This window comes from Inquilinus sp. NPDC058860 (genome assembly GCF_042743185.1).
In the GTDB taxonomy this organism is placed as follows: Bacteria; Pseudomonadota; Alphaproteobacteria; order DSM-16000; family Inquilinaceae; genus Inquilinus.
The window spans coordinates 1-54,241 of record NZ_JBHYMS010000016.1 but is presented as its reverse complement, the minus strand read 5'-3'; the positions used below and the strand labels follow the sequence as shown (position 1 = coordinate 54,241).

Below are 54,241 nucleotides of genomic sequence, written 5' to 3'. Positions count from 1 at the left end.
TTGCGCCGGCCGGCGCGGACCACGACGCGGTCCTCGTCGTCCCGTGGCGCGGGGTCGCGGAAGAACCAGCCGATGGTCACGCCCATGGCGCTGCTGATCAGCTGCAGCTGCCGGATGGTCGGCGTCGACAGCCCGCGCTCCACCTGCGACAGGTGCCCGACCGACAGGCCCGTGGTGGCGGCCAGCCTTGTCAGCGTCAGGCCGCGCTGCTGCCGCAGCTCGCGGATCTGCGGCCCGATCGTGTCGACCGGATCGCCGGAGGACGGATCGGAGTCCGCCGTCTGCAGTCCCGCATCGCTGTTCTCGCCTTCGGTCATGGCCCCACCTTCACGCCGGCCTCACGCCCGCCGGGCCTTGACGTCGCGCAGGATCTCGCGCGCGGCATTGTGGCCCGGGATGCCGGAGACGCCGCCGCCCGGATGCATCGACGAGCCGCAGATGTAAAGCCCCCGGAACGGCGTGCGGTAGTCGGCATAGCCGGAGACCGGGCGCTGGAAGAACAGCTGGTCGGTCGACAGCTCGCCATGGAAGATGTGGCCCTGCGGCAGCGCCACGATGCGCTCGATGTCCGGCGCCACCAGCAGCTGGGCCTCGATCACGTCATTGGAGAAGCCGGGCGCGTATTCCTCGATCGTGTCGAACACGGTCTTGCGGAACTTGTCCTTCTCCGTCGCCCAGTCGCCGCCCTTCAGCGTGTAGGGGGCGTGGCCGCCGAACAGGTTGACCACATGCTTGCCCGGCGGGGCCAGGCTGTCGTCGACGATGGTCGGCACCACCGGGGTCAGGAAGGGGCGGCTGGAGTACCAGCCGTATTTCGCGTCGTCATAGGCCCGTTCGAGATAGTCGATGTCGGGCGCGATGTGCATGTAGGTCGGATAGCTGAAATTGCCCAGCGCGCCGTCGGCCTTGACCTTGTCCAGGATCCGGTATTGCGGCGGCCGCTCGCAGGCGATGTTCATCTTGAAGGCGGTGGAGAAGCTGCGGTAGCCGCGGATCTCGCGCAGCACCTCCGCCGGCAGGTGCGCCTCGCCGATCATGTCGAGGTATAGGGTCTTCGCGCTGGCGTTGGAGACGATGATCCGGGCGGAATAGGTGTCGCCCTTGGTCGTGGTCACCGCGGTGGCGCGGTCGCCGGTCAGCCGCACCTCCTGGATCTCGGCCTCGGTGACATGGTCGACGCCGATGCTGCGGCCGTAGGAGGCGAGAGCCTGGGTGATCGCGCCCATGCCGCCCTTGATGAAGCCCCAGCCGCCGGCGCCCTCATGCTCGCCCATGATGTGGTGCATGATGACGTAGGCCGACCCCGGGGACTTCGGCCCGGCGAAGGTGCCGATCGAGGCGTAATAGGCGAGCACCGCCATCACCCGGTCGTCCTCGAACCATTCGCGCAGGAAGTCGTAGGCGCTCATGCTCAGCATGTCGGCGACGCGGTACATCCTGCGGCCGATCTTGCGGTGCCGCCACAGCAGGGACGCGCTGTCGCGGAAGCCGCGCCAGTCGCGCCGCGCGGGGTCGACCGGCGTCTCCCACAAGAGCTTGCGCACGATCTGCGCCGCCTCCTGCAGGTAGCGGTCGAACTCCGGATAGATCGCGGCGTCCTTCTTCGAGAATTTGGCGAAGCTGGCCTGGGTCTTGGCCATGTCGTCGGAGAAGACGATGTAGTCGTCGTTCGACACCGGCGAGACCATGTCGGAGCAGGGCAGCACCTGCAGCCCGTGCTTGGCCAGCTCGAAGTCGCGGATGATGCGCGGGTGCAAGAGGCTCATCAGGTAGGAGAAGATCGAGGCGCGGAAGCCGGGCGCGATCTCCTCCGTCACCGCGGCGCCGCCCAGGACGCGGCGGCGCTCCAGCACCAGCACCTTGAGGCCGGAGCGGGCCAGGTAGTTGGCGCAGACCAGGCCGTTGTGGCCGGCGCCGATGATGATGGCGTCGTAGCGCTTGGCCGCCGCCGTGCCATTGGGCTGGGAAGTCGTCGTGGTCATCGCTCTCTCTATTCGGCGGCGGCGCGGTGGGGCGGGGCAGGGTCGGCCATGCCGCGGCGGACCATGTCCTGGAAGGCGTGCACGGCGTGCTCGTGCTTCGGCGACAGCGGCCCGCGCTGGTAGATGCCGGCGTTCAGGTTGCGCTGCACCCCGGTGATGATGTCGAGATCCTCGCTGACGATCTGGGCCGACCATTCGGACGACTGGCGGTTCTCCGCCGCCTTCTCCGGCGAGACGTCGGTGAAGAAGTACCAGTTGACATGGCGCAGCCGGCCGGCGCCCAGCGGCTCCAGCGTCGCGATCGAGCTACCCCAGTCGTACAGGTTCAGCATCAGGAACGGGAAGCGGTAGAAATACACGCCGCGGGTCAGCCCGCCGTCCCGCTTCGGCGCGTGCAGGTGGAACATGCCGGCCTCGGCATGCACGTCGATGCTGTAGCGCTCCATGTCCAGCGAGGCGCAGAGGCCGGGATGCATGGTCCGGCAGTGGTAGCATTCGAGGTAGTTCTCGCCGTAGGTCTTCCAGTCGACCTCGCAGTCGCGATTCTTCTCGGCGAACCAGTGCTGCTGCTCCAGCGGATAGTCGGCGGCCAGGGCGTCGATCGGCCCCAGCCAGTCGCGCAGCCCCTCGCCCTCCGGCGCGATGCGCAGGAAGACCAAGCCGCGCCACTCCTCGGCGGCGATCCGGTACAGGCTCCATTCCTCCGGGTCGAAGGCGGGGGCGGAACCGAAATCCGGCGACCGCTTCAGCCTGCCGTCCAGCGCGTAGCTCCAGCTGTGATAGGGGCAGACCACCAGCCGCGGGCACTGGCCCTCCGGCTTGGTCAGCAGCTGGGCGCCGCGGTGGCGGCAGACATTGTGGAAGGCGCGCACCTGCCCGTCCTCGCCGCGGATGGCGAAGACCGGATAGCCGGCGACCGTGCCGGTGACGTAGTCGCCCGGATTGCGCAGCCGGCCGGACCAGGTGAAGAGCATCCAGTGCCGGGCGAAGATGCGCTGGCGTTCGGCCTCGTAGCGCTCCGGGTCGCGGTACCAGGCGGCCGGCAGGGTCCAGGTGAAGCCGTCCGGTGCGGCGGGGCTCGTCATCGTCATGGCGCAACCTCTCGGTCGGTCGCCGCCGGCTCGCGGCCGGCGCGCAGGATCTGAAGGACAACCAGCAGCAGGGTCAGGGCGAACAGCACCGTCGCCGCCGCCGCGATGGTCGGGTCCACCCGCTCGTTGATGCCGTCCCACATCTTGCGCGGCAGGGTGTAGACGGCGCGGGCGGCGATGAAGAGCGTGACCACGATCTCGTCCCAGGAGGTCAGGAAGGCGAAGACCCCGCCGGCCAGGATGCCGGGCAGGATCTGCGGCAGGATCACCCAGCGGATGGTCTGGGACTGGGAGGCGCCGAGCGAGCGCGACGCCTGGTCCTGGCGCGGGTCGACCGAGGCCAGCGCGGCCGAGACCGTGACCAGGACATAGGGCGCGGCCAGCAGCGTATGCGCCAGGATCACCCCGGCGAAGCTGTCGAGCAGCCCGATGCCGGCGAAGAAGCGGTAGAAGGCCAGCGCCGAGACCACCGGCGGCACGATCAGCGGCGCCAGAGCCAGCATCCGCGCGAACTCCCCCAGCGCCGAGGACAGCCGCCACAGCCCGATCGCCGCCAGCGTGCCCAGCGCCACCGACAGCGCGGTGACGGCGAGGCCGATGCCGAGACTCTGCAGCATCGCCGAGCGCCACTGCTCGTCGCCGAACAGCGTGCCGTAGTGCTGGAAGGAGATGCCGTCGGTCGGCAGCGACAGATAGCGGTTCGGCGTCACCGACAGCGGCATCGCCACCAGGGTCGGCAGCATCAGGAACAGCAGCACGGCCCAGCACAGGGCGACCAGGACGGACCAGCGCATCAGGCCCCTCCCCCGAACAGCCGGCGGACATCCACGACACGGGACAGCATGGCGATCAGCGCCAGGACCGACAGCAGCAGCACCGATGCCATCATGGTGCCGACGCCCCAGCGCACGGTCTGGAAGATCTGCAGCCGGACATACTCCGCGATCATCACCACCTTGCCGCCGCCGAGGATCGCGGGCGTCACCAGGAAGCCCAGCGACAGCACGAAGACCAGCAGGCCGGCGGCGAAGATGCCGGGCAGCGACAGCGGCAGGAACACGCGGGCGAAGGTGCGCAGCGGCCCGGCGCCGAGCGAGCGCGAGGCGGCGGCCAGGGCCGGGTCGATGCCCTTCATCCCGGCATAGAGCGGCAGCACGGCATAGGGCACCATGTAGTGCACCATACCGACCAGCACGCCGAACTCGTTGCGCACCAGCGGCAGCGGCTCGGTGATCAGGCCGAGCCCGGCCAGCGCCCCGTTCACCAGCCCCTCGCTGCGCAGCAGGGTCAGCCAGGCGAAGGCGCGGACCAGCACCGACACCCAGAACGGCACCAGCACGAAGGCGGTGATCCAGACCCGGTGCCGGGGCGAGGCGTGCAGCATGACATAGGCGACGAGGTAGCCGAGGGCCACGGCGCAGACCGTGGTCCAGGCGGCGATGCGGAAGGTGGTCCACAGCACCCGCTGCATGGCGCCGGAGTCCGCCAGCCGCTGGTAGTTGCCGAGGCCCGGCGCCGGGTCGGTGACGCTGATCCACAGGATGTTGGCCAGCGGCAGCAGGTACAAGAGCAGCAGCGCCGCCATCAACGGCAGCACCAACCCCCACGCCGACGCTGGCGTCCGGCGCCGGGCGACGGCTGGGGGTGCGCTGTCGAAGGCGGGGGCTGCCACCATCGCTCAGCTCGCGATCAGGTCGAGGAAGTCGTTCTGCACGGTGTCGTAGTTCTCGGCGTACCAGGCGCTGTCGATCGGGATCTGGCGCCGGTAGTTCGGCTCGTAGCCGCAATCGATCTTCTGCAGTTCGGGCGACAGGCTGGCGCTGGCGGTCGGGTTGGCCGGGCCGTTGCCGAGCAGTTTCAGGAGCTCGACCTGCCGCTCGGGATTCTGGGTCGAGGCGATGAAGTCGAACACCGCCGGGCCGGCCGGGTTCTTCACCAGCACCGGCAGCACGCCGGGGGCGACGATGCCGTGGTCCCAGGTCCAGGTGATCTTGCCGCCGGAATCCCGGTCCAGCACCGAGGCGCGGGTGCACCAGATCGGCCCCATCGTCACCTCGCCCTCGCGGAACAGCTGCTGGCTTTCCGCCCCGCCGCCCCACAGCAGGAACTGGTCGCGGTTGTCCTTGATGACGGCGAAGGCTCGTCTGACGTCGAGCGGGTACAGCTTGTCCGGCTCGACCCCGGAGCCGAGCAGCACCGCCTCCAGCGACCCGACCAGCCATTTGTAGATCGCGCGCTTGCCCGGGAAGTCCTTGAAGTTCAGGTAGTCCTTGAAGCCGTTCGGCACCTTGCCGCCGGTCTTCTCCAGGCTATACGCGTTGACGGTCGAGTACATGTAGGTGGCGCAGCCGTATTCGAACACGAATTCCGGCCGCACCTTGGACTTGTCGACCTTGGAGTAGTCGTAGGGTTGGATCAGCCCCTGCTTGCTGAGGATCGGCAGGTAGAAGCCGTCGGCGTCGGTGCAGTCCCACACCACATTGCCGCTGTCGATCATCGCCTTGATCGCGCCCGGCGTCGGCTCGGCGCCCAGCACCGTCACCTTGAGGCCGCTGTCCTTGGTGAAGGGGTCGCCCCAGGCCTTGCCCCAGGCCGGCACGGCGTCGCCGCCGAAATTGACCACCACCACCTCCTGCGCCGCGGCCTTGGCCGGGCCGGAGACGAGCAGCGGCACGACGCCGAGCGCGCCGAGCACGGCCAGGAAGCCGCGCCGGTCGATGTGTCCGTCCGCGAACCGCTCCGCCGCGATGGCCGCGAGATCCGCGCGATACCGTGATGCCGTCATTGGAACCCCCTGTCTGTGTCAGGCCGATCGGTCGTCGGCTTCGTCTTCGATGAGCACGGTGGCCTCCGGCGCCCAGCCGACCCAGGCGGCGGCACCGAGGCCGAGATCCGGCGCCGCCTCCCAGGCGAAGCCGGTCGCGGTCAGCGGGCCGAAGGCGTCGGTGCCGACCACCACCTGGCGGGTGGCGCCGAGATAGGCGATGTCGAGCACCCGCCCGGGCACCCGGTTGGCCATGTCGCGCGGCTCCTGCGCCGCCACCCGCAGCTTCTCCGGCCGCAGCGCCAGCAGCACGCCGCGGCCCTGGGGCGGCGCCGAAGCACCGCGATGCAGCACGGCGGCACCCCCGGTCTCGAGCCGGATCAGATCGCCGTCGCGCCCGGCCATGCGGCCGGCGATGCAGTTGCTCTTGCCCAGGAACTCGGCGACGAAGCGGGTGCGCGGACGTTCGTACAGCTCGTCCGGCGCGCCGGCCTGGACCAGCCGGCCGCGGTTCATCACCGCCACCCGGTCGGCCATCGACAGCGCCTCGTCCTGATCGTGGGTGACCAGGATGAAGGTGGCGCCCAGGTCTCGGTGCAGCGTCTTCAGCTCCAGCTGCATCTCGGCGCGGAGCTGGCGGTCGAGCGCGCCGAGCGGCTCGTCGAACAGCACGATGTCGGGGTCGAACACCAAGGCGCGGGCGACGGCGACGCGCTGCTGCTGGCCGCCGGAGAGCTGCCGGGGGTACCGGTCGTCGAAGCCGTCCAGCCGCACCCGGGCGATGGCGCCGGCAACCTTGGCGGCGATCTCGGCCCGCGGCATGCCGCGGACCCGCAGCGGATACGCGATGTTCTCGGCCACGGTCATGTGCGGGAACAGGGCATAGCCCTGGAACACCATGCCGAAGTTCCGCTTCTCCGGCGGCACGGTGGTGACGTCGCGGTTATCGACCGCGATCCGGCCGGCGCTGGGCGCGACGAAGCCGGCGATCATCATCAGGAGGGTGGTCTTGCCGGAGCCGGAGGGGCCGAGCAGGGTCAGGAATTCGCCGCCCGGGATGTCGAGCGACACGTCGTCGACGGCGCGGACCGGGCCGTAGCGGCGCGACAGCCGGGTCAGCGCCAGGCCGTGCGCCCCGGGCGCGGCCTGGGAGGATGGTGCCTGCGATCGGGTGGCCCGCATCAGCATCGACCTCGCCCCCTGTCGGGAAGAATTTTCATTCTTGTGAAATCAGCCTGACGGCGGCGGCTTGGGGCTGTCAAGCCTGTTTTGGCCGACTCTCTATGGTCCAGCAGGCCGGAAAGGCGGCGGATCCTGCTCGCCGATCGGATCGCCGGCGTCGTTGGCTGCCGGAATCGCTCGGCCTCACTCGTTTCACTGCTGTGAAAGCGACGGCGATGTTCCGCCTATTCCTCACATTCGAGGAGGCAGCAGATGCCGCGGCGGGAAGGCTCCCCCTGGCCGGGGTCACGCCCGCCCACCACCTGGTGTTCCTGCGCCAGAAGGTCCGTGCGTAGGGGTTACGGCGCGACGCCGGTCTGCGCGCCGATCTCCAGCCTGGTGGCGGCGTCGGGCAGGGTCTCGACCGTCGCCGCCACCTGCACCGACTGGTCCGGCGCCAGCGACTCGGCCGTCACCAGCAGCGGCGTGCGCGCCACCACGCTGCGGCTGGCATCCAGAAGCCGCACCTCGATCGGCGGCACCGGGCGGGTCACCAGGGCCCGGTTCTCCACCCGGCCGGTGACCACCACCTGCTCCACGCCGGCGCCGGCGACGCGCCGGACCTCCAGCCCCTGCAGCACCAGGCCCCGGCCCAGCGCGCCGGTCTCGACCGGCTGCGCCACCGGCACGCCGATGGTGTCGTAGAGGCGGATCGCCGGCGGCCAGAAGCGGACGATCGAGTCGCGCGCGAAATAGCCCACCCCGGCCAGGCCGCCGACCAGCAGCACCGCCAGCGCCAGGCCGACCGCCGGCCCGTCGCGCCGGCGCGGCGTGATCACCACCGGCAGGTTGGTGATGTGCCCCGCGGCCGAGGGCGGTGTCGCCGCTTGCGCCGCCGGCCCGACCAGCACCGGCTGCGGCTCGGGCGGCGCCGCTGCCGGCACCGGCTCGACCGCCGATTCGCGCCACAAATGGCCGCAGCGGGCGCATTTGACGCGCCGGCCGTCGGGGCCGATCGCCGCCGGATCGACGAGGTAACGGGTCGAACAGCTGGGGCAGGTGACGATCATGGCGCCTTATCGCATGCCGGCCTGCCGCTGCCTATATCATCCGAGGCAATTTTGTGAATGGCGTGAACGGCTTGCGAACGCTCATCGGGCGAGGCCGTGACGCGGGCGCATAATCTTGCCACGATCCGCCCCTTTCCTGTCCGGGCGCCGTGATCGCGGCCGCGGCGCAACTGCAGTCTGTTCATGTCGAGCACCGTCGACCCTTCCCCCAAGCCCTGGCGCCGCCGCCTGCGCCGGGCGCTGCTGGTGCTGGTCGCGCTGGCGGCGGCCTGGGCGCTGGGCCTCGCCTGGTTCGTGGCCCAGGCCGGACGCGGCGGCGAGGTCGACCCCGACCACACCGACGCCATCGTCGTGCTGACCGGCGGCAGCGAGCGGCTGCGCGCCGGGCTCGACCTGCTGGCGCGCGGCGCGGCCGAGCGGCTGCTGGTCAGCGGCGTGCATCGCGACGTCCGGCTGGAGGAGCTGTTCGCCCTGTCCCCGACCGACGATTCGCTGCGCTGCTGCGTCGATCTCGGCTACGCCGCCAGCGACACCATCGGCAATGCGCAGGAGGCGGCGGCCTGGATGCGCGCGCACGGCTTCCGCAGCCTGCGCCTCGTCACCTCGAACTACCACATGCCGCGCAGCATGCTGGAGTTCCGGGCCGCGATGCCGGAGATCGAGATCAAGCGCCAGCCGGTCGATCCCGGGACGGTGCATCTCGACCGCTGGTGGGCCTGGCCCGGCACGGCGCGGCTGATCGTCTCCGAATACAACAAATTCCTGGTTGCGCTGGCGCGCGTCACCCTCGGCAGGATATAGGGCGTCATGACCATCCTGCGCTCGGCCCTCTTCAACCTGCTGTTCTTCGGTTGGACCACGCTGTGCTGCTTCGCACTGCTGCCGGCGCTGTTGCTGCCGCACCGCGTGACCATGGCCTGGATCTTCGTCTGGCTGCGCGGCGTGCACTGGCTGGAGAAGACCATCCTCGGCATCGACTATCGCGTGGTCGGGCGCGAGAACCTGCCGGACGGCGCCTGCATTGTCGCCGCCAAGCACCAGTCGGCCTGGGAGACGCTGAAGCTGCATCTGCTGCTGCCCGACCCGGCGATCGTGCTGAAGTCCGAGCTGCTGAAGGTGCCGGTCTGGGGCAAGTACCTGCTGAAGACCGGCATGATCCCGGTCGACCGCGGCGCCGGCAGCCGGGCGATCCGCGCCATGATCGACCACGCCAAGGTCCGGGTGGCGGAAGGCCGGCCGATCGCGATCTTCCCGCAGGGCACCCGCACCGCGCCCGGCACCTGGCGGCCCTACCGCATCGGCGTCGGCGCGCTCTATGAGGGCTTGAGCGTGCCGGTGGTGCCGATGGCGCTGAACTCCGGCGTGTTCTGGGGCCGCCGCGCCTTCCGCAAGCGGCCCGGCACGATCACGGTCGAGTTCCTGCCGCCGATCCCGCCCGGCCTGCCGCGCGAGGAGATGATGCGGCGGCTGGAGGACGAGCTGGAGACGGCGTCGGAGCGGCTGTCGGTCGCCGCCGGCGGCCCGCCGACGCCGCGCCCGGCCGGGGCGACGGCCACGGTCTGACCGCCGGTTGCGCCGGCTTCGCCTTCTCCTGCTGCTGGTCGCGGTCGCCGGCCTGTCGCTGCTGGCCACGGGGCTGGTGCTGCGCCTGCCCGGCGCCGCCGGGCCGGTCGGCAATGCCGACGTGCTCTACCTGCCGGCGCTGTTCGACGACCTGCATCGCGGCCTCGATGCGCTGCGCGGCTGGCACCTGACGCCCGGCCCCTATGTCTTTCCGGACATGGCGGTCTATGGCCTGGCCGATCTCGCGACCGGCGATTTCCGCCAGGCCCTGCCGTTGGCCGCGGCGCTGCAGCTCGGCCTCTATCTGCTGCTCGGCGCCGCGGTGCATCGCGCCGCCGGCGGCCGCTCCGCCGCCATGGCCGTGGCGGCTTTGGCGGCGGTGCTGGCGCTGCTCTTCGCCTTCGGCTGGGGCCTGGCCGGCGTCTATGCCCTGAACTGGCTGATCTATCCCTTCGTCGTCACCTTCCATTTCGGCGCCATCCTGATCGCGGCGGCGGTGCTGCTGCTGGTGCTGCGCCAGCTCGACCGGCCGGGTCCCTGGCCGCTGACGGGGCTGGCGGTCCTGATCCTGGCCGGGGTGCTGTCGGACAGCTTCGTCCTGCCCTATGCCGCCGCCCCGGCCCTGGCGCTGTCGCTGCTCTGTGCCCCGGCGCCGCGCACCCGACGGGCGGCGCTCGCCGCCGCGGCCGCGGTGGGCGTCGCGGCACTGGCCGCCTTCCTGCTGCAGGGCCGGGTCAACCCGCTGAACGGGATCTATCGCGACCAGCTCGACCTGGGCATCGGCTACGGCCTGTTCCGCCTCGGCGGCGTGCTCTGGCGCGCCGATGCGGCGGAGACGGCGGTCAATCTTGGCCTGATCGCCTTGGCCCTGCTGCCGGTGGCCCGCACCCTCGCGGTGCTGCGCGGCCTGGTGGCCGGAGAGCGCGAGATCGCGCCCTCGGATCGGATTGCGGTCTTCGCCGCCGCCTCCTCGCTGGCGACGCTGCTGGCAGTAGTGCTGTTCGGCATCTTCCGCGACGACTCCTTCCTGCGCTACTTCCAGCCCTGGCTGTTCCTGACCGCGCCGTGGCTCGCCCATCTCGCCGCCGACCGGCTGCGGGTGCCGGCCCGGCCGGTGGGGGCGATCCTGGCCGTCCTGCTGGCGGCCGCCGCCGCGCTCTGGGCCCGGCCGGACCAGCTGGCGGCGCGGATCGAGCCGCCGCCGCCGCTGGCCTGCTTCCAGGGTTCGGCCGCCGGCCTCGCCGGCTACTGGTGGGCCAAGCCGCTGGTGCTGCATTCCGGCCGCCGGGTCCAGGTCGCCCAGGTGGCGCGCAACGGCGCCCCGTATCACTGGATCGTCAACGAGGACTGGGCCCGGCGGGACTGGGCCGGCGGCTCCGGCGCGCCGCCCTTCGGCTTCATCCTGATGGACGGGCTGAACGCCCGCGCCGTGGTCGCCCGCTACGGCATGCCGGACCGGGTGGAGCGCTGCGCCGGCATCCCGCTGTGGCGCTACGACGACCCCGACCGGCTGCGCCGCCCCCTGGCCGCGGCGACGCCGGTGACGCTGCCGGATTAGCGTCCAGTCGCCTGCGACGAGGGCCTCGGCTATTCTCGCGGTCCGTCTTGGGGGAGAGAAGACAGATGAATGCTGAAACGACCATGCCAGCCTGGCAGTCGATCGCCATTCTCGTCGGCCGGCTGATCTTCGCCGCCGTCTTCCTGATGGCGGCGGTCTTCAAGTTCATGGATCTGAATGCCACCGCCGGCTACATCGCGATGGCGGGGTTTCCGGTGCCACTCGTGCTGGCCTGGCTGGCGGCGATCTTCGAATGCCTGCTGGTGATCTGCTTCCTCACCGGGGCGTATTTCACCGAGGCGTCGCTGCTGGCCGCCGTCTACGTCGTGTTCCTGGCCTTCGCCTTCCACGGCCCGTCGCACTGGGCCGGGAACCAGGCCGAGTTCGGCTTCTTCGTCGACCACTTCACCTTCCTGGCCGGGCTGCTGTTCGCGGCGGTGCACGGTCCCGGCCGGATCCTGACGTGGCGCCGGTCGGCGATCGGTTAACCCGGCCAGGCGGCCATCGCCCGGCGCACGATCTTCATCAGCGCGTCGTATCCGGCGCCGTCCAGCGCCTGTACCGACAGGCCCTGGATGATCGCGCCGTAGAACCGCGCCAGCTCGTCCGGGTCGGTGCCGGGCGGCAGCTCGCCCTCCTCCAGGGCGCGGGTGAAGCGGGTGCGCAGCCTTGCCACCGTGTTGCCGCGCATCGACGTCAGCGCCGCCGCCGCCGGCCGGTTTTCCGGGGCGCAGGTCAGGACGGCGGTCGAGATCATGCAGCCGGGCGGGTGCGCCGGATCGCTGAAGTCGCGGGCCGAGCCCTCCAGGATCAGCCGCACCGCCTCGCGCGCCGTCGGCGCCGCCATCGCCCAGGGGGCGGCGCGCTGCGGGTCGGCGCGGTAGCGGTCCAGGACCTCGCGATACAGCCGCTCCTTCGACCCGAAGGCGCCGTACAGGCTGGGCGTGGTGATGCCCATCGCCGCCGTCAGGTCGGCGATCGAGGCGCCCTCATAGCCCTGGCGCCGGAACACCGGCAGCGCCCGGTCCAGCGCCGCGTCGCGATCGAAGCCACGGGGGCGGCCGCGGGGGCGTGGGGGATCCATTTTCATAGCGATCGATCTGAAATCCAGATTGACGAATCGTCGCCGATCATATTTCGTAGCGATCCATCCGAAAATGGAGTCCTGCGATGACGATCGCCGCTTCCCTGTTCGACGCGCCCGCCACCGATCCAGCCCTGTCGCCGCGGATCGACGCGGCGATCGACCGGGCGCTGGCGGAACAGCGCATCGTCGGCACCGCGGTGCTGGTGGCGCAGGACGGCCGGCTGGTCTACCGCCGTGCCGCCGGCCTGGCCGACCGCGAGGCCGGGCGGCCGGTGCGCGAGGACACGGTGTTTCTCTACGCCTCCCTCACCAAGCCGATCGTCACCGCCGCCGCGCTGCGGCTGGTGGAGGAGGGACGGATCGCGCTCGCCGACCCGGTGACGAAGTTCCTGCCGGATTTCCGGCCGAAGCTCGCCGACGGCACCGAGCCGGTGATCACCATCCGCCACCTGCTGACCCACACCGCGGGCCTGATCTACAGCTTCGCCGAGCCGGCGGACGGCCCCTATCACCGCGCCGGCGTGTCCGACGGGCTCGACGCGCCGGGCCGGTCCTTCGCCGACAACCTGCGCCGCATCGCCTCGGCGCCGCTCGCCTTCGCTCCTGGCTCGGCCTGGGCCTATTCGCTGGCGCTCGACGTGCTCGGCGCGGCGCTGGAGGTGGCGGCCGGCGAGAGCCTGCCGGATCTGGTGCGCCGCCGCGTCACCGAACCGCTCGGGCTGCAGGACACCGGCTTCGCCCCGCCGGACCGGTCGCGCCTGGCCGCCGCCTATGCCGACGGCGAGCCCGCGCCGGTGCGGATGGGCGAGCCTTACGCCATCCCGGCGCCGCGGCCTTTCGCCGGGCTCAGCTTCGCCCCCGGCCGCATCTTCGACCCGGCCTCCTACCCCTCCGGCGGCGGCGGCATGGCCGGCACGGCCGGCGACTTCCTGGTGTTCCTCGAAGCCCTGCGCCAGGGCGGCGCGCCGATCCTGCGGCCGGAGACGGTGCAGGCCATGGCCACCGACCAGATCCTCGGCCTTTCGATGCCGGACACGCCGGGCACGACCTTCGGCTACGGCTTCGCGCTGGTGACCGACCCGGCGGCGGCCGGGGTGCCGATGACGGCCGGGACCTGGCGCTGGGGCGGCGTCTACGGCCATTCCTGGTTCGTCGACCCGGCCCGGCGGCTGAGCGTCGTGGGGCTCACCAACACCGCGCTCGAGGGCATGAAGGGCGAATTCGTGACCGATCTGCGCGCCGCGATCTATGCCGGGCTGGAATAGCCGGGTCCTGGGGCCTGCCACTGTCCCTGGTTGACCGGGGCTGACCGCACCCCCATCCTTTGGGGGTGCGTCTGTCTGCGGGAGGTCCATGGTGGCCGAGCCGGGCGATATCGCGACCCAGATCTGGGACATGAAGTACCGGCTGAAGCAGCCGGACGGCAGCCCTGTCGATTCGACGATCGAGGACAGCTGGCGCCGGGTCGCGGCCGCCGTGGCCGCCGCCGAATCGGATCCGAAGCTGTGGACCGAGCGCTTCCTCGGCATCCTGCGTGGCCACCACTACCTGCCGGCGGGGCGCATCCTGGCCGGCGCCGGCACCGGGCGCGACGTCACCCTGTTCAACTGCTTCGTCATGGGCACGGTGCCGGACAGCATGGCCGGCATCTTCGCCCATCTGCGCGAGGCGGCGCTGACGCTGCAGCAGGGCGGCGGCATCGGCTACGACTTCTCCACCATCCGGCCGAAGGGCGCGCCGGTGGCCGGCGTCGGGGCCGACGCGTCCGGCCCGCTTTCCTTCATGGATGTGTGGGACGCGATGTGCCGCACCATCATGTCCGCCGGCTCCCGCCGCGGCGCGATGATGGCGACGCTGCGCTGCGACCATCCGGACGTGGTCGACTTCATCGAGGCCAAGCGCGCCCCGGGCCGGCTGCGCATGTTCAACCTGTCGGTCCTGGTCACCGATGCCTTCATGAAGGCGGTCGAGGCCGACACGCCCTGGGACCTGGTGTTCGGCGGCCGCGTCTTCCGCACCCTGCCGGCGCGCGAGCTGTGGGACCGGATCATGCGCTCGACCTATGATTCGGCCGAGCCCGGCGTGATCTTCATCGACCGCATCAACGCCCGGAACAATCTCCAATATTGCGAGCAAATTCAAAGCACTAATCCTTGCGTCACGGCGGACACCTGGGTCCAGACCCTGGACGGCCCCCGCACAGTCGGCGACCTGCTCGGCCGGTCCTTCGTCGCCATGGTAAACGGTCAGCCGGCATCCTCCGGGCCCGAGGGTTTCTTCCCGACCGGCCGCAAGCCGGTGCTGCGGCTGGAGACGGCGGAAGGCCATGTTTTGCGGCTGACGGCGGACCACCCGGTTCTGGTCGCGACCGAGGTGTCCCGCTTCCGGATCGAGACCGAATGGAGGAAGGCCGGCGAGTTGAAGCCGGGCGACCGCGTCCGTCTGCACGATCATGGTGATGCGCTTGCCTGGCCCGGCTTCGGTTCGGAAGAAGAGGGCTATTTGATCGGCCTGCTGATCGGCGACGGCACGCTGAAATCCGACAAGGCCGTGCTCTCCGCCTGGCCGGGCGAGGCCACGGTCAACGGCGCAGACGCTCGTCCGGGCATTGCCGGGGTGATGGCGGCGGCGCTCTCGGCGGCTCGGTCACTGCCGCATCGGTCCGATTTCGCCGGTTGGATGCGAGTGCCTGGTCGGGGGGAGCGGCGGCTCAGCCTCGGCGCCCTGCGCGAGCTGGCGTTGTCGCTCGGCCTCGCGCCCGGCCGCAAGACGATCACGCCGGCAGTCGAGCGGGCATCCTCGGCCTTCATCCTCGGCCTGCTTCGCGGCCTGTTCGATGCCGACGGATCGGTCCAGGGCACCCGGGAGAAGGGCGTCAGCATTCGTCTGGCCCAGAGCGATCTCGGCCTGCTGCGCGCGGTCCAGCGCATGCTGCTGCGGCTCGGCATCGCCTCGTCGATCTACGCCGATCGCCGCGCGGCCGGCCCCCGCCTGCTGCCGGATGGGAAGGGCGGTCGTCGGTCCTACGATTGCTCCGCCGACCACGAGCTCGTTATCGCTGGGGCCGGCATGGCCCGCTTTGCCGCCCGGATCGGCTTCGCCGACACCGACAAGCGGACACGTCTCGACCAGATGCTGGCCGGCTATTGGCGGGCGCTCAATCGCGAGCGGTTCCTCGCCACGGTGAGGCAGCTGGTGCCGGACGGGGACGAGGAGGTCTACGACGTCCGCATCCCCGGCCCGAACGCCTTCGACGGCAACGGCCTGGTCCTGCACAATTGTGGCGAACAGCCGTTGCCCCCCTACGGCGCCTGCCTGCTCGGCTCGGTCAACCTGGCGAAGCTGGTGGTCGATCCGTTCACGCCCGGGGCCCGCTTCGACCATGAGACGCTGGCGGAGATCGTTCCGGTCGCGATCCGGCTGATGGACAATGTCGTCGACGTCTCGCGCTTCCCGCTGCCGGAACAGGCGGCCGAGGCCAAGGCCAAGCGGCGCATCGGGCTCGGCGTCACCGGCTTGGCCGACGCCTTCCTGATGCTGGGGGTGCGCTACGGCTCGCCCGAATCGGCGGCCCTGGTCGAGGAGTGGCTGGGCGCGATCAAGCTGCATTCCTACCGCGCATCGGCCGAGATCGCGGCGGAGAAGGGCGCCGTCCCGCTGTTCGACCGCGACGCGTTCCTGGCCGCGCCGGGCGTCGCCGAGCTGCCGCAGGAGATCCGCGACCTGATCGCCCGGCACGGCATCCGCAACGCGCTCCTCACCTCGATCGCCCCGACCGGCACGATCTCGCTGTTCGCCGGCAACGTCGCCTCGGGGATCGAGCCGGTCTTCGCCTGGACCCACACCCGCAACGTGCTGCTGCCCGACGGCAGCCGGCGGGCGGAGACGGTGGAGAATTACGCCTACCGGCTGTTCCGCGAGATCCATGGCGCCGACGCGCCGCTGCCGGACCATTTCGTCGACGCCCAGACGCTGGAGCCGGCCGACCATCTGGCGATCCAGGCGGCGGCGCAGAAGCACATCGACAGCTCGATCAGCAAGACCATCAACTGCCCCGAGGATTTGTCCTTCGACGCCTTCAGGCAAGTCTACGCCCAGGCCTATGCCCTCGGCTGCAAGGGCTGCACCACCTATCGCCCGAACGCGATCACCGGCGCCGTGCTGGAGGCGCGACCGCAGACAGTACAGAAGGGGGCGGCCGAAGCGCCCGGCCTCAGCACGCCCGCGGCACGGCCCGAGGTGCTGCCGGGCGAGACCTACAAGCTGCGCTGGCCGGACAGCGACCACGCCATCTACGTCACCCTCAACGACGAGGTGGTCGACGGCCGCCGGCGGCCTTTCGAGATCTTCATCAACTCCAAGAACATGGAGCACTACGCCTGGACCGTGGCGCTGACCCGGATGATCAGCGCGGTGTTCCGGCGCGGCGGCGATGTCGCCTTCGTGGTCGAGGAGCTGAAGGCGGTGTTCGACCCGCGCGGCGGGCAGTGGATGGGCGGGCGCTACGTGCCGTCGCTCTTGGCCGCGATCGGCGAGACGATCGAGCGGCACATGGTGGCGACGGGCTTCCTGGCGAAGCCGGAAGGCATCGTGCCGGAGGTGGCGGTCGAGGTCACGGCCGAGCCGTCGGGCAACCCGGGGGGCAATCCGGGCCGGCCGCCGGGCCGGTCCTGCCCGAAATGCGGCCACCCGACCCTGATCCGGCAGGAGGGCTGCGACACCTGCCTGAACTGCGGCTATTCGCGCTGCGGCTAGGCGCCGGCAGCGCGGGGGACCGGGCCCGGGGGCGGGCCGGCATCGTGGAGGGGAGCGTCATGCAGTTGTCCGATTTCGCCAGCTTCGAGAAGCTGATCTCGCCGACCCTGATCAAGATCCTCTACTGGATCGGTATCATCGTGATCGTCCTGGGCGGGCTGCGGGCCCTGGTCACCGCTTTCGGCGCCGGCGGCGGGGTGTTGGGGGCGCTGCTCGCGATCGTCGGCACCATCGCCTTTCTGATCGGCTGGCGCGTGGCGTGCGAGATCTACATCGTTGTGTTCGGCATCTACGACCGGCTCGGCGAAATCCGCGACCGCGGGGCGATGCGGCCGGAGGCGTGATCCGGCAGGGCTGTCCTACGCGATCTCGGCGGCGGGCTCGGCCGTGTTGAGGACGGGGGTGTTGTCGCCGGCCTCGGCCACCCGCTTCGCCAGCGCGAACAGGGCGCCGTCGCGGATGCCCAGCGCGCGCAGATGCTCGACCGTGTTCAGCAGGTAATCGCGGTTCGGCCCGCTGCTGCCGATGCCGGTGCGGATCATCGCCAGCGTCTCCTCCGGCCCCAGCGCACCGCGGTATTGGTGGTGGCCGCGATCGGCCAGGAAGCAGCAGGCGGTCACTGGCCCGGATAGGAGCCGGATCTCCTTCAGGCTCGGGCGGTAGACGCCGGTCACCATCTCGCGTTCCCAGAGATAGGCGACCACCGCCTGCACGTCGTCGGGCGCCACCTTGAAGGCCATGCCGCGGCAGGAGCCGCCGCGGTCGAGGCCGAGCACCAGCCCCGGCCGTTCCGGCGTGCCGCGGTAGCGGTGGGAGAGGACGCAGAAGCGGCGATGATAGCCGTGCAGCACCGCCGGCTGCCGCTCGAGATGCAGGAAGCCCGGATTCCACATCAGCGAGCCATAGCCGAACACCCAGAGCGGCTCGCCCGGGGTCAGCGGCAGGTTCGGCGTCTTCCAGTCGTGATGACCATCGGCCATCCACCAGATGTAGCGTTTTGCGGGTGCGAAGGGGAGGGGCGTCGTGTCGCGTTCCGCTGGTTCGGCTTGACTCCGGGACCCGGTCGCGGCCACGTGCCCTCCTCTCGCCACCATCCGGGACCGCCATGCGTCGCCGTATCGTCGTCGTTCCCGCCATCCTCGTCGCCCTGATCGCCGCCGGCTGGACCGGCGGCTGGTACTGGGCCGCGGCGAAGGTCGAGGCCCAGGCGCAGGCCTTCGCCGCCAATCCGCCGCCCGGGGTCACGGTCGATCCCGGGACGCTGAGCGTCGAAGGCTTCCCGCTGGCTTTCACCGTCGAATCGCAGGCGCCCAGCCTGCGCCGGATCGACGGGCTGACCTGGAACGCTGCCGGGGTGGTCGCCACCGCCAAGCCCTGGACCCTGCCCGAGGTCGGCTTCACCATCGCGCCGCCGCAGCGCATCACCCTGCCGGGCAGCCCGGCCCTGACCGCCGAGGTGAAAGGGGCGGGCAGCGGCAGCGCCCGCATCGGCACCGACGGCAGGCCGAATCGGGTGCTGCTGACCCTGTCCCAGGTCGAGCTGGCCGGCGGGCTGCTGCAGGCGCCGCTGCCGGTGGCCCGGGTCAACGGCTCGATCGACCGCGCGCCGGAGGAGGCCGGGGCCGGCGCCGCCGCCTCGCTCGACATCGAGGGGCTGGAGACGCCGGATCTCGGCCTCGAGGCCATGGGTCGGCGGGTCGACATGGCTGCGGCACGGCTGACCGTGCTGGGCCCGCTGCCGAAGGCCGCGACGGCGCCGGAGCTGACCGCCTGGCGCGCCGCCGGCGGCAAGCTCCGGGTCGACAATCTGGCGCTGCGCTGGGGGCCGCTCGTGATCGACGCCGGCGGCACCCTCGACCTCGACGACAGGCTGCAGCCGCAGGGCACGCTGACCGCGAAGATCCGCGGCTACGGCGCGGTGATCGAGGATCTGCAGAAGGCCGGGGTGGTGCGCGACCGCGACGCCGGCTTCGCCAAGGTCGGGCTCGACCTGATGGCCGGCCAGCCGGCGGCGGACGGCACCCGCACCGTCACAGCCCCGATCACGATCGAGAAGGGCCGCGTCTCCTTCGGCCCGCTGCAGGTGGCGAAGCTGCCGGAGATCCGGTGGCAGCAGTGACCGCGTAGGTTGGGTTCGCGTGCGCGAACCCAACCTACGCGGCTGTCAATCCTCTTCCTTGGTCAGGCGCGCCGCTTTCTCCGGCTCCATCTCCTCCTGATGGGCGTCGACGACGCCGCGGCGGATGGCACGGGTGCGGGTGAACCAGGATTGCAGCGTGTCGCCCTCGCCGCGGCGGATGGCGCGCTGCAGCCGCACCAGGTCCTCGGTGAACTGCTGCAGCACCTCCAGCACCGCGTCCTTGTTGGTCAGGAACACGTCGCGCCACATCACCGGGTCGGAACCGGCGATGCGGGTGAAGTCGCGGAAGCCGCCGGCGGAGAAGCGGATCACCTCGGCCTGGGTCGCCTCCTCCATGTCCGAGGCGGTGCCGACGATGGTGTAGGCGATCAGATGCGGGATGTGCGAGGTGATGGCCAGCACCCGGTCGTGGTGCTCGGCGGTCATCGTCTCGACCATCATGCCCATGCCGCGCCACAGCGCCTCGACCTTGGCCACGGCGTCTGGGTCGACGCCCGGCTCCGGCGTCAGCACGCACCAGCGGTCGATGAACAGCTCGGCGAAGCCGGCGGAGGGGCCGGAATGCTCGGTGCCGGCGATCGGGTGGCCGGGCACCAGATGCACGCCGGCCGGCAGGTGCCGCCCGATGGTCTTCGCCACCATGCCCTTGACCGAGCCGACATCGGTGACGATCGCGCCCGGCGCCAGGGCCGGGGCGATCGCCTTCGCCAGCTGCTCATAGGCCCCCATCGGGGCGCAGATCATCACCGCGTCGGCGCCGGCCACGGCGGCGGCCGGGTCGGCCTCGACCCGGTCGAGGAAGCCGAGCGCCATCGCCTCGTCGCGGGTCTCGGGCCTTCGGGCATGGCCGACGATCTCGCCCGCCAGACCGTGCTTGCGGGCGGCGCGCGCGACGGAAGATCCGATCAGGCCGATGCCCAGCAGGGCCAGGCGCCGGAAGACCGGCGCCCCCGAGTCGGTCGCCGGCGCGGTCATCGGCCGCGCAGATGCTCGGCCAGCGCCGCCACCACCGCCCGCATCTCCTCCTCGGTGCCGATGGTGATGCGCAGGCAGCCGGGCAGGCCGTAGCCGCCCATCTGGCGCACCAGGATGCCGGTGTCCTTCAGGTGCAGCCGTGCCGCCTCGGCGTCGCGGTCGCCGAAATCGACCAGCAGGAAGTTGCCGGCCGAGGGCAGCGGCGACAGGCCCAGCTTCGCCAGCTCCGCCGCCGTCCAGCGCCGCCATTCGGCGTTGTGGGCGCGGCTGTTCTCGATGAAGGCCTCGTCCGCCAGCGCGGCCACGCCCGCGGCCTGGGCCGCGGCGCTGACGTTGAACGGTCCGCGGGCCCGGTTCAGCACGTCGGTGATGCCGGCCGAGGCATAGCCCCAGCCCAGCCGCAGCGCCCCCAGGCCGTAGATCTTCGAGAAAGTGCGCAGCATGACGACGTTCCCGGACCGGTCGACCAGCTCGGCGCCGGCGCTGTAGGCCGGATCGTCGATGTATTCGGCATAGGCGGCGTCGAGCGCCAGGATCACGTCCGGCGGCAGGGCGGCGTGCAGCCGTTCGACCTCGGCCTTCGGCAGCAGATGGCCGGTCGGATTGTTCGGGTTGGCCAGGAACAGGATGCGGGTGCGCGGCGTCACATGCGCCAGCAGCGCGTCGACATCGGTCTTGCGGTCCGCCTCGGGCGCCGCGACCGGCGTGGCGCCGACCGCCTTGGCCGCGATCGGGTACATCAGGAAGCCGTGCCGGCTGTACAGCACCTCGTCGCCCGGCCCGGCATAGCTCTTGGCCAGCAGCGCGATCAGCTCGTCCGACCCGGCGCCGGCGACGATGCGATCCGCATCCAGGCCGAAGCGGCCGGCCAGGGCCTCGCGCAGGGCGGAGGCGCCGCCGTCGGGATAGCGGTGGATCTCGCCGCTCAGCTCGCGATAGGCGGCCATCGCCTTCGGGCTCGGGCCGAAGGCACCCTCGTTCGAGGCCAGGCGGATCGGCCGGCCCAGCCGCGGATGGGGCACCGCCTTGGCCTCGCCGCCGACATAGGGGTCGATGTCGAGCAGGCCCGGGCGCGGGCGCGGGGCTTGGATCGCGGTCATGGGATGTCTCAGCTCCGACGGCCGATGGTGATCGGGGTGGCGAAGCCGCCGATCAGGCGGATGCGGGGGGCCAGCTCCTCCAGGCGCTCGCGCAGGCCGCCGAGCCGGGGGTCGCCGACGGCGACGAAATCGGCCACGTCGACCAGATGGACGGCAGAATCCTCGGCGCTGCGGGCCGGCCGGGTCCAGAAGGCCACGGGCGGCAGCCCCGTGGCTTCGAAGATCTGCTTCAGCCGGCTGCGGCTGATGTCGCTGGCGACCTCGACCGCGACCAGGGCATGGTCGTCGCCGGTCGGCTCGGTGTCGAGCTGGGCGACGGCCAGGGCCAGCGGCTCGTCGCGGTGCCGCTCGGTGACGACGAAGGGCAGGGTGCCGACGATGCGTGGCGTGCGCGGATCGTCCGACAGCAGCACCTGCCACCAGGGATCGCCGTCGGATTCGATCGGCCAGGGCAGGACGGCCACCGCGGCGCTGCCGTCGTGGACGGCGCGGATCGCCTGGATCGGCGCGGCCACCGCGGTGGTCGGGGTGTGGCTGCCATAGTGGTCGCGCGCCAGGTCCCACAGCTCGGTCTGCCCCTCCGGCGCATGCACGGCGACGGCGAAGGGGGCCTGCATGCGGGTGCAGCCGGCGATCAGCTCACGCCAGATCCGCGTCAGCTCCGGCAGCGGAAAGCCGCCGCTGTGGCGGCCCGCCAAGCGGCGCAGGATGGCGGCCTCGCGGCCCGGCCGCATCGCCAGCGGATCGCCGTTCTTGGCGGCGGCGACGTCATGCACCACCCCGGCCCGCTGCATGATCAGGTCATGGAGCGCCTCGTCGATCTCGTCGATCCGCTGGCGCAACGAGTCGAGCGTCTGGGGGGCGTCTGGCATCGTCTGAAGCGGGCTGGAACCTGCCGGGTCGAGGGCGATCAGATGTAGAACGGGCAGGGGGCGAAAGCAAAGGAAACATCTGGGGTTTTACGCATCCCGGTATCGGCGCGCCGGAACCTGGAGCGCGGCTGTCCCGTCCCGATTCCCGTGCCCGGCTAGCCCGGCTGTTCCTCGCCGTCGCGCTGCACCCCCAGCACCGGCTGCGCCGCCCCGACCGGCACCAGCACCGGCCGGCGGTGGCGCACCTTCTTGCCGCGCGACAGCTGATAGATCTGCTTCGACGCCTCGATCATCACCGTGCCGGCGACGCGCTGGAACCAGCGGGCGCCGGCCTCCTCCCACACCGGGGCGGTGGACAGCAGGAAGCGCGACCGGGTCGGCGGCAGCCACAGGGCGCGGGCCACCCGCTCCGGCACGAACTGATGCTGGCGCAGCACATGGTTCAGCTGGTTGGCGGAATAGGGCTTGCCGTGGCCGAACGGGGTGCGGTCGGACCGTGCCCACAGGCTGCGCCGGTTCGGCGCCACCACCAGCAGCCGGCCGCTGCCGTTCAGCACGCGCCAGATCTCGCGCATCAGCTCGCCCAGCTGCTCGGTCGCCTCCAGCCCGTGCACCAGCAGCACCCGGTCGACCGACATGTCGGGCAGCGGCAGCTCGGTCTCCTCGCTCAGCGCCACCAGGCCGCGGCCGTCCGGCGGCCAGTGGGTCACGCCCTGCTCGGCCGGCATGCAGGCGATCACCCGCTCGGCCTCGCCCAGGAAGGGGCGCAGGAAGGGCGTGGCGTAGCCGAGGCCGAGGACGATCTGGCCCTGCGTGTCCGGCCACAGCATGCGGATCTGGCGGCGCACCATGCGGCGCACCACCAGGCCCAGGCTGGTCTCGTAGAATTCGCGCAGGTCGATGACGTCGCTGTACATCCGCCCGTCGTCCTCAGGGCATGGTCACGTTAGGATAACGCATCGATGGCAGGTTTGAGCCATCGCAATATCCGGCTGTCCCACAACAGGATATTTCAGGAGTCGCTTCATGGCCCGCAAGACCGAGCCTCGCGGAATCGACCCGGAGCGCCTGAAGCAGGCCGCCCGCGAGGCCGCGGACCTCTATCTCGACCATCCGAACGTGACCTCGGTCGGGATCGGCCGGAAGCTCGAAGGCGGCAAGCCGACCGGCGAGCTGTGCATCCAGTTCACGGTCGGCCGCAAGGTCGCCCCCCAGGCGCTGGTGGCGGAGGGCATCCCGCCGCTGCCGAAGAGCATCGTGGTCGATGGCGTCAAGGTCCCGACCGATGTGGTCGAGCGGCGCTACAAGCCGTCCTGGCAGCTGGTGCCGCAGGTGGTGAAGGACGAGCGCAAGCTGCGCCACGACCCGCTGGTGCCGGGCATCAGCGTCAGCCATCCCGCGGGCACGGCCGGCACCCTCGGCTGCATCGTCTACGATCGGCAGGAGGGACGGCCGCACATCCTGTCGAACTGGCATGTGCTGCACGGCGAGGAGGGCCGGCTGGGCGATACCGTCGTCCAGCCCGGGCCGTTCGACGACAATCGGATCGAGAGCAACGGCTGCGGCGTGCTGGTGCGCAGCCATCTCGGCCTGGCCGGCGACTGCGCCATCGCCCGGATCGAGGGCCGCGAGGTCGACCCGAAGATCCTCGACCTCGGCGTCAGGGTCGCCCGGCTGGGCCGGCCGGAGCTCGGCGACCGGGTGGTGAAGTCCGGCCGCACCACCGGCGTCACCTGGGGCATCGTCACCCGGATCGAGACCACGGTGAAGCTGTCCTACGGCGACCAGGTCGGATTCAAGCGGATCGGCGGCTTCGAGATCGGCCCGGACCCCGACCGCCCGGCGGCGGAGAGCGAGATCAGCAAGGGCGGCGATTCCGGCTCGGTCTGGCTCGGCGTCGACGGCAAGGGCGACCCGGCCGACGTCATGCTCGGCCTGCATTTCGGCGGCGAGGCCGACGGCGCCGACGCCAGCGAGGGCGACTTCGCGCTCGCCTGCGGCGCCGAGGCCGTGTTCAAGAAGCTGGAGATCGAGCCGACGCCGCCGGATCTGGCGCGGGCCGCGCCGGCCGCCACCGGTGGCGGCTACGACCCGCGGTTCCTGGGCGGCAAGGCCGTGCCGGTGCCGGCGATGTCGCGGGCGCAGGAGACGGATGCGGCGAAGGCCGGCGGCTCCCCCGTCATCCGGCACACCCATTTCTCGCTGGTGCTCAGCAAGTCGCGCCGCCTGGCCCGCTGGGTGGCCTGGAACGTCGATGGCGGCCAGATCCGCATGCTCAGCCGCAGTGGGCTGAAGTTCACGATCGACCCGCTGGTCGACGCGAAATGGCAGACCGGCGACGCCCTCTACGCCTCCAACCGCCTCGACCGCGGCCATATCGCCCGGCGCCAGGACCTGGTCTGGGGCCCGCCGGAGGAGGCGGAGCGGGCCAACCGCGAATCCTTCTACTTCACCAACATCGCGCCGCAGCACGAGGCCTACAACCAGTCCGGGCTGAACGGCCTCTGGGGCCTGCTGGAGAACGCGATCCTGGAGGAGGTGGAGGTCGAGCAGCTCCGCGTCTCGGTGCTGGGCGGCCCGGTGTTCCGCGACGACGATCCGGTCTATCGCGGCACCGCCATCCCGCGCGACTTCTGGAAGATCGTCGCCTATGTCGAGGCCGGTGCGCTGAAGGCCAAGGCGTTCCTGCTGACCCAGGAGGACCTCCTGAACCGGATCGAGGCGCTGGGGCTGGAGCCGTTCCGCCTGTATCAGCTGCCGGTCGCCGAGCTGGAAAGCCGCACGGGGCTCGACTTCGGCGATCTCAAGGCCGCCGACGACCGGGCCGCCCCCGCCCGCCCGGCGCGCGGCCGCCGCGCCGCGGCCGAAGCCCTGCCGCGGGTGACGCTGATCGAGAGCCTGGCCGACCTCGAACTCTGATTGGGTCGCGGAGCGGGTCGGGAGCGGCTATGCTGCCCCGACCCGTTTCGACCCCGGTCCAGGAGGACGCATGGCCTCGCTTCGCGTCACGCTGATCCCCGTCCTGAAGGACAACTACGCCTATCTGCTGGAGGACGACTCGACCGGCATGGTCGCCGTGGTCGATCCCGGCGAGGCCGACCCGGTGGCGGCGAAGCTGGAGGCCAAGGGCGGCCGGCTGGACTGGATCCTGAACACCCATCACCACGGCGACCATTTCGGCGGCAACCACGAGCTGGCGAAGCGCTACGGCGCCTCGATCGTCGGGCCGGCGGCGGAAGCGGCGCGCATCCCCGACCTCGACCGCGGCGTGGCCGAGGGCGACCACGTCATGGTCGGCGCTGCGCGGGGCTCCGTGCTGGAGGTGCCCGGCCACACCGCCGGCCACATCGCCTTCTGGTTCGAGGATGCCGGCGTGCTGTTCTGCGGCGACACGCTGTTCGCGCTCGGCTGCGGCCGCCTGCTGGAGGGCACGGCCGACCAGATGTGGTCCAGCCTCCTGAAGCTGCGGGCGCTGCCGGACACCACCCGGATCTATTGCGGCCACGAATACACCCAGTCGAACGCCCGCTTCGCGCTGACGGTGGACGGCGCCAACCCGGTGCTGCAGTCCTATGCCGAGGATGTCGACGACGCGCGCGAGAGCGGTGCTGCGACCATCCCGGCCCAGCTCGGCCGCGAGAAGCTGGCCAACCCCTTCTTGCGCGCCGACAAGCCGGACCTGCAGGCCGCGATTGGCATGGCCGGGGCCGACCCGGTCGCCGTCTTCGCCGAGATCCGCGGCCGCAAGGACCGATTCTGAACGCTTCTCCAACCCGGGACGACCATGAAGCTCCTCTACAGCCCGTTCTCGCCCTTCGCCCGCAAGGTCCGTATCGCCGCTATCGAGACCGGCCTGCAGGACCGGATCGAGGCGGTGCCGACCAGCACCGAGGACCCGGCCAGCGGCCTGTCGGGCCGCAACCCGCTGAACAAGATCCCGGTCTTGGAGACCGAGTTCGGCCCGCTCTACGACAGCCCGGTGATCTGCGAGTATCTCGACTCGCTGCATGACGGGCCGAAGCTGTTCCCGGCCGCAGGCCCGGCCCGCTGGAAGGCCCTGCGCTGGCTGGCGCTGGCCGACGGGCTGCAGGATGCGGCTCTCCTGATCCGCTACGAGCTGACGCTGCGCCCGACCGAGAAGCAGCACGAGCCCTGGATCGAGCGCCAGAAGGCCAAGATCCGGACCGCGCTCGACCGGATGGAGGCGGATGCGGCGGAGCTCGACGGGCCGCTGACCATCGGCGCGATCGGCGCCGCCTGCGCCCTCGGCTATCTCGACCTGCGCTTCGCCGACTGGGGCTGGCGCGGGACCCATCCGCGTCTCGCCGCCTGGCATGCGGGCTTTGCCGAGCGCCCGTCCTACGTCGCCACGATCGCCCAGGCATGAGCGCGATGACGCCGGAAGCGATCATCGCCAGGCTCGGCATGAAGCCTCACCCCGAGGGCGGGCATTATGTCGAGCTGTGGCGCGACCCGCCGGCGGGCGGCCGCGGCCGCGCCTCGCTGATCCATTTCCTGCTGCGGGCCGGCGAGGTCTCGCACTGGCACGCCGTGGACGCGCCGGAGATCTGGATCTGGCAGGCCGGCGCGCCGCTGGAGCTGTCGATCGCCGAAACCGGCCAGGCGGGCGAGGTGTTGCGCCTCGGCCCCGACATCCTGGCCGGCGACCGCTTCCAGGGCGTGGTGCCGGAAGGGCATTGGCAGGCGGCGCGCAGCCTGGGCGACTGGACCCTGGTCAGCTGCGTTGTCGCCCCCGCCTTCCGCTTCGAAGGCTTCACCCTGGCCCCGCCGGGCTGGCGGCCGGAGCTGGGGTAGGCTCTACGCTTTCGCGGCGCGCCGGGCCCAGAGATCGCGCCCGGCCAGGATTGCGCCGCTGACGATCAGGGCGCAGGCGGCGCCGACTGACAGGGTCAGGGCGCCCTGGCCGAAGGCGATCAGCAGCAGGGTCGACAAGAGCGGCGCGGCATAGGCGAAGGCGCCCAGCGCCCGGATGTCGCCGCACTTCACCCCATGGTCCCAGACGAAGAAGGCGAGGCCGACGGGACCGAGGCCCAGCCCCGCCACCGCGGCCCAGCCGGCGGCGTCCGGCACCACCGTCCGCTCCAGCGCCAGATGGCACAGCAGGGACAAGAGGGCGGTGCCGCCGCAGAACCAGCCGACCGTCTCGGTCGGCACCGCGCCGATGCGCCGGCTCAGCACCGAATAGCCGGCCCAGATCATCGCCGACAGCATCGCAGCGCCATAGCCCAGGGCGAAGCGCGGGTCGAAGGCCACGCCGCGCCCTCCGATCAGCACCATGACGCCGAGCAGCCCCAGCGCCGCCCCGGCGACATGCCACCAGCGCAGCCGCTCGCCCGGCAGCAGGGCCGAGAACAGCACGATCAGGAGAGGCCAGGCGTAGTTGATCAGGTTGGCCTCGACCGGCGGCGCCAGGCGCAGCGCCATGAAGAAGACGAGGTGGTAGCCGAACAGCCCGCCGATGCCGAGCAGCCAGACCGCCGGCCGCTGCCGGGCGGCGACCAGCGGCGATCGGCCCTGCGCCAGCATCCAGCCGAACCCGATCAGGAAGGCGACGGCGAAGGCCATGCCGGTCAGCTGGAACGGCGGAATGGCGCGGGACCAGGTGGCCAGCAAAGCCAGCGTCGCCCACATCAGCACGGCGGTGCCGCCGATCAGCGTGGCGCGCCGGACGGCGGCGAGGTCGGGGGACATGGGCGTTTCTGTTTTCGCTGCTTGCTCACATTGTCATGCCCGGGGCTTGACCCGGGCATCCAGAAACTGTCGACAGCGTCTGGATCGCCGGGTCAAGCCCGGCGATGACAGGTTGGAGTGAGCGTCATCCTATTGCTGCAGCCCCGGATACGCCCACAGCCCGGAGGTCCGCATCAGGTCGCGATAGACCACCAGGCGCTCGTCCGGGCTGACCTTCGCCGCCTCCTCCAGCAACGGCGCGTCCAGCGCGATCGCCGGCAGCACCGCGAGGTCCAGCCCGTACTGGGCCAGCGCCTCCTCGACCACCACCCGGGCCCGGCGCATGTGGCTGGCGCTGGTCACCAGGATCACGGCGTCGCCGCCATGGCGCTTGATCAGCGAGGCCGCGTTCAGCCCGTTGCCGACCGTGTCCTTGGCCTTGTCCTCGCCGATGATGCGGTCGCGGTCGACGCCCTTCTCGACCAGCCAGCGGGTCATCAGATCGGCCTCGGTGACCCCGGCCTGGGGCTGGCCGCCGGTGACGATCAGCCGGGCCGTCGGGTTGGTGTTGGCTGCGCGCAGGGCGACGTCCAGCCGGTCCAGCAGCGTCGGCTGCATGGTGCCGTCCTTGGCCAGGGCATAGCCCAGCACCAGGATCACCGGCTTGCCCGGCAGCGCCGGGACTGCGGTGGCCGGCGGGTCGGCCAGGATCGCCTCGGTGCGGGCGAAGCGGGCGCGGTACCGGTCGGCCAGGCCGCGGTCCAGGCCGGCCAGCGCGATGTCGGCCAGCGCCGCGGCATCGGCATCGCCGCGCACCCGGGCCAGCGCCGCCAGCCAGGCATAGGCGTCGGTGGCGCGCGGGTCGTGCCGGGTGATCTCCTGGAAGCTCGCCTCGGCCTCGGGGATCTTCTTCTGGATGATCTGGGTGGAAGCGACGGCATAGCGGAAGTCCAGCCGCTCCGGCGCCAGGGACGAGGCCTCGGCGAAGGCCTGCTCGACCACGTCGTAGCGGCCGTGCAGGGTGATGCCCTTGAACACCTCCGCCTCGGCCTTCTTCACGTCGCCGCCGGACCAGTAGTACTGCATGCCGGTCTCGACCAGGGTCTTGATGCGGGCCTCGGTGGCGTCGTCATAGGCCAAAGCCGGTCCCGCCAGGGCGCCGAGAAAGGCCAGGCCGCAGGCGATGCGGCGGATCGTGCGTGTCTGTGTCATGAAGCCCCTCCGTCGCCGGTTCATACGCTAGATTCGCGGCCCGGAGAATCGCCCATGGACGGGTATACGCGGTCGCGTCCTTCCTAGGGCTTCAGCAGGAACACCACATAGCCGCGGAACCAGGGGCTGGCGGTCAGCGCGTCCGGCGCCTCCCATTCGCCGTCCTGCACCAGCCCGATCCTGAAGGGCAGGGTCAGCCGGGCGATGCGCGGCAGGTAAGCGCGGTAGCTCGGGATGGTGCGGCGGCCCTGATAGGTCTGCACCACCACCTCGTCGACCACGCCCCGCAGCTGGTTGATCGCCTCGGGGTCGGCGTTGCTGCCCCAATCCATCAGCCCGGTGATGCTCAGCCGGTACTCGGGCGGCAGCTGCGCCCGCAGATCGCGCAGGAAGCTCGCGTATTCCTGCAGGTGCCGGGTGCGGGCGTCGAAGTCGATCTGGATGCCGACCACCGGGTTGCCGGCCTGCTTCCAGCGCCGGGCCTGGGCCAGGATGGTCGGCAGGATCTGCGGCGGCCAGCGCAGCGTGTGGGCGCGATAGGCCAGCCAGACCTCGCCCTGGCGCAGCCGCGGCACGGCGATGCCCTGGGCGATCATCCGCGCCGGGCCGGGGCCGCCGCGCGGCGGCGGGTCGATCTGGCCCTGCAGGATATAGAGGGTCCGGGCCTGGGCCAGCAACGGCGGCGGCGTCACCCCCGCCCACAGCCAGAAGGCGTCGTGCTCCGTGGCGTCGACCGTGGCGCCGGCCGGCGTCGCCAGCAGCAGCGCCGCGGCCAGGAGCGCCAGGCCGCGCATCGTCACCAATAGTATTTCAGGCTTTTCGCCCAGACCGTATTGCCGTAGCGCGACTTCAGCGTCTGGAACCACTGCTTGCGCTGGTTCTGCGGGATCTCCTGCGGGCCGCAGCCATTGTTCTGGCTCGGCGCGAAGCAGTTGATGGCGCGGTACAGGGCATAGGCGCGGTCGTTGCGGCCGGCCTTGCCGTCGGCCATCACGCGCATGTAGCCGTCCAGCCGGGAATAGGGCTTGCCCGGGAACTGGGTGGCGGTGCCGCCCAGCTGCTTGTCGTCCGGCTGGGCGTCGAGGGCGTAGAAATCCAGGCCGTTGCGCAGGACGAACTCGCCCAGGCAGTTCAGGCCCTGCGGGTTCTCGGGGCTCTTCTGCAGCGTCGCCGCGATCTCCCGGATCGACGGGCAGGTGTAGTCGGATTCGGCCGAGGCGCCGTCCCAGCGGAACAGGGTCAGGGACTGGTCCCAGGGCACCGACGGGTCCTCCGGCAGCGGATCGGGCAGCAGCGCCAGGTCGGTGCCGAAGCCGCGGTAATGGCCGCGCATCAGGTCCTTGTACAGCAGCGTGAACAGGGCGGTGCTGCGCTCCTGCTCCGTCGCATCGGCCGCCTTGGCCTGCTGGCGCAGCAGCGCCTGCCCGGCCAGGTTGCGCAGCAGGATCCTCCGGATCTCCGGGCTCCTGACCGGCGATCCCGGCTCGAACACCGTCGCCAGCTTGCCGCTGCGCTCGTAATTCATGGCCAGGGCCAGCTCCAGCTGGGCGCGCTGCAGCGGCTTCGCCGGCGGGATCAGCTGCAGCCACAGCGCCTGCGCTCCGGCCCAGTCGCCCTTGGCCTCGAGCGCGAAGCCGCGCAGGGTCTGGCGGCTGAACTCAAGGGTGCTCATCGGGCCGGTCGGCGCCGTGTCCGGCAGGCTCTTCAGGGTCTCGTCGGGTGACTGGGCGACGTAGAACTGGTAGGCGGCGACCAGATAGGCGTGCAGCTCCGGCCGGTCGGCGAAGCGAGACTTCTGCTGCTCCAGCGTGTCCAGGCCGATGATCGGGCCGCCATCGCCGGCGACATCGATGCCCTTGTCGCGCATCACCATCAGATCCATCACCGCCAGCAGCGTCGGGTCGGTGACGTCGGCGCTGCGCTTGGAGACCAGCAGCTTGTTGTCGGTCTCCTGCACCAGCGCCTGGAGCGCATCGGCGTCGGCCGGGGTCTTGCCCAGCAGCCCGGCATAGGCGGCGGCCAGCCGGGTCGGGTCGTCGCCCAGCCAGTAGACCCGGCGCAGCAGGCCGCGGGCGGAGGCGGTATAGAGGCCGTTCGGATAGGCCTGGAGATAGGCCTCGAACGCCGTCTCGGAGTCCGCCAGCACGGTGCGGTCGACATTCTCCAGCTTGGGATAGCCCATCTCGTCGAAGGCGTTCTGCTGCGCCTGGTTCAAGAGGGTGCGCGCCTCCATGTAGCGCGCCGTCTCCTGCAGCCAGGGCTGGCCGCTGCCTTCCAGCGCCTTGAACGCCTCGATCGCCTGCGGGAACTCGCCGGAATAGAAGGCGACCGCGCCTTGGAGGTAGCCGGCGAACTGCTTGCCCGGCGCCGACTGTACGTCGGCCGGCACCAGGCTGGCCCGCTTCGCCTCATCCCAGCTGCAGCTGCCCAGCATGGCCAGGCGCGCGCGGGCCAGGGACAGGCGCTCGGTCCCCGGCAGTTCGGCGCTGCCGACCAGCTGCTGCAGGAAGGCCCGCGCCGCGGCGTCGTCGTTGCTGGCGCAGCGGCTGCCCTCGCCGGTGGCGAACAGGTTGGCGCTGCTGTCCGCGGCGGCGGAGGTCACGGCCTCGGGCGGCACGCCGATGGCCTGGGCCAGCTCGGCCACCGCCGTCCGGTCCGGATCGGCGGCGGGCTGGGTCTCGACCACGGCCGTGCTGCCGCTTCCGGCACCACCGGCGGGCATGTCCGCCGGCGTTTCCTCCTGCGGGTTCAGCCGCTCGAGCGGGAACGGCACCAGCGCGTAGCCCATCTCGCGGTCGTATTCCGACGGCGGCCCGTCCGGGATCGGCGCCAGCCCCTGGTCGGCCAGCAGCAGGCGCAGATTGACCCGGCTGTCATTGGCGGGGGTGAGGAAGGGCAGGTTGTTGCAGCCGTCGAGGCCGTCCTGCTTCAGCGACCAGGTCACCGAGCAGCCGAAATCGCCGCTCGCCTGGGCCGGCTGGATGCCGACGCCGCCGAGCAGCAGCACCATCGGAAGCAAACCGCGCCGGATCATCGTTCCTCCCTCGCCACGCCGCGACCGTGGGAATCATCTCCGTCCGATCGTCCACTAACAGATCGGGGCCTGATCGGACAGACGTCCGGACCGATCCTGTCCATGACCAGCGGCGAAATCTTGACCGCCGCGAGGCGGCGTCAGACGCCCCCTGCCACCTTCAGCACCATGGCGGTGGCGTAGCGCGCGGCATCGGACAGCAGCCAGGCCACAGCCTCGGCGATCTCCTCCGGCTCGCCCGGCCGGCCGGCGGGGATCCGCGCCGTCACCCGCTCCAGCCGCCCCGGCGCATGGATTTCGGTCCGGATCATGCCGGGCGACACCGCATTGACCCGGATGCCCTCGGCCGCCAGCTCGCGGCCCAGGCCGATGGTGAAGCTCTCGATCGCGCCCTTGGTTGCGGCGTAGTGGACGTATTCGCCCGGGCTGCCGGTCTGCGCCGCGATCGAGGACAGGCTGACGATCGCGCCCTTCGTCCCGGCGGCGCGGAAGCGGCGCACCGCCTCCCGCGCGCACAGGATCGGGCCGACCAGATTGACGTCGACCACCCGGCGCAGCGTCTCGGCCTCCAGGTCGGCCAGCACGCCGTTGCGGCCGGTGATGCCGGCGTTGTTGACCAGCCCCCGCACCGGCCCGAAGGCGGCCTCGGTCCGGTCGAACAGGGCCTGGATCTCGTCCTCGCGGGATACGTCGGCGGGCAGGGCGACCGCCCGGCCGCCGGCGCCGGCGATCTCCGCGACCACCGCCTCGGCCGCGGCGGCATCGGTGCGGTAGTTGACGCAGACCGCCCACCCGTCCCGCGCCGCCCGGCGGGCAATGGCGGCGCCGATGCCGCGGCCGCCGCCGGTGACGATCAGCAGGCTCACAGCGACAGCAGCCTTTCCGCGAAATCGGCGATCGGCGCGCCGTCGACCATCAGCCCGGCCGGGACCGAGAAATGGCCCTGCGGCCGGATGTGGACCTGCGCCTCCGGCACGCCCCAGCGCCGGGCGATCGCCTGGCCGCCGGCGAAGGGGGTGACGTCGTCCTTGCTGCCCAGCACCATGAAGACGTTGCCGGTGTCCATCTGCGGCCGCTCCACCGGGTCGGTCAGGGGGCGCCAGCGGCTCAGCGCCGCCTCGGTCCAGCCGGCCGCGGTCAGGGCGCGATCCAGCCCGAAGGCGCGGGCGAAGGAGCCGCCGAGCGCGATCTCCTCGATCCCCTCCGAGGTGGTGAACAAGAGCAGCGCGTCCGGCCGGCAGGCGGCCGGCCAACTGCCGCAATGGGTGGCGGCCAGCTGCGCCGTCAGGGCGCCGAAGCTGATGCCGGTCCACCCCACCGGGCCGCGGCTGGTCTGCCGGGCCCAGCGGGTCAGGATGCCGACCTCGCGCACCGCCGCCGACAGGTGGTCGAGCGCGCCGAGCGGCGTCGACGCCACCATCGGCTCGCCGGCATAGGTGCCCGGGCGCTTGCGCCGCCCGTGCCACGGCGCCTCGACCAGCACCACGCGCAAGCCGCGGCGGACCAGGGATTCGATCTCGCTCAGCGGCCCGCGCAGATGGTCCGGCTCCATGCAGACGCCGTGCAGGTGGATCACGGTCGGCGGGTCGACCGCGTCGCTCGGGGTGAACACCCGGGCCCAGCACGGGCTTTCCGCCGCCGGGTCCGGGGTCGGGAAGGTCAGCCAGTGGTCGGTGCCCAGCTCGCTCGGCAGCCGCCGGGTCTCGGCGACGGCCGGCATCCGCTCGGGCAGACGGTAGGCGTTCTCCGGGTCGGCCAGCCGCGCGCCGTGCCGGGCCTCGACCTCCGCCTCGGTCGGGATCGCCCAGCGGCAGGCCGGGATCTTGCGGTTGTTGCCGAACAGGGCGAAGCGCAGCCGGCTGGTGGTCAGGGCGGAGGCGGCGTCGAGGCGCGTCTCCTCGGCCGCCACCACATCGGCCAGGGGCGCGGTGGTGGAGAACAGCAGGCGCTGCCACTCCGCCTCGGCCTGGCGGTGCTGCTCGGCCATGCGGGCGACATCACGCAGGGTGCGGCCCAGCCAGACCGGCCGCTTGCCCAGCGCGTCGGGCGGGATCGCCAGCTCGTCGCAGAAGCGGCGCAGGTCGCCGTCGGAGACGATCGCCGCGGCCAGGCTGCGCGAGGCTGGCAGGAACCAGCCGCGCAGCAGGGCCAACGACATGCCGTCGAACCAGGGCCGAGCCACCAGCCGGCCCAAGGGCGTGCGCATCAGCCGCATCAGGTCGGGCCGCGGCTTCAGCCGCACCGGGCCGGGGCTGCGCCGGCGCTGCGCCCGCTGCCGCGCCGACAGGTGCAGCACCCGCCGCAGCTCCGGCCATTCGATGAGATCGTCGGCCTCCTCCAGCGTCGCCCAGCGCGCCTGGGCGGCGTCGTCGCCGGCCACCGGCTCGCCCGACCGCCACTCGGCCTCGACGTCGATGATGGTGTAGTGCCACTCGACCCCGCCCTCGGCGTCGCGATGGATCGAATCGACCGCGGTGACGATGCCGATCGCCTCGGCCTCCACCCCGGCCTCCTCGCGGGTCTCGCGCAGCGCCGCCTCGAACAGGGTCTCGCCCAGCTCCTGGCTGCCGCCGGGGATGCTCCACTGCCCGGCCTGGGGCGCCTTGGCGCGCTGGATCAGCAGCAGCCTGTCGTCGCGCCAGACCACGGCGCCGACGCCGATCCTGGGCCGGTCCATGGCGGGGGAAGTACGGCTGTCCTGCGGCATCGGCCTACTGGAACGCCACTTCGGCGAAGCTGCGCAGCTTGCGGCTGTGCAGCTGCTCCAGGCCCAGGCCGCGCAGCATCTCCATGGCCCGGATGCCGATCTGCAGGTGCTGGCCGACCTGCTGCTTGTAGAAGGCGTCGGCCATGCCGGGCAGCTTCAGCTCGCCATGCAGCGGCTTGTCGGAGACGCAGAGCAGCGTGCCGTACGGCACCCGGAAGCGGAAGCCGTTGGCGGCGATGGTGGCGCTCTCCATGTCCAGGGCGATGGCGCGGCTCTGGCTGAAGCGCTGCACCGGCTCGCGATAGTCGCGCAGCTCCCAGTTGCGGTTGTCGATGGTCGCGACCGTGCCGGTGCGCATCACGCTCTTCAGGCCGTAGCCGCTGAGGCCGGTGATCTCGCCGACCGCGTGCTCCAGCGCCACCTGGATCTCGGCCAGGGCCGGCACCGGCACCCACACCGGCAGGTCGGCGTCCAGCACATGGTCCTCGCGGACATAGCCGTGCGCCAGGACGTAGTCGCCCAGCTTCTGCGTGTTCCTGAGGCCGGCGCAGTGGCCCAGCATGATCCAGGCATGCGGCCGCAGCACCGCGATGTGGTCGGTGATGGTCTTGGCGTTGGACGGGCCGACGCCGATGTTGACCATGGTGATGCCGGAATGGTCCGGCCGGGTCAGGTGATAGGCCGGCATCTGCGGCAGCCGCGCCGCCGGGGTGCCGCGGGCGCGGCCGCCGGGCATGGTGATGCGGTCGCCCGGCTCGATGAAGGCGTCGTAGCCGCCGCCGTCGCCCTGCATCAGCTCATAGGCGATGCGGATGAACTCGTCGATGTAGAACTGGTAGTTCGTGAACAGGACGAAGTTCTGGAAATGCTCGCAGCCCGTGGCGGTGTAGTGCTTCAGCCGGAACAGCGAATAATCCGCCCGCGGCGCGGTGAACAGCGCCAGCGGGTGCGGCTCGCCCGGCGGGATCACGGCGGTGCCGTTGACGATGCTGTCGTCCATCATCGCCAGGTCCGGCAGGTCGAACACCGCCCGCATGTGCAGCATGCGCTCGCGGGTCAGGTCGCCCTCGACATGCATGCCGTCGGGGAAGGCGAAATGGATCGGGATCGGCGTGTCGCTGACCCCGACCTCGACCGGCACGTGGTGGTTGTGGATCAACTGGCCGATCTGCTCGGTCAGGTAGCGGTGGAACAGCGACGGCCGGGTGATGGTGGTCGAGAAGGTGCCCGGCCGGTCGACGAAGCCATAGGACAGGCGGGTGTCGGCCCGGCTGAAATCCTCCACCCTGACCGTGAGGTAGGGGTAGCAGGCGCGCACCCGCGCCGGCGGCTCCTCGCCGCGGGAATAGGCGCGGAAGGCGTCGCGCAGCAGGCCGGTGTTGGCGTCGTAGATCGCATGCAGCCGGGCCACGGCCTCGGCGGCGTCCCGGAACTGCTCGGGGGCGAAGGTCTGGGAGGTCTTGCTCATGCTTCGACTCCCATCAGCGACCGGCCGAACTGCTCGGGGTCGAACGGCCGCAGGTCGTCGATGCTCTCGCCGACGCCGATCGCGTGCACCGGCAGGCCGAAGCGCTCGGCCAGCGCCACCAGCACGCCGCCGCGGGCGCTGCCGTCCAGCTTGGTCAGGATCAGCCCGGTCACCGAGACCATGTCGCGGAACACCTCGACCTGGCTGTGCGCGTTCTGGCCGGTGGTGGCGTCCAGCACCAGCAGCACGTCGTGCGGCGCCGTCGGGTCGATCTTCTTCAGGACGCGGACGATCTTGGCCAGCTCGGCCATCAGATTGTCCTTGTTCTGCAGCCGGCCGGCGGTGTCGATCAGCAGCACGTCGCGGCCCTCGGCCTTCGCCCGGGTCAGCGCGTCGAAGGACAGGCCGGCAGCGTCGGCGCCGGGATTGGCGGTGACCACCGGGCAGCCGGAGCGTTCGCCCCAGACCTGCAGCTGGTGCACCGCGGCGGCGCGGAAGGTGTCGCCGGCCGCGATCATCACCGACCGGCCTTCCTCGCGCCACTGCTTGGCCAGCTTGCCGATGGTCGTGGTCTTGCCGGTGCCGTTGACCCCGACCACCAGCACCACCTGCGGCTTGCGGTCCGGCGAAAGGGTCAGCGGCTTGGCCACCGGCCGCAGGATCTGCGCCACATGGTCGGCCAGGGCGCGCCGCACCTCGTCGCCCGACACCTCCTTGCCGAAGCGGGTGCGGGCCAGCTCGGCGGTCAGCTTGGCGGCGGTGGCCGGGCCGAGATCGGCCTGGATCAGCAGCTCCTCCAGCTCCTCCAGCGTCGCATCGTCCAGCTTGCGCTTGGTGAAGATGCCGCTGATGCCTTCGGTCAGCTTGGCGGAGGAGCGCGACAGCCCCTCCTTCAGTCGGGTGAACCACCCTTTTTTCGGCGCCCCTGCGCCGCCGTCGTTCATCTGTTCTGTCATGCGCGCTTCTTAACACGCCGCATGTGACCTCCGTAAGTCGGCCCGGCGCGGGGCAGGGGCGCCGGAGACGGCGGGTCGTGATGCGCGTATGCTGACCGAGTTCACTGGGCGACACTCAGCGGCTGATTATGCGGACCTACAGCATTCATGCTGCCAAGAAGCATCTTTCTCGGCTCGTCGACCGTGCTGCCGAGGGTGAGGCTTTCTTGATCGCCAAGGCCGGAAAGCCGTTGGTGAAAGTGGTCGCGATCGATGCGCCGGAGCCGCGCCGGACGAAGCGTCTTGGCTTCATGGCTGGGCAGTTCACAATCCCGGCGGATTTCGACCGGATGGCCGAGGACGAGATCGCGGCGATGTTTGGGTGCGAAAAGTGATTCGCCCGAGGTGACCGGCGGCCCTGATCGCCCAGCGCAACGTCTCTAAGCCGCACCTCCAGATGAAAAAAGGGGCTTGCAACCGGCCCGCCTCCGGGACTGAAATGGCGACATCGGCTGGGGTGCCCGTCGTTACGGCGGGCTGAGATCATACCCATCGAACCTGACCTGGATCATGCCAGCGGAGGGAGCCTGAGATGACCGGCATTCCGATTCTGTCCCTGTTGCAGGCCGAGTCCGTCGGCCCGACCCCTTTGCGTGGAGCGAGGCCGCGCGTCGCCATCATCGGCGCCGGGGTCAACGGCCTGGCCATCGGCTGGCGCCTGGCCCGTGCCGGCTGTCCCGTCGACGTCTACGACCGCGGCCCGGTCGGGCGCGAGGCCAGCTGGGCCGCCGCCGGCATGCTCGCCGCCGGGCTCGAGGCCGAGCCGGGGGAGGAGGCGCTGTTCGGCCTGTGCCGCCGCGCCCAGGACCTGTGGCCCGGCTTCGCCCGGGAGGTCGAGGCCGCATCGGACCTGCCGATCGGCTATCGCGACGAGGGCACGCTGGCCGTGGCCCTGACCCGCGACGACGCGGCTGAGCTGCGCTTCTCCGCCGACTATCAGAGCAAGCTCGGCGTCGAGCTGCGCTGGCTGACCGGCGCCGAGCTCTTGAACCGCGAGCCGATGCTGCGGCCGGGCCTGGCCGCCGCCGTGCACAGCCCGGCCGACCACCAGGTCGACAACCGCTGGCTGGTCCCGGCGCTGGCCGAGGCGCTGCGCCGGGCCGGCGGCGGGCTGCACGACCATGCGGAGGTCGAAGCCGTGGCCACCGACCACGGCCGGGCCAGCGGCGTGGTGGTCGCCGGCGAGGCGCGCCCGGCCGATGTCGTGGTGCTGGCCGCCGGCGCCTGGTCGGGCGGCATTCCCGGCATCCCGCGTGAGGCGCTGCCGCCGGTCCGGCCGGTGAAGGGCCAGATGCTGGCGCTGCAGATGGATCCGGCGGCGCCGCTGCTGCGCCATGTGCTGTGGGCCGGCAAGGCCTATCTGGTGCCGCGGCTGGACGGCCGGCTGATCATCGGCGCGACGGTGGAGGAGCGCGGCTTCGACACCACGGTCACCGCCGGCGGCCTGCTGTCGCTGCTCGACGCCGCCTGGCGCGCCCTGCCGGGGATCGAGGAGCTGCCGGTGATCGAGAGCTGGGCCGGGCTGCGCCCCGGCAGCCGCGACGACGCGCCGGTGCTCGGCCCCTCGGCGATCGAGGGGCTGGTCCTCGCCACCGGCCATCACCGCAACGGCATCCTGCTGCTGCCGGCCACGGTCGAGGCGGTGGCCGGCACCATCCTCGACGGCCGCCTGCCGGAGGTGGCGGAGCCGTTCCGCATCGACCGGTTCACCCGGATCGCGGAGGCTGCGCAATGAGCGTGCCAGGGACCGTGAATGTGAACGGAGAAACCGAGGCGGCGGCTGGGGTCAGCGTGCTCGACCTGCTGCTGGCCAAGGGCATCGACCCGGCGGCGCGCGGCACCGCCGTGGCGCTCAACGACGCCGTGCTGCCGCGGGCCCGCTGGCCGGAGCATCGTCTGGCGGCCGGCGACCGGGTCGAGATCGTCCGCCCGTTCCAGGGCGGTTGAGGAGAGATGGGAATGCAGGACCCCTTCATCATCGCCGGCGTGGCGCTGCGCTCGCGCCTGTTCATCGGCACCGCCGGCTATCCGAACCGCCAGGTGATGCTCGATTCGATCGAGGCCTCGGGGGCCGAGGTCGTCACCGCCTCGATCCGCCGGATCAGCCTCGAGGGCTATGCCGAAAGCCTGGTTGACCTGGTCGGCGACCGCTGGCGCCTCTTGCCCAACACCGCCGGCTGCATGACCAAACGGGATGCGATCCTCACCGCGCAGCTGGCGCGCGAGGCGCTGGGCACCAACTGGCTGAAGCTGGAGCTGATCGGCGACCGCGAGACCCAGTACCCGGACGTCGCCCAGCTGGTCGAGGCGGCGGAGGAGCTGGTGCGCGATGGCTTCGTGGTGCTGCCCTACTGCAACGACGACCTCGTCACCTGCATGCGCCTGGCCGATGTGGGCTGCGCCGCGGTGATGCCGCTCGGCTCGCCGATCGGCTCCGGCCTCGGCATCTCCAACCCGCATGCGATCGAGATGATCTGCAGCCGCGTACAGGTGCCGGTGGTGCTGGACGCCGGCATCGGCACCGCCTCGGACGCGGCGCTGGCGATGGAGCTCGGCTGCTCCGCCGTGCTCTTGTCGACCGCCGTGGCCAAGGCGCGCGACCCGGTGCGCATGGCCCGGGCCATGGCCGCGGGGGTGGAGGGCGGGCGCCTGGCTTCCCGCGCCGGCCGGATCCCGAAGCGCCGCTTGGCCGATCCCTCCAGCCCGCAGCTCGGCCTGATCGGGACGTGATGGGCTCATGACCGGCCTGCCGTCGCCGCCGCTGCTGCTGATCACCGATCGGCGCCAGGCGGCGCGGCCGCTGACGGGCGTGGTGGCGGATGCTCTTGCCGTGGGCTGCCGCTGGGTCAGTGTCCGCGAGAAGGACCTGACGGCGGCAGAGCGTCTGGCTCTGCTGCGCCGGCTGCGGGCCCTGGCCCGGCCGGTCGGAGCGGTCGTGACCGTCCATGCCGACCTCGACTCCGCTGCCGATGTCGACGGGCTGCACCTCGCCGCCGGCGGCGACCCGGAAGCGGCGCGCCGGCGGCTCGGGCCCGCAGCCCTGATCGGCGTGTCCTGCCATTCCGGGGACGAGGTCGACGCCGCCATCGCGGCCGGGGCCGACTACGTCACGCTCGGGCCGCTGGCGCCGACCGCGAGCAAGCCGGGCTACGAGCCGACCCTGTCCCTGGCCGAGGCCGGCGCGATCGCCCGCCGCCATCCCGGCCGGGTGATCGCCCTCGGCGGGCTCGAGCCCGATCTGCTGCCCGGCCTGATGGCTGCCGGCTTCGCCGGCGCCGCGGTGATGGGCGGGGTGATGCGGGCCGGCGATCCCACGGCCGCGATCCGCGCGCATCTCGCGGCGCTCGGCGCCGGCCAGGCCTGACCGCCTGTCGGGAGCGCCGCCCGCCATGCTATAGGTCGGGGCCGGATGAGAACCCCGCCTCCATGAAGCTGCGGCCGCTGCGCGTCCTGGAATTCGTCGTGATCACGGTCCCGGGGCTGATCGGGCTGGTCCTCGCCCTGCGCGCCGCCGGCCCGCTGGTCGAGCTCGTCCAGGCCGAGCTGGCCCGGATGCCGGAGGCGCAGGAGGTCGAGGCCACGCTGACCGCCTGGACCCGGGCCGGGACCTCGCCGGAGCAGATCGACGCCGAGCTCGCCAGGGCCTTCGCCGATGACGACATCGACGAGGCCGCGGTCTGGCTGAAGGTGGCCGAGATGACGGACACCCCGTTCAAGCCTGAATGGCGGGCGCGATACGAGGACGAGACCACCACGGCCAGCACCACGGCCCGGGCTGCGCGGCAGGCGGTCGCCGGCGCCGTGACCGGGGAGGGAAGCGGCCTTTCCGGCCTGGCCGGCGCCTTCGCCGCCGACATGACCTTCGTCGGCGACCTGCGCGACATCGGCCGCGAGCTCTGGCATTTCGGCAGCGGCGAGCCGGTGGACGAGCTGGCGCTGGGCCTGTCGGGCATCGGGCTGACCCTGACCGCGGCGACCTGGGGCTCCGGCGGGGCCGCGGCCCTGCCGCGCGGCGCGGTGTCGGTGTTCAAGATCGCCCGGCGGACGGGCAGGCTGTCAGCACGCTTCGCCGAACGCCTCGGCCGGATGGTCGCCGATGTGGTCGATTTCCCGGCCCTGCGCCGGCAGGTGCGGGAGGCCGGATGGCAGGACACGGTGATGCGGCCCGGCGCCGTCTTCGCCGCCGCGATCCGCCGCGACCGCCTGGACGGGCTGGACGAGGCCGTCGGCGCCGCCGGCCGGATCGCCGACCGGGTCGGCCCGGCGCAGTCGGTCGAGCTGCTGCGCTATGTCGACGACGTGCCGGAGTTGCGGCGCGTGGACGAGGTGTCGGCGGTGATGGGCGACCGCACCCTGGCCGTGTTCAAGGTGCTGAAGCGAGGCGCGCTGACCACGGTGAAGGCGACCATCCGCTGGTCGCGGCGGCTGGCCGACCTGACCGCCACCGTCCTGTTCGGTGCGATCGGCTTCGTCTTCGCCCTGGCGTACTGGCTGCGTCTGCTGCTGCTCGGCCTGATCTATGCCCTGTGGTGGGGGTGCCGGGCCTGCCTCGCCGCCCGTTCGCTGCCGTAGGTTGGGTTCGCCGGGGCGAACCCAACATCCCGCCGTTTGCTCGGTCCCTGTTGGGTTCGCGGTCGCGAACCCAACCTACGCGGCTTGCCCGTCCAGCAGGCCGCGCGACAGGATGCCGGCGAAGCTGGTCTCGGCCGGGCCGGTCATCAGCACATGGCCGTCGCTCTCGCGCCACTCGATCAGCAGCGTGCCGCCGTCCAGCTCGACCCAGGCGGTGCGCTCGGCCAGGCCGCGGCGCACGGCGGCCACGGCGGCGGCGCAGGCGCCGCTGCCGCAGGCCTGGGTGACGCCGACGCCGCGCTCCCACACCCGATAGCGCAGCCGGTCGCGGGCCAGCATCTGGACCACGCCGATATTGGCGCGCTCCGGGAACAGCGGGTCGTGCTCCAGCACCGGGCCGACGCCGTCGATCTGCACCTTCTCGGCATCCGGCACGAAGAACACGGCGTGCGGGTTGCCCATCGACACCCCGACCCCGTCCGACAGCGCGCCGGAGGACACCGGCAGATGCAGCGTGTCGGCCTCATGCACCAGCGGGATCTCCTGCCAGCCCAGCCGGGCCGGGCCCATGTCGACGGTGACGCCGCCCTGGGGGGCGCCGCGGCATTCCAGCAGGCCGCCGCGGGTCTCGATCACGGCCCTGTCGGCACCGGTGTCGGCCATCACGAGCGCGGCGACGCAGCGCGTGCCGTTGCCACAGGCGCCCGATTCGGTGCCGTCGGCATTGAGGATGCGCATGAACACGTCGGCGCCCGCGGTCTCGGTCGGCTCGATCACCAGCAGCTGGTCGAAGCCGACGCCGCGGTGCCGGTCGGCGATGCGCCGCGCTTGGTCAGGATGGATCGTGATCGGCCGCTCGCGCGCGTCCAGCACCACGAAGTCGTTGCCCAGCCCGTGCATCTTCCAGAACGGCAGCCCGTCCATCGCCCGCTCCCAAGGTCTCTCTTCTCATATGGCATCAACCGGCCCCTCGGTGCGAGGGCCGAGCCCTGCGTGATCGACAGGGCGAGGGCCGGCCGCTAGCATGGCGGCCGACGGTGCCCCGGGAGACCGGGGTGAAAAGGGAAGCCGGTGCGCCTTCGTTCAGCGAGTGAATGGCGGGCAAGGCCGGCGCTGCCCCCGCAACTGTAGGCGGCGAGCCCGCGCCCGAAGCCACCGGCTGATTCCGGGAAGGGGGCGTGCGGCGGCGACCCGCGAGCCAGGAGACCTGCCGTCGGATTTGTGCGTGTGACGGGGCGGGGTGTCCCCGGGCGGCGCGTCGGGCGGCAGCGAGTCCGGCCGGCTCCCTCCCGCGACCCCCTGCCGAAGGCGGGAGACGCTGTGGTGTCCGATCTGACCGTGCGGCCGATGGTGGCCGCGGATGTGCCGATGCTGCTCGACATGCTGCGCGAGCTGGCGGCGTTCACCGGCGACCCGGCGGCGATGACGGCGCAGCGCGCCGATCTCGACGAGGCGCTGGCCGAGGTGCCGCCGCGCTTCCGCGGCCTGATCGCCGAAGACGGCAGCGGCGTGGTCGGCTACGTCAGCTACATCATCGACTATTCGGTCTGGACCGGGGGCGACTTCATCCGGGTCGACGACGTCTATGTCCGCGAGCGGGCGCGCGGCCGCGGCATCGGCCGGCAGCTGATGCGGGCCCTGGCCGATATCGCCGTATCCCAGGCGATGCGGGTGCGGTGGGAGATGGCGTCCGACAATGCCGATGCCCACCGGCTGTATGCCGGCATCGGCGCGGCGCCGGAGAACAAGACGATCTGGCGCTGGCCGGTCGCCTCCATGGAGGCGTTCCTCGACCGCAGCGAGCCGCCGCCGTCGACCGCCGAGGGCGCCGTCCCCTCCGAGGCCGGCCGCGGCCTGCCGGGCGAGGACGGCTTCATCCTGGTGCTGCGCCGCGACGGCGGGGCGGGGTAGCCGTTCCGCCGCATTGACTCCGCGGCTCCATCCGCCTAGAAGACCGACCGTTGCGGGATCGGCCCGCAGCGAGACCCCATGGGGTGCCGCCAGTCCGCGAGTGTCGCGCACTGGCGCTTTTCTGTTTGGGGTCCCCGGTTTCGGGTTGGGCGAATTCGAAGGGCGATCATGTTCGAAGGTCTGAGCGGCCGTCTCGGCGACATCTTCGACCGGCTTCGCAAGCGCGGCGCGCTGACGGAGGCCGATGTCGGCGCCGCCCTGCGCGAGGTGCGCGTGGCGCTGCTCGAGGCCGATGTCGCCCTGCCGGTGGTCAAGGACTTCGTCGACAAGGCGCGCGAGCGCGCGGTCGGGGCGGAGGTGCTGCGCTCGGTCACCCCCGGCCAGCAGGTCATCAAGATCGTCCATGACTGCCTGATCGAGATGCTGGGCGGCACGCCCGGCGAGGCGCCGGACCTCAACGCCGCGACCCCGATCAACCTGATCGCCGTGCCGCCGGTGCCGGTGCTGATGGTCGGCCTGCAGGGTTCGGGCAAGACCACCACCACCGGCAAGCTCGCCCTGCGCCTGAAGGACCGCGACAACCGCAAGGTCCTGATGGCGTCGCTCGACACGCGGCGCCCGGCCGCGCAGGAGCAGCTGAAGATCCTGGGCGAGCAGATCGGCGTCACCACCCTGCCTATCGTCCCGGGGCAGGAGCCGCTGGCCATCGCCCGCCGCGCCATGGAGCGCGGCCGCCTCGAGGGCTTCGACGTCGTCCTGCTCGACACCGCCGGCCGCCTCGCCATCGACGAGGAGCTGATGGCCGAGGTGGTGGCGATCCGCGACGCCACGAAGCCGACCGAGACCCTGCTGGTGGCCGACGCCATGACCGGCCAGGACGCGGTCAACGTCGCCCGCACCTTCCACGAGCGGGTCGGCGTCACCGGCATCGTCCTGACCCGGGTCGACGGCGACAGCCGCGGCGGCGCCGCCCTGTCGATGCGCGCCGTCACCGGCCAGCCGATCAAGCTGATCGGCGTGGGCGAGAAGATGGACGCGCTGGAGCTGTTCCATCCCGACCGCATCGCCAACCGCATCCTCGGCATGGGCGACGTCGTCAGCCTGGTCGAGCGCGCGGCGCAGACGATCGAGAAGGCGGATGCCGAGAAGCTCGCGGCCAAGATCCAGAAGGGCGAGTTCGACCTCGAGGATCTGGCCTCGCAGCTGCGCCAGATGCGCAAGATGGGCGGCTTGCAGGGGCTGATGGGCATGCTGCCCGGCGTCGGCAAGATCAAGGACCAGATGAAGACCGCCGGCATGGACGACAAGATGATCAAGCGGCAGGAGGCGATCATCTCCTCGATGACGCCGATCGAGCGCCGGAACCCCAAGATCATCCACGCCAAGCGCAAGGTGCGGATCGCCGCCGGCTCCGGCACCTCGGTGCAGGACGTGAACAAGCTGCTGAAGCAGCACCAGCAGATGGCCGACATGATGAAGCGGATGAAGAAGCTGGGGAAGGCCGGGATGATGCGCGGCATGCCCAAGCTGCCGCCCGGCATGCTGCCGCCCGGCTTCAAGATGTGAGGAGGGGATCGTCATGACCATGATGTTCGATCACGTCTCCATCGGCGTCGCCGACCTGGCGCGCAGCCGCGCCTTCTACGACGCTGCTCTGGCGCCGCTCGGCTACGGACGCATCCGGGATTTCGACGACGCCGTGGGCTACGGCGAGCCGTTGCCGGCCCGGAACGGGCATTTCTGGATCGCCAAGCCGGGGGAGGACCGCCCCACCCCGATGCCTGGCCTGCACCTGGCTTTCCGGGCCTCGGACCGCGCGGCGGTCGATGCCGTCCACGCGGCGGCGCTGGCCGCCGGCGGCCGCGACAACGGTGCGCCGGGCCTGCGGCCGCATTACCACCCGAACTACTACGGCGCCTATGTGATCGACCCCGACGGCCACCACGTCGAGATCGTCTGTCACGACGCCGCCTGAGCTTCCCCAACACAGCAAGTTGACCCTGAGGAGAGTACCGCAATGTCCGTCAAGATCCGCCTGACCCGCGGCGGCGCCAAGAAGCGCCCGTTCTACTCGATTGTGATCGCCGACACGCGCAGCCCGCGCGACGGCCGCTTCATCGAGAAGGTCGGCACCTACAACCCGATGCTGGAGAAGGATCATCCGGAGCGCCTGGTGCTGAAGGCCGAGCGCATCAAGCATTGGCTGTCGGTCGGCGCGCAGCCGACGGATCGCGTCGCCAAGTTCCTCGGCCAGGCCGAGCTGGCGCCGATGCCGACCTATCCCGAGACGCCGAAGAAGTCGGCGCCGAAGGCGAAGGCCCAGGAGCGCGCCAAGGCTGCGGCCGAGGCCGCCGCCAAGGCCGCCGAGGCTCCGGCCGAGGCCTGATCCGACCGGGCGCCCTTGCCCCGCACGGGGTGAGGGGCGCCGGCCGGATTCTTCCCCATGGCTCCATCCTCCAAGGTCTGCGTCGGCCAGATCACCGGGGCGCACGGCGTCCGCGGCCTGGTGAAGGTCAAACCCTTCACCGCCGCCCCGGAGGACCTGACCGCCTATGGCCCGGTCTCGGACGAGGCCGGGGCGCGGCGCTTCGCCCTGCAGCTGCTGTCCTGGGCCAAGGACCAGTGGATCGTGAAGGTCGAGGGCGTCGCCGACCGCGACGCGGCCGACGCGCTGCGCGGCCTGCGCCTCTATGTCGACCGCGCCGCGCTGCCGGAGACCGAGGAGGACGAGTTCTACCATGCCGACCTGATCGGCCTGCCGGCGGTGCTGGCGGACGGATCGGTCTTCGGCACGGTGCGCGCGGTGTTCGACTTCGGCGCCGGCGAGATGCTGGAGATCGCTCGGGTCGAGGGCAGCGCCGTGATGGTGCCCTTCACCCGGGCCGCGGTTCCGGTGGTCGACATCGCCGGACGCCGCGTCGTGATCGATCCGCCGGCCGGCTTGCTGGAGCCGGCGGAGCGGCCGCCCGACGGCGCGCAGGACGAGGCCTGACATGGCCTGGACCGCCCGCATCCTGACGCTGTTCCCGGAGATGTTCCCGGGCCCGCTCGGCCAGTCCCTGGCCGGACGGGCGCTGGCGCGCGGCGACTGGATGCTGGAATCGGTGGACATTCGCGGCTTTGCGCGCGATAAGCACCGCTCGGTCGACGACGCCCCGTTCGGAGGCGGCGCCGGCATGGTCATGCTTCCCCAGGTTCTGGACGACGCCGTGCAGGCGGTCCGCCGCCCGGGGGAGCGGCTGATCTATCTGAGCCCCCGCGGCCGGCTGCTCGATCAGGCGCTGGTGCGGGAGCTGGCGGCGGAGCCGGCGATCGTCCTGCTCTGCGGCCGGTACGAAGGGGTCGACCAGCGGCTTCTCGACGCCCAGGGGGCGGAGGAGGTCAGCCTGGGCGATTTCATCCTGTCCGGCGGCGAGATCGCCGCGCTGGCCCTGATCGACGCCGTGGTGCGCCTGCTCCCCGGCGTCATGGGCAACGCGGAGAGCGCCGGGGAGGAGAGTTTCGGGGCCGAGTTCGGGGCGGGTCTCCTGGAGTACCCGCACTACACCCGGCCGGCCCTGTGGACAGGCGCCGACGGCGCATCGCGCGCGGTGCCGGAGATCCTGGTCTCCGGCGACCACGCGAAGGTGCGGCGCTGGCGGCTGGAACAGGCGGAAAGCATCACCCGGGAGCGACGCCCGGACCTCTGGCAGCGATACCTTGCCGTGAACCCCGAAAGGGCCGAAGGCGGCGGGAGCCACGTCCGAAAGCGCCCGGGCCGAGACCGACGTAGAGACACCAAGGAACAAGAAGGACGAGAGCCATGAACATCATCCAGACGATCGAGCAGGAACAGGTCGAGAAGCTGACCGCCGACCGCAAGATCCCGGATTTCCAGCCCGGCGACACCGTCAAGGTGAACGTCAAGGTCATCGAGGGCACGCGCGAGCGCGTCCAGGCCTATGAGGGCGTCTGCATCGGCCGCAAGAACGCCGGCCTGAACAGCCACTTCACCGTCCGCAAGATCAGCTATGGCGAGGGCGTCGAGCGCGTCTTCCCGCTGTACAGCCCGCGCATCGACTCGATCGAGGTCGTCCGCCGCGGCGCCGTCCGCCGCGCCAAGCTGTATTACCTGCGCGACCGCCGCGGCAAGGCCGCGCGCATCACCGAGCGCCGGGACAACAAGCCCCAGGACACCAAGGACCAGGACAAGGCCCAGGGCTGACCGTCCGTCCGGACCGACCGGATTTGAAGGGCCGGCGCATTGCGCCGGCCCTTTGCTTTACGTCATCCGAATCCGATCGCGCGCATCGATATGCGGCCGGTCGGCGTCCATTGGGATGCGGCGGAGCCTGTCGGCTCGACGTCCGGCGCGTCACTCCGGAAGACCGGCCTTGCGGTAGCCGTCGAGGAAATGCTCGAGCGTCGCGGCGTCGCGGAACGGCTCCGTCGTGGCCCAGTGGCGGGTCGTGAAATGCGGGTTGCCGACGAGGAACAGCTCGACCTCCGCGCCCGCCTCGTCGAGCCGGCCCAGCTGGGCGAGGCTCGCCGCCAGGAAACGGCGCGAGCTCGTCCGATACGTCTCGTCCCGGCGCAGCGTCTCGACCGCGGCTTCGTAGTCGCCGGCCGCATATTGCGCCTGGCCGAGCGTCAGATAATACCAGCTCGCCGGAAACGGGTTCAGCCGGAAGGCCTTGCGGATGTGCTCGAGACCCTCCTCGACCCGCCCGGCCAGGACCGCGATATCGGACAGTGCCGCCCAGGCATCGGCCTCGTTCGGGTCGAGCTCGATCGCCCTGGCGAATTCTGCATCCGCCTCGGCGAAGCTACGGTCATAGGCCAGCAGGTAAGCCAGGACCCAGCGGCAGCCGGCATCGTTGGGGTCGATCGCGACGGCCTTGCGCGCCAGCTCCAAGGCAGCGCTGCGGGACGATTCCGTCGGTCCGCCGGAATGCACCCATCCCATCCAGTGATTCACGGCGAGCCAGCGATAGGGCTCGGCGTATCCCGGATCGAGCGAGACCGCGCGCGTCAGCATCAGATGCGCTTCCCGCGCCGTCTGCGGCGAATCATCCATCAGCTTCCGCGCCCGCACGCAGAGGTCGTAAGCCTCGAGATTCCTCGGCCGATTGCGCGGCGGCGGCCCGCGCAGCCGGCCGAGCAGCGCCTCCACGATCCTGCCGGTGACCTCGTCCTGAACGGCAAAGATATCTTCCAGGCTGCGGTCGAAGCGCTCCGCCCAGAGATGATCGCCGCTCACCGCGTCGACCAGCTGGGCGTTGACGCGCACGCGCCCCGCGGCGCGTCTCGCGCTGCCCTCCAGCAGGTAGCGCACGCCGAGGTCCCGTGCGATCCCGCGCACGTCCATCGCCTTTCCCTTGTAGGCAAAGGCCGAGTTGCGGGCGATGACGAACAGGCCGGAGATCCTGGACAGGTCGGTGATCAGGTCTTCGGTCAACCCGTCCGCGAAGGACTCCTGCTCCGGATCGTTGCCGACATTGACGAAGGGCAGCACGGCGATCGACGGCTTGTCGGGCAGCGGCAAGGGGCTTCGCCTGGCGCCGCCGAGCGGTTCGACGGCGCCGGTGAAGCGGTAGCCGACGCGCGGAACCGTGACGATCCATTCACCGCCGGCGGCGGCGGGACCCAGCAGCTTTCGCAGCTGCGCGATCTGGACGGTGAGGTTGCCTTCCTCGACCGCCATGCCCGGCCATGCCGCGTCCATCAGCTCGGCCTTGCCCAGGATCTCGCCGGGCCGTCCGACGAGCGCCGCCAGCAGCTTCAGGCCGCGGGTGCCGACGGCAACGGGGGCACCGTCCCGAAGGAGCGTTCCCGCACCCGGATCGAGCACGAACGGACCAAAGGCGAAGCGCGACCCCTGCATACGGCGGATCTGTAGCCCGTTTGGAAGTTTTTGCGAAGGTTTTGGGAGAGCTTAAGTACGGCGCTGTTCGTCGCCGGCAGAATTCATCCTCCGCCAGGCCGAGGGCCCCGGCCCTCAGCCGATATGGAGGTTGCGATGAACGATACCCTTGGGTCGGCGCCGCATCAGGCGGCATGGCCGGGGACGCCCGTGGGGCCGGCGAACGTGTCGCGGCGGCCCATCTGCCTGGCGGCCCTGCGAAGCCTGATCGCGACCTGGCGCGAGCGGATACGCCTGCGCAGGAAGCTCGAGCAGATGGCGAAGGCCAATCCCTATCTGATCGACGATATCGGCCTGACGAGACGGCAGGTCGAGGCGGAGATCGCCAAGCCCTTCTGGCAGGAATAGGGCGGATGCGGCAAAGACCCGTTCCGCTGCCCGGATCCGTGCGCGGACCCCATCCGGCCCGCACGCCGCCTCAGCCTTCCCCGCCCCGCAGCCGCGGCAGGGTCGCGAGGCACAGCGCGGCCAGGAGGTGGAGGGCCAGGGCGATCGCCGCCAGGGGCGCCAGCCCGCGGTCGATCAGCGGCGCGGCCGCGGCGGTGCCGGCCGCGGCGGCGGCGAGGATCGCCAGGACCACCAGGGCGGAACCGCGGGCGTCGTCGCCGCGTGCCGCCATCACCGCGCGGAAGAAGCCCGGCGGGCCGCGCAGGCCGAGCCCGGCATTCACCGGCACGAACAGCGCGGCGATCAGCCGGGGGTCGGCGCCACCCGCCAGGGCATAGGCCAGGGTTGCCGCGGCGCCCAGCGCGGCGACGCCGGTGCCGAGGCCGATCAGCCGCTCCGCCCCCAGCCGGGCCACCAGGCTGCCGGCGAGGTTCGCGGTCAGCATGAAGCTGGCGATGCCGCAGACCTGCATGACGACGAAATCGGCGATGGTGCCGCCCAGGGCGTGCACGAACACCGCCGGCATGCCCAGGACGAAGGTCAGCAGCCCGCCGAGGACGAAGGCCTGGCTGAGGGCGTAGCGCAGGAACACCGGGTCGGCGGCCAGGCGGGCATAGCCGCCGCGCGGCCGCCGCGCCACCTGCGGCAGCAGGCCGGACGCCCGGACCATCGCCGCCAGCGCCAGCGCCGCGGCTGCGATCAGGGCGAAGGACAGGCGCCAGCCGCCCAGCAGCAGCAGCCAGGCGCCGAGGATCGGGGCCAGGGCCGGCGCCAGCGCCTCGATGCTGCCGAGCAGCCCCAGCGCCCGGACGGCGCGGGCCTCGTCGAACAGCGCGCGGACGATGCCCGGCGCGAACACCGCCGGGCCGGACGCGACCGCGCCCTGCAGCGCCCGCAGCGCGATCAGGGCGCCGATATCGGTGGCCGCTGCGCAGGCTGCCGACACGGCCGCGGTGGCCAGCAGCGAGGCGAGGAACAGGGTGCGGGTGGCGACGCGGTCGCCGAGGGCGCCATAGGCCAGGAGGCCGACGCAGCTGCCGGCGACATAGGCGGCCAGGACCAGCTGCGCCCGGGCCGGGTCACCGCCCAGCGCCTCCGGCAGGGACGGGACGGCCGGCAGGACCAGATCGGTCCCCAGCAGGCCGAGCACGGTGCTCGCCACCACCGCCCCGAGCACCAGCCACGGCGCCCGCGCCACCCTGTCCTCCGCCATGCCGGTCCCCCCTTACCGCGCCGGGAAAGACGCCCGTTTTAGGCGGCCCGGCGCGGGCGGGCAATGCAGGGATGGACGACCCGAAGGGCCGTCGGGCATCGTTCACGGGCAAGACGGACATCCCGACCGGCTCACCGGACAGGTCAGATCATGCCGCCGCCGAGAATGGCCAGGGAAGCGGGGCGCCGAGCCTTCGGAACGGACCCGGCCAACTATCACAGCGCGCGTCCCGACTACCCGGACTGGGTGTACCGGACGCTCCGCTCCCGCTGCGCCCTCGGGCCCGGGGCCGCGACCTTCGAGATCGGCGCCGGGACGGGCAAGGCGACCTGCCGGCTGCTGGAGGCCGGCGCCGATCCGCTGGTCGCCGTCGAGCCCGACCCCCGCCTCGCCGGATTCCTGCGGACGGCCCATCCGGACCCGGCCCTGACGGTGCTGGTCTCCGCGTTCGAGGATGCCGGGCTCGAAGACCAGGCCTTCGACCTCGGCGTCAGCGGCACCGCCTTCCATTGGCTCGAGGAAGAGACCGCCCTGGCCAAGATCGCGCGCCTGCTTCGCCCCGGCGGCTGGTGGGCAGCATTCTGGAACGTGTTCGGCGACGACAGCCGGCCCGACCCGTTCCATCTCGCGACCCTGGACCTGCTGGAGGGCCCGTCCAGCCCTGCGGCCGGCGAGCGGGGCCTGCCGTTCGGCCTGGACACCGAGGCCCGGCTGGCGGCGCTGCAACGGACCGACGCCTTCGACATCGTCGATACGGCCATGAGCGCGTGGTCTCTGGTGCTGGACGAGGACCAGATTGCGGCGCTCTACGCGACCTATTCGAACATCAGCGCGCCGATCGCGAGGCGGTGCTGGCCGAACTGCGGCGCATCGCGAGCGACGGCTTCGGCGGCCGGGTCGTCCGCAACATGACGACCAGCCTGTATATTGCCCGCCGGGCGGCATGATGGATGCCGCGCCGGCGACCAGCGGAGGCCCCATGCATCGTCCCGGGCGGATCGCCACCACCCCCTCGGAGCGCCGGGCCACGGCGTCGGCCTTCGCCGATGCGGACGTCGCTCGCTGCTACGCCGCCCGGCCGCCCTATGCGCCGGCGCTGTATGAATTCTTGCTCGGGCAGGTGGAGGGGCGCGGCCGGGCGCTGGACCTGGGCTGCGGGCCGGGCAAGATCGCCGTCGTCCTGGCCGATCATTTCGCCGAGGTGGTGGCGCTCGACCCGTCCGCGGCGATGATCGAGGCGGGGCGGGCGGCGGATGCCGGCCGGCACGGCGGCATCGCCTGGACCTGCGACACGGCCGAGGCCTACCGGACGGACCGCGGCTTCGACCTGGTCACGGCCGGCACCTCGATCCACTGGCTCGACCATGAAGCGGTGTTCCCGAAGCTCGCGGGCTGGACCGGGACCCTGGCCGTGATCGCCGGCGACGAGCCGGCCGCAGCGCCCTGCGGCGACGACGCCTGGACGGCGTTCCTGACGCGCTGGATCGCCCGGGTCGGCGGCCGCTACGATCCGGCCGCCGCCGCGGCGGAAGCGGGGCGTCACGAGGCCTGGATGGACATCGCCGGCCGGAAGGAGTTTCCGTTCACGGTCCGGCAGAGCGTCGCCGAGTTCATCCGCGGCCAGCATTCGCGCGCGACCTGGAGCCGCGCCGCGATGGGCGAGGCCCTGGCCGCCGAGTTCGACCGCGAGCTCGAGGATCTCCTGCGGCCCTTCGCGACCGACGGTCAGCTGGCGCTCGCCATGGTCTCGACCCTGACCTGGGGCGCGCCGCGCCGGGAGACGACAGGGGCTAGGTCGTAGGTTGGGTTCGCGCACGCGAACCCAACAATCACGGAGGCGGAGGGCGGGATGTTGGGTTCGCCTTCGAACCCAACCTACTCACTCGTCGCGGACACCCAAGGCCCGCCGCGCCACCGGCTCCAGCACCGCGTCGGCCGCGGTGGGGTCGTCCCAGGCGAGGTCGACGCGCAGGGCCTCGACCATCGGCCGGGCCTCGGGCGGCAGGCGGACCCGGTCCTTCTCCGTCGTCACCGGCACCGCGCCGCGCTCCTGCGCCGTCTCGACCAGGCGCATCACCTCGTCCGGGGTGTAGGCGTGGTGGTCGGGGAAGGGGACGGCGCCGGCGATCTCGGCCCCCAGCTCCGCCAGCGTGGCGAAGAATTTCTCCGGCCGGCCGATGCCGGCGAAGGCCAGGACCTTGCGGCCGCGCAGCCGCGCCGCGTCCTCCGCCGCCGGCACCAGCCGGGCGCCCAGGGCCGGCAGGCCGTGGCGGGCGGCCAGCGCCCCGATCCCGGCGCGGTCCGGACCCATCACCACCAGGGCGTGGGCCCGCTTCAACCCGTCCGCCGGCCGCTCCCGCAGCGGGCCGGCCGGCAGGATCCGGCCGTTGCCGAAGCCGTTGCCGCCGTCGACCACCAGGAGGGACAGGTCCTTCGCCAGGCTCGGATTCTGGAATCCGTCATCCATCAGGATCAGCTGCGCCCCGGCCGCCGCGGCGGCGCGGGCCCCGGCCGGGCGGTCGCGCGACACCCAGGCCGGCGCGGCCCGGGCCAGCAGCAGCGGCTCGTCGCCGACCTCGGCGGCGGTGTGCCGCTCGGGGTCGACCCGCACCGGCCCGGCCAGCGAGCCGCCATGGCCGCGGCTGAGGACGTGCACGGAAATCCCGATCTCGGCCAGGCGGCGGGCGAGCGCCAGCGCCACCGGGGTCTTGCCGGCGCCGCCGGCCACCAGGTTGCCGACGCAGACCACCGGCACGGGCGCCTTTTGCGGCTTGATCAAGGCCCGGCGCAGGCGCGAGGCGACGTCGTAGAGCGCGCCGGCCGGGGCCAGCAGCACGGCCGCCGGCGTCGCCTGCGGGCGATACCAGAAGCCGGGGGTCTTCATCGGAGACACGCGAGAAGGCGCATGAAGGATAATGAGTCCCCCCTCCCCCTGCGGGAGGGGGGTAGGGGGAGGGGGCTGCGCGCGTCCGCGCGCGAAAGGGCCAAGGACCGAACTCGCCGCCTGTACCGGTTTGCAACAGTCCAGGCT

54 protein-coding genes and 2 riboswitches (1 of these 56 cut by a window edge) are annotated in these 54,241 nt (G+C 71.7%); of the genes, 28 read left to right on the top strand and 26 right to left on the bottom strand.

Translation table 11 applies throughout. From position 1 onward, the window contains the following. The 8 genes from ACFW16_RS13510 to ACFW16_RS13475 all read right to left on the bottom strand — a co-directional run. On the bottom strand, nucleotides 1-317 hold the 5' portion of the coding sequence (locus ACFW16_RS13510) for a cupin domain-containing protein (RefSeq protein ID WP_380305685.1). 304 nt of this gene lie to the left of the window's left edge; the window shows 317 of its 621 coding nt (coding positions 1-317); the start codon lies at nucleotides 315-317; its stop codon lies off the left edge, out of view. Between the two features lie 21 nt (nucleotides 318-338). Then, complete coding sequence (locus ACFW16_RS13505; RefSeq protein ID WP_380305683.1) at nucleotides 339-1,982, bottom strand: phytoene desaturase family protein; 1,644 nt, start codon at nucleotides 1,980-1,982, stop codon at nucleotides 339-341. Between the two features lie 8 nt (nucleotides 1,983-1,990). After that, nucleotides 1,991-3,073 carry an aromatic ring-hydroxylating dioxygenase subunit alpha gene (locus tag ACFW16_RS13500; RefSeq protein WP_380305681.1) on the bottom strand — a complete coding sequence of 361 codons (1,083 nt, stop codon included), beginning with the start codon at nucleotides 3,071-3,073 and terminating at the stop codon, nucleotides 1,991-1,993. Beyond that, the gene (locus ACFW16_RS13495) at nucleotides 3,070-3,867 is read right to left on the bottom strand and encodes an ABC transporter permease (RefSeq protein ID WP_380305679.1); all 798 of its coding nucleotides are present in this window, start codon (nucleotides 3,865-3,867) and stop codon (nucleotides 3,070-3,072) included. Before ACFW16_RS13495 ends, ACFW16_RS13500 begins: the two co-directional genes overlap by 4 nt. Beyond that, entirely contained in the window at nucleotides 3,867-4,748 is an 882-nt protein-coding gene (locus ACFW16_RS13490; RefSeq protein ID WP_380305677.1) for an ABC transporter permease, read from the bottom strand. The genes ACFW16_RS13495 and ACFW16_RS13490 overlap by 1 nt, the downstream gene beginning before the upstream one ends. A 3-nt stretch (nucleotides 4,749-4,751) precedes the next feature. Next, nucleotides 4,752-5,858 (bottom strand): extracellular solute-binding protein, encoded by a 1,107-nt coding sequence (locus ACFW16_RS13485; protein ID WP_380305675.1) that lies wholly within the window; start codon nucleotides 5,856-5,858, stop codon nucleotides 4,752-4,754. 18 nt (nucleotides 5,859-5,876) lie between these two features. Beyond that, a complete protein-coding gene (locus ACFW16_RS13480) occupies nucleotides 5,877-7,019 on the bottom strand; it encodes an ABC transporter ATP-binding protein (RefSeq protein ID WP_380305673.1) in 1,143 nt (380 codons plus the stop codon). A 338-nt stretch (nucleotides 7,020-7,357) separates the two neighbouring features. Further along, nucleotides 7,358-8,068, bottom strand: a complete 711-nt coding sequence (locus tag ACFW16_RS13475; protein ID WP_380305671.1) for a DUF3426 domain-containing protein — start codon at nucleotides 8,066-8,068, stop codon at nucleotides 7,358-7,360. A 183-nt stretch (nucleotides 8,069-8,251) separates the two neighbouring features. On the opposite strand from ACFW16_RS13475, the gene ACFW16_RS13470 reads away from it, so the two are divergent. The 4 genes from ACFW16_RS13470 to ACFW16_RS13455 all read left to right on the top strand — a co-directional run bounded on the left by ACFW16_RS13470 (nucleotide 8,252) and on the right by ACFW16_RS13455 (nucleotide 11,677). Then, nucleotides 8,252-8,869: a YdcF family protein gene (locus ACFW16_RS13470; RefSeq protein WP_380305669.1), complete on the top strand. Its 618-nt coding sequence runs from the start codon at nucleotides 8,252-8,254 to the stop codon at nucleotides 8,867-8,869. Between the two features lie 6 nt (nucleotides 8,870-8,875). Next, nucleotides 8,876-9,631 (top strand): lysophospholipid acyltransferase family protein, encoded by a 756-nt coding sequence (locus tag ACFW16_RS13465; RefSeq protein WP_380305667.1) that lies wholly within the window; start codon nucleotides 8,876-8,878, stop codon nucleotides 9,629-9,631. 7 nt (nucleotides 9,632-9,638) lie between these two features. Further along, the gene (locus ACFW16_RS13460) at nucleotides 9,639-11,189 is read left to right on the top strand and encodes a hypothetical protein (RefSeq protein WP_380305665.1); all 1,551 of its coding nucleotides are present in this window, start codon (nucleotides 9,639-9,641) and stop codon (nucleotides 11,187-11,189) included. 65 nt (nucleotides 11,190-11,254) lie between these two features. Then, nucleotides 11,255-11,677, top strand: coding sequence for a DoxX family protein (locus tag ACFW16_RS13455; RefSeq protein WP_380305663.1), 423 nt, complete (start codon nucleotides 11,255-11,257; stop codon nucleotides 11,675-11,677). On the opposite strand, the gene ACFW16_RS13450 is transcribed toward ACFW16_RS13455, so the two are convergent. Next, complete coding sequence (locus tag ACFW16_RS13450) at nucleotides 11,674-12,273, bottom strand: TetR/AcrR family transcriptional regulator (RefSeq protein ID WP_380305661.1); 600 nt, start codon at nucleotides 12,271-12,273, stop codon at nucleotides 11,674-11,676. The two genes, ACFW16_RS13455 and ACFW16_RS13450, sit on opposite strands and share 4 nt — an antisense overlap. 86 nt (nucleotides 12,274-12,359) lie before the next feature. Here ACFW16_RS13450 and ACFW16_RS13445 point away from each other — a divergent pair, with 86 nt between their 5' ends. From ACFW16_RS13445 to ACFW16_RS13435, 3 genes are all read left to right on the top strand, one after another. Beyond that, nucleotides 12,360-13,541, top strand: coding sequence for a serine hydrolase domain-containing protein (locus ACFW16_RS13445; RefSeq protein WP_380305659.1), 1,182 nt, complete (start codon nucleotides 12,360-12,362; stop codon nucleotides 13,539-13,541). 88 nt (nucleotides 13,542-13,629) lie between these two features. Further along, nucleotides 13,630-17,031, top strand: a complete 3,402-nt coding sequence (locus ACFW16_RS13440; protein WP_380305657.1) for an LAGLIDADG family homing endonuclease — start codon at nucleotides 13,630-13,632, stop codon at nucleotides 17,029-17,031. Between the two features lie 59 nt (nucleotides 17,032-17,090). Next, nucleotides 17,091-17,375: a DUF4282 domain-containing protein gene (locus tag ACFW16_RS13435; RefSeq protein WP_380305656.1), complete on the top strand. Its 285-nt coding sequence runs from the start codon at nucleotides 17,091-17,093 to the stop codon at nucleotides 17,373-17,375. A gap of 15 nt (nucleotides 17,376-17,390) precedes the next feature. Here ACFW16_RS13435 and ACFW16_RS13430 read toward each other — a convergent pair whose 3' ends face one another. After that, nucleotides 17,391-18,011, bottom strand: coding sequence for a gamma-glutamylcyclotransferase (locus tag ACFW16_RS13430; protein ID WP_380305654.1), 621 nt, complete (start codon nucleotides 18,009-18,011; stop codon nucleotides 17,391-17,393). 125 nt (nucleotides 18,012-18,136) lie between these two features. Between ACFW16_RS13430 and ACFW16_RS13425 the strand changes: the two genes are divergently transcribed. Continuing rightward, a complete protein-coding gene (locus ACFW16_RS13425; RefSeq protein ID WP_380305652.1) occupies nucleotides 18,137-19,150 on the top strand; it encodes a DUF2125 domain-containing protein in 1,014 nt (337 codons plus the stop codon). 45 nt (nucleotides 19,151-19,195) lie between these two features. On the opposite strand, the gene ACFW16_RS13420 is transcribed toward ACFW16_RS13425, so the two are convergent. From ACFW16_RS13420 to ACFW16_RS13405, 4 genes are all read right to left on the bottom strand, one after another. After that, on the bottom strand, nucleotides 19,196-20,146 hold the full coding sequence (locus ACFW16_RS13420) for a prephenate/arogenate dehydrogenase family protein (RefSeq protein ID WP_380305650.1): 951 nt from the start codon (nucleotides 20,144-20,146) through the stop codon (nucleotides 19,196-19,198). Next, on the bottom strand, nucleotides 20,143-21,246 hold the full coding sequence (hisC, locus tag ACFW16_RS13415) for a histidinol-phosphate transaminase (protein WP_380305648.1): 1,104 nt from the start codon (nucleotides 21,244-21,246) through the stop codon (nucleotides 20,143-20,145). The genes ACFW16_RS13420 and hisC overlap by 4 nt, the downstream gene beginning before the upstream one ends. A gap of 8 nt (nucleotides 21,247-21,254) precedes the next feature. Next, nucleotides 21,255-22,118, bottom strand: coding sequence for a chorismate mutase (locus ACFW16_RS13410; RefSeq protein WP_380305646.1), 864 nt, complete (start codon nucleotides 22,116-22,118; stop codon nucleotides 21,255-21,257). A 155-nt stretch (nucleotides 22,119-22,273) separates the two neighbouring features. Further along, the gene (locus tag ACFW16_RS13405; RefSeq protein WP_380305644.1) at nucleotides 22,274-23,035 is read right to left on the bottom strand and encodes a class I SAM-dependent methyltransferase; all 762 of its coding nucleotides are present in this window, start codon (nucleotides 23,033-23,035) and stop codon (nucleotides 22,274-22,276) included. 109 nt (nucleotides 23,036-23,144) lie between these two features. Here ACFW16_RS13405 and ACFW16_RS13400 point away from each other — a divergent pair, with 109 nt between their 5' ends. The 4 genes from ACFW16_RS13400 (at nucleotide 23,145) to ACFW16_RS13385 (ending at nucleotide 26,933) form a co-directional block, all read left to right on the top strand. Further along, nucleotides 23,145-25,037, top strand: a complete 1,893-nt coding sequence (locus ACFW16_RS13400) for a DNA/RNA non-specific endonuclease (protein WP_380305642.1) — start codon at nucleotides 23,145-23,147, stop codon at nucleotides 25,035-25,037. Nucleotides 25,038-25,107: 70 nt separating this feature from the next. After that, nucleotides 25,108-25,878, top strand: coding sequence for a hydroxyacylglutathione hydrolase (gene gloB / locus ACFW16_RS13395; protein ID WP_380305640.1), 771 nt, complete (start codon nucleotides 25,108-25,110; stop codon nucleotides 25,876-25,878). A gap of 24 nt (nucleotides 25,879-25,902) precedes the next feature. Continuing rightward, nucleotides 25,903-26,505, top strand: coding sequence for a glutathione S-transferase (locus ACFW16_RS13390; protein ID WP_380305638.1), 603 nt, complete (start codon nucleotides 25,903-25,905; stop codon nucleotides 26,503-26,505). Next, entirely contained in the window at nucleotides 26,502-26,933 is a 432-nt protein-coding gene (locus ACFW16_RS13385; RefSeq protein WP_380305636.1) for a cupin domain-containing protein, read from the top strand. The genes ACFW16_RS13390 and ACFW16_RS13385 overlap by 4 nt, the downstream gene beginning before the upstream one ends. A gap of 3 nt (nucleotides 26,934-26,936) precedes the next feature. Here the strand turns inward: ACFW16_RS13385 and ACFW16_RS13380 are convergent, their stop codons facing one another. The 8 genes from ACFW16_RS13380 to ftsY all read right to left on the bottom strand — a co-directional run bounded on the left by ACFW16_RS13380 (nucleotide 26,937) and on the right by ftsY (nucleotide 37,186). Then, nucleotides 26,937-27,830 carry a DMT family transporter gene (locus ACFW16_RS13380; protein WP_380305634.1) on the bottom strand — a complete coding sequence of 298 codons (894 nt, stop codon included), beginning with the start codon at nucleotides 27,828-27,830 and terminating at the stop codon, nucleotides 26,937-26,939. A gap of 129 nt (nucleotides 27,831-27,959) precedes the next feature. Beyond that, the gene (locus ACFW16_RS13375; protein ID WP_380305632.1) at nucleotides 27,960-29,021 is read right to left on the bottom strand and encodes an ElyC/SanA/YdcF family protein; all 1,062 of its coding nucleotides are present in this window, start codon (nucleotides 29,019-29,021) and stop codon (nucleotides 27,960-27,962) included. Between the two features lie 83 nt (nucleotides 29,022-29,104). After that, complete coding sequence (locus tag ACFW16_RS13370; protein WP_380305833.1) at nucleotides 29,105-29,815, bottom strand: DUF3142 domain-containing protein; 711 nt, start codon at nucleotides 29,813-29,815, stop codon at nucleotides 29,105-29,107. 2 nt (nucleotides 29,816-29,817) lie between these two features. Next, nucleotides 29,818-32,055, bottom strand: a complete 2,238-nt coding sequence (locus tag ACFW16_RS13365; RefSeq protein ID WP_380305630.1) for a hypothetical protein — start codon at nucleotides 32,053-32,055, stop codon at nucleotides 29,818-29,820. Between the two features lie 140 nt (nucleotides 32,056-32,195). Beyond that, nucleotides 32,196-32,921, bottom strand: coding sequence for an SDR family oxidoreductase (locus tag ACFW16_RS13360; protein ID WP_380305628.1), 726 nt, complete (start codon nucleotides 32,919-32,921; stop codon nucleotides 32,196-32,198). Next, nucleotides 32,918-34,762 (bottom strand): NUDIX domain-containing protein, encoded by a 1,845-nt coding sequence (locus ACFW16_RS13355; RefSeq protein WP_380305626.1) that lies wholly within the window; start codon nucleotides 34,760-34,762, stop codon nucleotides 32,918-32,920. The genes ACFW16_RS13360 and ACFW16_RS13355 overlap by 4 nt, the downstream gene beginning before the upstream one ends. A gap of 4 nt (nucleotides 34,763-34,766) precedes the next feature. Continuing rightward, nucleotides 34,767-36,230, bottom strand: coding sequence for an AMP nucleosidase (locus ACFW16_RS13350; RefSeq protein ID WP_380305624.1), 1,464 nt, complete (start codon nucleotides 36,228-36,230; stop codon nucleotides 34,767-34,769). Further along, complete coding sequence (ftsY, locus tag ACFW16_RS13345; RefSeq protein ID WP_380305622.1) at nucleotides 36,227-37,186, bottom strand: signal recognition particle-docking protein FtsY; 960 nt, start codon at nucleotides 37,184-37,186, stop codon at nucleotides 36,227-36,229. The genes ACFW16_RS13350 and ftsY overlap by 4 nt, the downstream gene beginning before the upstream one ends. Nucleotides 37,187-37,314: 128 nt before the next feature. Between ftsY and ACFW16_RS13340 the strand changes: the two genes are divergently transcribed. The 6 genes from ACFW16_RS13340 (at nucleotide 37,315) to ACFW16_RS13315 (ending at nucleotide 41,797) form a co-directional block, all read left to right on the top strand. Continuing rightward, complete coding sequence (locus ACFW16_RS13340; protein WP_380305620.1) at nucleotides 37,315-37,560, top strand: type II toxin-antitoxin system Phd/YefM family antitoxin; 246 nt, start codon at nucleotides 37,315-37,317, stop codon at nucleotides 37,558-37,560. Between the two features lie 108 nt (nucleotides 37,561-37,668). Further along, nucleotides 37,669-37,767: riboswitch (TPP riboswitch) on the top strand. Continuing rightward, the gene (thiO, locus tag ACFW16_RS13335; RefSeq protein WP_380305618.1) at nucleotides 37,758-38,960 is read left to right on the top strand and encodes a glycine oxidase ThiO; all 1,203 of its coding nucleotides are present in this window, start codon (nucleotides 37,758-37,760) and stop codon (nucleotides 38,958-38,960) included. It overlaps the preceding riboswitch by 10 nt. 20 nt (nucleotides 38,961-38,980) lie before the next feature. Next, the gene (gene thiS / locus ACFW16_RS13330; protein WP_380305616.1) at nucleotides 38,981-39,172 is read left to right on the top strand and encodes a sulfur carrier protein ThiS; all 192 of its coding nucleotides are present in this window, start codon (nucleotides 38,981-38,983) and stop codon (nucleotides 39,170-39,172) included. 12 nt (nucleotides 39,173-39,184) lie between these two features. Further along, nucleotides 39,185-39,955, top strand: coding sequence for a thiazole synthase (locus ACFW16_RS13325; RefSeq protein ID WP_380305614.1), 771 nt, complete (start codon nucleotides 39,185-39,187; stop codon nucleotides 39,953-39,955). A gap of 7 nt (nucleotides 39,956-39,962) precedes the next feature. Beyond that, nucleotides 39,963-40,589 (top strand): thiamine phosphate synthase, encoded by a 627-nt coding sequence (locus ACFW16_RS13320; protein WP_380305612.1) that lies wholly within the window; start codon nucleotides 39,963-39,965, stop codon nucleotides 40,587-40,589. 62 nt (nucleotides 40,590-40,651) lie between these two features. Further along, nucleotides 40,652-41,797, top strand: a complete 1,146-nt coding sequence (locus ACFW16_RS13315) for a hypothetical protein (protein ID WP_380305610.1) — start codon at nucleotides 40,652-40,654, stop codon at nucleotides 41,795-41,797. Between the two features lie 75 nt (nucleotides 41,798-41,872). Here the strand turns inward: ACFW16_RS13315 and dapF are convergent, their stop codons facing one another. Then, entirely contained in the window at nucleotides 41,873-42,721 is an 849-nt protein-coding gene (gene dapF, locus ACFW16_RS13310) for a diaminopimelate epimerase (protein ID WP_380305608.1), read from the bottom strand. 94 nt (nucleotides 42,722-42,815) lie between these two features. Beyond that, nucleotides 42,816-43,027, top strand: a riboswitch (cobalamin riboswitch). Between the two features lie 93 nt (nucleotides 43,028-43,120). Here dapF and ACFW16_RS13305 point away from each other — a divergent pair. From ACFW16_RS13305 to rplS, 7 genes are all read left to right on the top strand, one after another. Next, nucleotides 43,121-43,708 carry a GNAT family N-acetyltransferase gene (locus ACFW16_RS13305; protein WP_380305606.1) on the top strand — a complete coding sequence of 196 codons (588 nt, stop codon included), beginning with the start codon at nucleotides 43,121-43,123 and terminating at the stop codon, nucleotides 43,706-43,708. Nucleotides 43,709-43,876: 168 nt separating this feature from the next. After that, nucleotides 43,877-45,274, top strand: coding sequence for a signal recognition particle protein (gene ffh / locus ACFW16_RS13300; RefSeq protein ID WP_380305604.1), 1,398 nt, complete (start codon nucleotides 43,877-43,879; stop codon nucleotides 45,272-45,274). Between the two features lie 13 nt (nucleotides 45,275-45,287). Beyond that, entirely contained in the window at nucleotides 45,288-45,683 is a 396-nt protein-coding gene (locus ACFW16_RS13295; RefSeq protein ID WP_380305602.1) for a VOC family protein, read from the top strand. 42 nt (nucleotides 45,684-45,725) lie between these two features. Further along, nucleotides 45,726-46,094 carry a 30S ribosomal protein S16 gene (rpsP, locus tag ACFW16_RS13290; RefSeq protein WP_380305600.1) on the top strand — a complete coding sequence of 123 codons (369 nt, stop codon included), beginning with the start codon at nucleotides 45,726-45,728 and terminating at the stop codon, nucleotides 46,092-46,094. Between the two features lie 57 nt (nucleotides 46,095-46,151). Then, nucleotides 46,152-46,700 (top strand): ribosome maturation factor RimM, encoded by a 549-nt coding sequence (gene rimM / locus ACFW16_RS13285; RefSeq protein WP_380305598.1) that lies wholly within the window; start codon nucleotides 46,152-46,154, stop codon nucleotides 46,698-46,700. Nucleotide 46,701: 1 nt separating this feature from the next. Then, entirely contained in the window at nucleotides 46,702-47,514 is an 813-nt protein-coding gene (gene trmD / locus ACFW16_RS13280) for a tRNA (guanosine(37)-N1)-methyltransferase TrmD (protein WP_380305596.1), read from the top strand. Continuing rightward, nucleotides 47,511-47,912, top strand: a complete 402-nt coding sequence (gene rplS, locus ACFW16_RS13275) for a 50S ribosomal protein L19 (RefSeq protein WP_380305594.1) — start codon at nucleotides 47,511-47,513, stop codon at nucleotides 47,910-47,912. The genes trmD and rplS overlap by 4 nt, the downstream gene beginning before the upstream one ends. A gap of 150 nt (nucleotides 47,913-48,062) precedes the next feature. Here rplS and ACFW16_RS13270 read toward each other — a convergent pair whose 3' ends face one another. Then, a complete protein-coding gene (locus ACFW16_RS13270; protein ID WP_380305592.1) occupies nucleotides 48,063-49,571 on the bottom strand; it encodes a winged helix-turn-helix domain-containing tetratricopeptide repeat protein in 1,509 nt (502 codons plus the stop codon). Between the two features lie 135 nt (nucleotides 49,572-49,706). Between ACFW16_RS13270 and ACFW16_RS13265 the strand changes: the two genes are divergently transcribed. Continuing rightward, nucleotides 49,707-49,958: a DUF1127 domain-containing protein gene (locus ACFW16_RS13265; protein WP_380305590.1), complete on the top strand. Its 252-nt coding sequence runs from the start codon at nucleotides 49,707-49,709 to the stop codon at nucleotides 49,956-49,958. Between the two features lie 70 nt (nucleotides 49,959-50,028). Here the strand turns inward: ACFW16_RS13265 and ACFW16_RS13260 are convergent, their stop codons facing one another. Then, nucleotides 50,029-51,210, bottom strand: coding sequence for an MFS transporter (locus ACFW16_RS13260; RefSeq protein WP_380305588.1), 1,182 nt, complete (start codon nucleotides 51,208-51,210; stop codon nucleotides 50,029-50,031). A gap of 150 nt (nucleotides 51,211-51,360) precedes the next feature. On the opposite strand from ACFW16_RS13260, the gene ACFW16_RS13255 reads away from it, so the two are divergent. Continuing rightward, nucleotides 51,361-52,122, top strand: coding sequence for a class I SAM-dependent methyltransferase (locus ACFW16_RS13255; RefSeq protein ID WP_380305586.1), 762 nt, complete (start codon nucleotides 51,361-51,363; stop codon nucleotides 52,120-52,122). Between the two features lie 67 nt (nucleotides 52,123-52,189). After that, nucleotides 52,190-53,011: a class I SAM-dependent methyltransferase gene (locus ACFW16_RS13250; RefSeq protein ID WP_380305584.1), complete on the top strand. Its 822-nt coding sequence runs from the start codon at nucleotides 52,190-52,192 to the stop codon at nucleotides 53,009-53,011. Between the two features lie 78 nt (nucleotides 53,012-53,089). Here ACFW16_RS13250 and lpxK read toward each other — a convergent pair whose 3' ends face one another. Then, entirely contained in the window at nucleotides 53,090-54,094 is a 1,005-nt protein-coding gene (lpxK, locus tag ACFW16_RS13245; protein WP_380305582.1) for a tetraacyldisaccharide 4'-kinase, read from the bottom strand. Nucleotides 54,095-54,241 lie beyond the last annotated feature (147 nt).

Excerpts from the sequence above, each read along its gene's own strand:
- ACFW16_RS13505 (WP_380305683.1), bottom strand. The coding sequence starts at position 1,982 with ATGACCACGACGACTTCCCAGCCCAATGGCACGGCGGCGGCCAAGCGC.
- ACFW16_RS13500 (WP_380305681.1), bottom strand. The coding sequence starts at position 3,073 with ATGACGATGACGAGCCCCGCCGCACCGGACGGCTTCACCTGGACCCTG.
- ACFW16_RS13495 (WP_380305679.1), bottom strand. The coding sequence starts at position 3,867 with ATGCGCTGGTCCGTCCTGGTCGCCCTGTGCTGGGCCGTGCTGCTGTTC.
- ACFW16_RS13490 (WP_380305677.1), bottom strand. The coding sequence starts at position 4,748 with ATGGTGGCAGCCCCCGCCTTCGACAGCGCACCCCCAGCCGTCGCCCGG.
- ACFW16_RS13485 (WP_380305675.1), bottom strand. The coding sequence starts at position 5,858 with ATGACGGCATCACGGTATCGCGCGGATCTCGCGGCCATCGCGGCGGAG.
- ACFW16_RS13480 (WP_380305673.1), bottom strand. The coding sequence starts at position 7,019 with ATGCGGGCCACCCGATCGCAGGCACCATCCTCCCAGGCCGCGCCCGGG.
- ACFW16_RS13475 (WP_380305671.1), bottom strand. The coding sequence starts at position 8,068 with ATGATCGTCACCTGCCCCAGCTGTTCGACCCGTTACCTCGTCGATCCG.
- ACFW16_RS13470 (WP_380305669.1), top strand. The coding sequence starts at position 8,252 with ATGTCGAGCACCGTCGACCCTTCCCCCAAGCCCTGGCGCCGCCGCCTG.
- ACFW16_RS13465 (WP_380305667.1), top strand. The coding sequence starts at position 8,876 with ATGACCATCCTGCGCTCGGCCCTCTTCAACCTGCTGTTCTTCGGTTGG.
- ACFW16_RS13455 (WP_380305663.1), top strand. The coding sequence starts at position 11,255 with ATGAATGCTGAAACGACCATGCCAGCCTGGCAGTCGATCGCCATTCTC.
- ACFW16_RS13450 (WP_380305661.1), bottom strand. The coding sequence starts at position 12,273 with ATGGATCCCCCACGCCCCCGCGGCCGCCCCCGTGGCTTCGATCGCGAC.
- ACFW16_RS13445 (WP_380305659.1), top strand. The coding sequence starts at position 12,360 with ATGACGATCGCCGCTTCCCTGTTCGACGCGCCCGCCACCGATCCAGCC.
- ACFW16_RS13440 (WP_380305657.1), top strand. The coding sequence starts at position 13,630 with ATGGTGGCCGAGCCGGGCGATATCGCGACCCAGATCTGGGACATGAAG.
- ACFW16_RS13435 (WP_380305656.1), top strand. The coding sequence starts at position 17,091 with ATGCAGTTGTCCGATTTCGCCAGCTTCGAGAAGCTGATCTCGCCGACC.
- ACFW16_RS13430 (WP_380305654.1), bottom strand. The coding sequence starts at position 18,011 with ATGGCCGATGGTCATCACGACTGGAAGACGCCGAACCTGCCGCTGACC.
- ACFW16_RS13425 (WP_380305652.1), top strand. The coding sequence starts at position 18,137 with ATGCGTCGCCGTATCGTCGTCGTTCCCGCCATCCTCGTCGCCCTGATC.
- ACFW16_RS13420 (WP_380305650.1), bottom strand. The coding sequence starts at position 20,146 with ATGACCGCGCCGGCGACCGACTCGGGGGCGCCGGTCTTCCGGCGCCTG.
- hisC (WP_380305648.1), bottom strand. The coding sequence starts at position 21,246 with ATGACCGCGATCCAAGCCCCGCGCCCGCGCCCGGGCCTGCTCGACATC.
- ACFW16_RS13410 (WP_380305646.1), bottom strand. The coding sequence starts at position 22,118 with ATGCCAGACGCCCCCCAGACGCTCGACTCGTTGCGCCAGCGGATCGAC.
- ACFW16_RS13405 (WP_380305644.1), bottom strand. The coding sequence starts at position 23,035 with ATGTACAGCGACGTCATCGACCTGCGCGAATTCTACGAGACCAGCCTG.
- ACFW16_RS13400 (WP_380305642.1), top strand. The coding sequence starts at position 23,145 with ATGGCCCGCAAGACCGAGCCTCGCGGAATCGACCCGGAGCGCCTGAAG.
- gloB (WP_380305640.1), top strand. The coding sequence starts at position 25,108 with ATGGCCTCGCTTCGCGTCACGCTGATCCCCGTCCTGAAGGACAACTAC.
- ACFW16_RS13390 (WP_380305638.1), top strand. The coding sequence starts at position 25,903 with ATGAAGCTCCTCTACAGCCCGTTCTCGCCCTTCGCCCGCAAGGTCCGT.
- ACFW16_RS13385 (WP_380305636.1), top strand. The coding sequence starts at position 26,502 with ATGAGCGCGATGACGCCGGAAGCGATCATCGCCAGGCTCGGCATGAAG.
- ACFW16_RS13380 (WP_380305634.1), bottom strand. The coding sequence starts at position 27,830 with ATGTCCCCCGACCTCGCCGCCGTCCGGCGCGCCACGCTGATCGGCGGC.
- ACFW16_RS13375 (WP_380305632.1), bottom strand. The coding sequence starts at position 29,021 with ATGACACAGACACGCACGATCCGCCGCATCGCCTGCGGCCTGGCCTTT.
- ACFW16_RS13370 (WP_380305833.1), bottom strand. The coding sequence starts at position 29,815 with ATGCGCGGCCTGGCGCTCCTGGCCGCGGCGCTGCTGCTGGCGACGCCG.
- ACFW16_RS13365 (WP_380305630.1), bottom strand. The coding sequence starts at position 32,055 with ATGATCCGGCGCGGTTTGCTTCCGATGGTGCTGCTGCTCGGCGGCGTC.
- ACFW16_RS13355 (WP_380305626.1), bottom strand. The coding sequence starts at position 34,762 with ATGCCGCAGGACAGCCGTACTTCCCCCGCCATGGACCGGCCCAGGATC.
- ACFW16_RS13350 (WP_380305624.1), bottom strand. The coding sequence starts at position 36,230 with ATGAGCAAGACCTCCCAGACCTTCGCCCCCGAGCAGTTCCGGGACGCC.
- ftsY (WP_380305622.1), bottom strand. The coding sequence starts at position 37,186 with ATGACAGAACAGATGAACGACGGCGGCGCAGGGGCGCCGAAAAAAGGG.
- ACFW16_RS13340 (WP_380305620.1), top strand. The coding sequence starts at position 37,315 with ATGCGGACCTACAGCATTCATGCTGCCAAGAAGCATCTTTCTCGGCTC.
- thiO (WP_380305618.1), top strand. The coding sequence starts at position 37,758 with ATGACCGGCATTCCGATTCTGTCCCTGTTGCAGGCCGAGTCCGTCGGC.
- ACFW16_RS13325 (WP_380305614.1), top strand. The coding sequence starts at position 39,185 with ATGCAGGACCCCTTCATCATCGCCGGCGTGGCGCTGCGCTCGCGCCTG.
- ACFW16_RS13320 (WP_380305612.1), top strand. The coding sequence starts at position 39,963 with ATGACCGGCCTGCCGTCGCCGCCGCTGCTGCTGATCACCGATCGGCGC.
- ACFW16_RS13315 (WP_380305610.1), top strand. The coding sequence starts at position 40,652 with ATGAAGCTGCGGCCGCTGCGCGTCCTGGAATTCGTCGTGATCACGGTC.
- dapF (WP_380305608.1), bottom strand. The coding sequence starts at position 42,721 with ATGGACGGGCTGCCGTTCTGGAAGATGCACGGGCTGGGCAACGACTTC.
- ffh (WP_380305604.1), top strand. The coding sequence starts at position 43,877 with ATGTTCGAAGGTCTGAGCGGCCGTCTCGGCGACATCTTCGACCGGCTT.
- ACFW16_RS13295 (WP_380305602.1), top strand. The coding sequence starts at position 45,288 with ATGACCATGATGTTCGATCACGTCTCCATCGGCGTCGCCGACCTGGCG.
- rpsP (WP_380305600.1), top strand. The coding sequence starts at position 45,726 with ATGTCCGTCAAGATCCGCCTGACCCGCGGCGGCGCCAAGAAGCGCCCG.
- rimM (WP_380305598.1), top strand. The coding sequence starts at position 46,152 with ATGGCTCCATCCTCCAAGGTCTGCGTCGGCCAGATCACCGGGGCGCAC.
- trmD (WP_380305596.1), top strand. The coding sequence starts at position 46,702 with ATGGCCTGGACCGCCCGCATCCTGACGCTGTTCCCGGAGATGTTCCCG.
- rplS (WP_380305594.1), top strand. The coding sequence starts at position 47,511 with ATGAACATCATCCAGACGATCGAGCAGGAACAGGTCGAGAAGCTGACC.
- ACFW16_RS13270 (WP_380305592.1), bottom strand. The coding sequence starts at position 49,571 with ATGCAGGGGTCGCGCTTCGCCTTTGGTCCGTTCGTGCTCGATCCGGGT.
- ACFW16_RS13265 (WP_380305590.1), top strand. The coding sequence starts at position 49,707 with ATGAACGATACCCTTGGGTCGGCGCCGCATCAGGCGGCATGGCCGGGG.
- ACFW16_RS13260 (WP_380305588.1), bottom strand. The coding sequence starts at position 51,210 with ATGGCGGAGGACAGGGTGGCGCGGGCGCCGTGGCTGGTGCTCGGGGCG.
- ACFW16_RS13255 (WP_380305586.1), top strand. The coding sequence starts at position 51,361 with ATGCCGCCGCCGAGAATGGCCAGGGAAGCGGGGCGCCGAGCCTTCGGA.
- ACFW16_RS13250 (WP_380305584.1), top strand. The coding sequence starts at position 52,190 with ATGCATCGTCCCGGGCGGATCGCCACCACCCCCTCGGAGCGCCGGGCC.
- lpxK (WP_380305582.1), bottom strand. The coding sequence starts at position 54,094 with ATGAAGACCCCCGGCTTCTGGTATCGCCCGCAGGCGACGCCGGCGGCC.